Consider the following 51762-nt stretch of genomic DNA (forward strand, 5'->3'; position numbering starts at 1 on the left):
GGCTGCGCGTCGTACTCGTCCGCGCCCTGCGCGACGGCGACCCGCGGACGCGGAAGCTGACGCTGCGCGAGATCACCGACTCCGCACAGCGGGTGCTGCGCCCCGGACCGCTTTCCCTCGGGGCCACCAGGGAGATGGTCCTCGACCAGTTCGGCGAGCCCGGCGACGAGGAGTTCGCCCGCGCCTGCCACGAGATCTCCGCGGGCAACCCCCTCTTCCTGAGGTCGGTCCTGGTGGCCCTCGCCACGGCCGGTCACCGCCCCACCGCCGGGCACACCGAGGCGGCCCGCCGACAGCGCCCCTCTCAACTGCGCGAGTGGCTGGCCGGCTGCATGCGCACCCAGCCGAGGTCGGTACGGGACCTGGCCGCCGCGATCGCCGTCCTCGGCGAGCAGGGCGAACCCGAACTCATGGCCCGGCTGGCGGGCCTCGACCCGATCGGCTTCGCCGCCGCGCTGCGCGCCCTCGGCCAACTCGGCCTGCTGGCGGCCGATCAGGAGCCGCGCTTCCTCCACCGCGTGGTGCAGGACGCCGTCGAGTCCTCCATGACCGTCGCCGAGCGCGAGCGGCTGCACGACGCCGCCGCGGCCCTCCTCTACCGCAACGGCTCCTCCGCCGAACTGGTCGCCGCCCAGCTGATGGCCGTCACCGCCTCACAGCACCCGTGGGCGGTCGAGGTGCTGCGGGCCGCGGCCGAGACCGCGCTGCGCCGGGGCGCGCCGGACAGCGCCACCCGCTATCTGCGGCGCGCGCTGCTGGACGCCGAGCTGTCGGGCGAGAGCCGGGGGCGGCTGCTGATCGACCTGGCCACCGCCGAGCGCGGATTCGACCCCGCCGCGTGCGAACGCCACATCTCCCAGGCGATACCCCTGCTGCCCACGCCACGGCACCGGGCCGCCGCCGCCCTGCGGATCTCCCCGGCCATCGTGGGCACGGTGCCCCCGGCCGTCATCGACATGCTCCAGCAGGTCGCCGAGGACCTGGGCCCGGCGTCCGCCCTCGACGGCTCGGCGCGCGATGTGGCCCTGCGGCTGGAGGCGCGGCTGCGGCACGCCGGGCACGAGGACCCGGCGGGGCTGGCCACGGCCGTGGAGCGGCTGTCGGCGCTGGGCGAGGAGCCGCCGCTCGGCTCGACCGCCGAACGCGAGCTGGCCGCCGTCCTGCTCAACGCCGCGATGCTCACGACCCGGCGCCCGGCGGCCGAGGTCGCCCGGCTCGCGGGCCGCGTCCTGGAGCGGGAACCGGCCACCGAGGACCGGGCCCACTCATCGCTGCCGCTGGTGGCGGTCGCGCTGGTCGCCGCCGACTCGGTACGCGGCATCACCTCCTGGCCCGCGCCCGACCGCAACTCCCCGCGGCAGGACGTCACGGCCGTCGACGCGCTCGTCCACGCCGAGCAGGCGCTGATGCTGGTGGCGCGCGGCCGGGCGGCCCGGGCCCGGGAGTCCGCCGAGCGCGCGATGCGGCTGGCCGGGGCGCACTGGCAGGAGGCCGGGATCCTCGCCACGGTCGCCCTGACCGGTGTCGCCCTGGAGCTGGACGACGCGGACCTGATCGAAGGGCTGTTGGACGAGGCCGGCCGGCGCCGGTCCGCGAGCCTCGCGTTCACCGCCTCGCTCCAGCTCCTCAAAGCGTCCCAGGATGTTCGGAGCGGCCGCTGGACCAGCGCGCTGGACACCCTGCTGGGCTGTGGTCGGCAGCTGGAGGCGGCAGGCTGGCGCAATCCCGTCCTCTTCCCGTGGCGGCCCTGGGCGGCCGCCCTCCAGCACCGCATCGGAGACTCCCGCGCGGCGCTGGCGCTCGCCGAGGAGGAGCACGCCCGGGCCGAGGCCTGGGGCGCCCCCGTCGCGCTCGGCCGCGCCCTGCGGCTCAAGGGCCGGATGCACGACGGCGCCCATGGCACGAACCTGCTGCGCGAATCGGCCGATGTGCTGCGCGCCTCCGCCAACGAACTCGAACTCGCCCGCTCGCTCGCCCTGCTGGCCCGGCGGCTGGACGGCGGCCCCGAGGCGGCGGCCCTGCTGCGGGAGGCCGGAGCCCTCGCCGCGGTCTGCGGCGCGCCCTGGCTGGTCGAGCCGGCCGAACAGCGGCGCGGGGCGGCGGCCCCGCGCCCGGAGTCCGCGCTGACCCGTACCGAACGCACCGTGGTCTCCCTGGCCGGTGGCGGCCTCACCAACCAGGAGATCGCGGGCCGGCTCGGCGTCACCTCCCGCGCGGTCGAGAAACACCTCACCAACGCCTACCGCAAGCTGGACATTTCCGGCCGTCGCCAGCTGATGGAGATCCTGCCCCGCCTGGATTCGGAAATCCTGCGTTAACGCCGCTAATTCAACGGGTGTCCAACCGGCCTCGGCCGGGCTTCCCGGCATGCCCGCGCACCGGCCGTACGACGCATGCGTTCCAGGCAAGTTTCGCAGGTCGGCGAACCCACCGAACCGACCACCGAAACCCTGCGGTGCGGACCGAACCTCGGGGGTGCGGGACCACAGGATTGGGCGACGCGAACCTGCTGACGTTGACTCATACGTGAGGATCTCCCTAGTCTCCATAAAAAGCTTTCGAATTGAATAACCGCGGTATCCGTCCCCGGTCATTCGCACCCGGTCATTGATAAACAGGAAGGGATGGCAGTCCCTTGGCAGTTTCCGCTCTAGCAGATTCGGCTCGGCCAACTCCCCACGAACTCGAATGCGACCAGATCGAGTACGCGGATCTTCTGCGCCAGTTCGACCAGCCGGGGGCGTGTGTCGTCTGCCTCGACCCGTCCCTGACGGTCCGGCAGGCGAATAAGGAGTTCTTCCGGCAGTTCGACGACGACTCCATGAGCGTCTGCGGCCGCGACTTCTGCGATCTGGCGCATCCCAGCGCCCAGCAGGCACTGCACCGTCAGCTCTCCCGGCTGGCCGCCGGCACCCGCCACCGGTTCGCAGGTCAGGTGGTGGTCGTCGGCTCCCAGGGCATCGCCTTCACCAGCGCGCTCACCGCGGTCGCCGTACGCGAGGGCACCTCGCACGTCGCCTCGCTGCTGGTGGTGCTGCGCCCGGTGGCGGGCGGTCAGGAGCTGGACATGGTGACCAGCCGCAAGAAGATCCTCAGCGAAATCGAGGCACGCATTCTGGAAGGCATCGCGGCCGGACTCTCCACTATTCCGCTCGCCTCCCGGCTCTATCTCAGCCGTCAGGGCGTCGAATACCACGTGACGCGGCTGCTCCGTAAGCTGCGGGTCCCCAACCGGGCGGCCCTGGTCTCCCGCGCCTATTCCGTGGGCGTCCTCAACGTGGGCTCCTGGCCGCCGAAGGTCGTCGACGACTTCGTGAAGTGAACCGGCGGTGACGCGATCCGGCAGCCGCCACGCGGCGGCGTCACGGGGGGCCGGAGCCGCGGGCGAGCCGCAGCACGCTGAACGCGGTGAGCGCCACATGCAGCTGGGTGCGCTGCTCACCCGACTCCAGATCGCAGCCGAGTACCCGCTCGATCGCGTGCAGCCGCTGGTAGAACGCCTGCCGCGACAGGCTCGCGCGCTTGGCGGCCACCGTCTTGTTGCCCGCCGCGTCCAGATAGGCGTGCAGGGTCGTCAGCAGATCGGTGCCATGCCGCTCATCGTGATGCACCAGTCGGCCCAGCTGCCGTTCCACGTACTCCTGCACCCGCACATCGCCGCGCAGCGCGTACAGCAACTGCCGCAGCCCGATATCGCTCAGCTCATGGAACGGCTTGTCCGGAGTGCCCGGGACGGCGGCGTCCGCGACCCGCGCCGCCTGCTGGAAGGAGCGCGCCGTCTGCGACAGGTCCGACACTTCGGAGCCCACGCTGACGACCGCGTCCGGATCGGACTCCCGCACGGAACGGCTCAGCCGCTCCACCAACGGCCGCCAGGGCGTGGCCGGGTGGAACGCGAGCAGCACCCCCAGATGGTCGCCGGGCACCGTGCCGGTCAGCACCGCGGCACCGGCCGCGGCCATCTCCTCGGTCAGCCGGTCCTCCAGCTCGCCCGGCTCCTCGCCGCCGGGCCCCGGCGCCAGGGTGACGAGCACGACGATCAGCCGCCGCCCCATGACCCGCATGCCCAGCGCCTCTGCCCGGGCCCGCGCCTCCCCGGCCGAGCGGCAGCGCTGCTCGACCAGATCCAGCAGCAGCGTGCGCTGCGCGCGCCGCTCCCACCGGGTGTGCTGGGTCAGCCGGGCGATGGTCAGGGCGGTGGCCGTACGCTCCAGGACCGTGGCGTGCTCGGGGCCCACCGCCGGGGCGCCCGAGGTATCCGGCAGCATGACCAGCCGACCCCAGCGCTCGCCCCGGTACTCCACGGCCGTGACCAGCCAGTTCTCCGGGCCGCGCAGCTCGGTGCGGTCGGGCGAGGGCGTACCGCGGGACCGCCGCTCCCAGCCGGTCAGCACCCTCTCGACGCCCTGGCCGGGGGAGCCGCAGATCACGGCCCGGTGGACCAGGTTCTCCAGCACCACCGGATGGCCGCTCAGCTCGGCGGCCATGCCCACCACCTCGTCCGGCTCAGCGCCGCGCAGGGTCAGCGCGGTGAAGGTGTCATGGACGTCCTGCGCCCGGCGCAGGGTCTCGATCTGGCTGCCGATGATCATTGAGTGGACGATCTGGGTGACCTCCACGAAGTTCACGTTCCGGGACAGCAGGACGAGCGGGAAATCGCGGGCCCGGCAGGCGTCCACCAGCTCCGACGGCGGCTCGTGGTAGCGCCGGACCAGCTCGATGACCAGGCCCGTGGCGCCGATGTCCGCCAGTTCCTCCACATACCGGCGCACCAGCGCCGGGTCCTCGGGCAGCGGCATCCCGGTGGTGAGGACCAGTTCGCCCCCCTTGAGGAAGGACGCCGGATCGAGCAGCTCGGTGATGTGGACCCAGCGGACCGGACGGGACAGCTGATCATGGCCGGACACCACCTCCGGCTGCCCGGCGGCCAGTACCGGCAGCCGCAGCGCGTCGCCGAGGGTGAGCGGAGCGGAGCCGTTCATGCAGGCCACTCTGACAAGCGGGCCGACCGGGCGCAACCACGACCGGGGGGTCTCCTTGACAAAGTGTCCACCCGGTTCCGGTTGACAGAACGTCCATCCCGATCACCGGCCCGCGACACAATGATCATTGTCTTTCCCCGGTCCGCTCCCGCAGGCTCGAAGAAGTCTCCGGGAAGTCTCCGGAAGAGTGTCGAGCAGTCCGGAAGCAAACCGGTCCACCGCCGTCCCCGTGGGTGTTGGGAGAGATCATGAGCAATCTGTCGCCGCAGCTCCGCCAGGCCACTCCGGTAGTCGCCGTCAGCGGAGAGGGGGTCTACCTCCACGGCGAGGACGGACGGCGCTATCTGGACTTCACCGCGGGCATCGGTGTCACCAGCACCGGACACTGCCACCCGAGGGTCGTCGCCGCGGCCCAGGAACAGGTCGGCACCCTCATCCACGGCCAGTACACGACCGTCATGCACCAGCCGCTCCAGCGGCTGACCGCCAAGCTCGGCGAGGTGCTGCCCGAGGGCCTCGACAGTCTGTTCTTCACCAACTCCGGTAGTGAGGCCGTGGAGTCCGCGCTGCGCCTCGCCCGCCAGGCCACCGGTCGGCCGAACGTCCTGGTCTGTCACGGCGGCTTCCACGGCCGCACCGTCGCCGCCGCGTCCATGACCACCTCCGGGACCCGCTTCCGCTCCGGCTTCTCGCCCCTGATGAGCGGCGTCGTGGTGACCCCGTTCCCCACCGCCTACCGGTACGGCTGGGACGAGGAGACCGCGACCAGGTTCGCGCTGAAGGAGCTGGACTACACCCTGCAGACCATCTCCTCGCCCGACGACACCGCCGCGATCATCGTCGAGCCGGTGCTGGGCGAGGGCGGCTACGTACCCGCCACCGAGGGCTTCCTGCAGGGTCTGCGCGAGCGGGCCGACCGCCACGGCTTCCTGCTCATCCTGGACGAGGTGCAGACCGGCGTCGGCCGCACCGGGCGGTTCTGGGGCCATGACCACTTCGGGATCCGCCCCGACATCCTGGTCACCGCCAAGGGCCTGGCCAGCGGCTTCCCGCTGTCGGGCATCGCCGCCTCCGAGGAACTGATGGCCAAGGCCTGGCCCGGCTCCCAGGGCGGCACCTACGGCGCCAACGCGGTGGCCTGCGCCGCGGCCGCGGCCACCCTCGACGTCGTACGGGACGAGAACCTCGTCGCCAACGCCGACGCCATGGGCGCCCGGCTGCGCTCCGGCCTGGAGGACGTCGCCGCGAAGACCCCCGCCATCGGCGACGTCCGCGGCCTCGGCCTCATGCTGGCCAGCGAGTTCGTCACCGAGGACGGCGAACCCGACCCGGCGACCGCGGGCCGGGTGCAGCGCGCCGCCGTGGACGAGGGCCTGTTGCTGCTCCTGTGCGGCGCCTGGAACCATGTGGTCCGGATGATCCCCGCGCTGGTCGTCGACGAAGCGGCGATCGACGAGGGACTGCGCGCCTGGTCCGCCGCCGTGAGCGCCGGAACCGCCACCGCCTGACCCGACCGCTCACCCACGCCGCACCACACCCCCGGGAGCACCGGCCGCCACCCGCTGCCGACGCGGGCGGCGGCCACAGAAGGAGATTGCCGCTATGTCTGCCCTGCCCACCCCTTCGTTCCCCGCAGCGGGCGACGTCCTCGCGACGGTGTCCAAGAAGCTGTACGTCGCCGGGTCCTGGTCCGACGCGGCCGGCGGCCTGACCATGCCGGTCGACGACCCGGCCACCGGCGAGGTGCTGTGCGACGTCGCCGACGCGAGCCCCGCCGACGGACAGCGCGCGCTCGACGCGGCCCTGGACGCCCAGGAGAAATGGGCAGCCACCGCTCCGCGCGCCCGCAGCGAGATCCTGCGCCGCGCCTACGAACTCATCCTGGAGCGGGCCGACGCGCTCGCCGCCCTGATGACCGCCGAGATGGGCAAGCCGCTGGCCGAGGCGCGCGGTGAGGCCGCGTACGCCGCCGAGTTCTTCCGCTGGTTCTCGGAGGAGGCCGTCCGTATCGACGGTGGCTACGCCACGATGCCCGACGGCAAGAACCGCATGCTGCTCATGCGCCGTCCCGTCGGCCCCTGTCTCCTCGTCACCCCGTGGAACTTCCCGCTGGCCATGGGCACCCGCAAGATCGGCCCGGCGATCGCCGCCGGTTGCACCATGGTGCTCAAGCCCGCCCCGCAGACCCCGCTGTCCTCGCTCGCCCTCGCGGGCATCCTGGAGGAGGCCGGGCTGCCCGCCGGGGTGCTCAACGTCATCACCACCTCGCGGGCCGGTGAGGTCGTCGAGCCGCTGCTGACCGGCGGCCACATCCGCAAGCTGTCCTTCACCGGTTCCACCCAGGTCGGCCGCGTCCTGCTCGGCCAGTGCGCGCCCGCCGTGGTCCGCACCTCCATGGAACTCGGCGGCAACGCGCCTTTCATCGTCTTCGACGACGCGGACCTCGACGTCGCGGTCGAGGGCGCCATGACCGCCAAGATGCGCAACATGGGCGAGGCCTGCACCGCCGCCAACCGCTTCTTCGTCCACTCCTCCGTGGCCGCCGAGTTCGCCGACCGACTCGCCCGCCGCATGGGCGCCCTCGACGTCGGCCCCGGCAGCCGCCCCGGCGTCGACGTGGGCCCGCTGATCGACCGGGCGGGCCGTACCAAGGTCGAGGAGCTGGTCGCCGACGCCGTCGCGCGCGGCGCCGAGGTCCTGGTCGGCGGCACCACCCCCGACGGCCCCGGCTGCTTCTACCCCCCGACCGTGCTCACCGGCGTCTCCCCGGCCAGCCGACTGATGGAGACCGAGATCTTCGGCCCGGTCGCCGCCATCCTCACCTTCGAGGACGAGGACGAAGTCGTCGCCACCGCCAACAGCACCGAATGGGGCCTGGTCGGCTACGTCTTCACTCGCGACCTCAACCGCTCGCTGCGCGTGAGCGAACGCCTGGAGGTCGGCATGGTCGGCCTCAACACCGGCCTGGTCTCCAACCCGGCCGCCCCCTTCGGCGGCGTCAAACAATCCGGCCTGGGCCGCGAGGGCGGCAGCGTCGGCATCGACGAGTTCCTGGAGTACAAGTACATCGCCACCCCCGCGTAGCAGCCCCGGGCGGGTGCCGGTGGCTCGTCCCCGACCTGCCCCTCCCCGAAACCAGGGGCTCTGCCCCCGGCCCCGCCCGCCCTGGGCATCCGCTGTCTCAGACACGGTCCCGCCCGGGCGGAGCGGCCGTATCCGGTGGACCTCGGCGTGGCGGGCGGTGACCGGCACGAAGGCGGCGAGGGGGGGGGCAATCGGATGGCCCCGGGGAGCGGCGCAGCTCTCCGCGGGCGCGGAAGGCTCCGTCCGGGCGGGCCGCATGCCAGCCCCCAGCGCCCGGCCAGGTGTGGAAACCGGCGCCCTCCCCGGTGCTAGGGCTGGGGCGGGGCGCCTGACTGGTGATCCCGAGCCGGGCCTGGGCGCGGGGTTTGTGGGCCGGGATCCGGGGCCGAGCCCCGGTTGTGGGAAGGGGCGGGGCAGGGGAATAACCACCCCGCCTGGCCAGGCGTGGGAACTGGCTCCCTCGCCGGCGCCGGTGCCTTGGGGTGGGGGAGTCCGGCGTCTCCGGCGCGGGGCTGCCTGTCAGCCCGTCCGGCGTTTGCGGACCGGGTCCCGGGGCGGAGCTCCGGTTGCGGGGAGGGGCGGGTAGGGGGAAGCCCCCCCCCGCACTGTGCCGTGGGGAGCCCGGAGTCCGGGTGGCCTGCGGCTTAGCCTGCCCGGCTTTTGAGGGCCGGGGGCTGGGGCGGAGTTCCAGTTGTGGGGAGGGGCGGGTAGGGGAAGAGCCGCCCGGCGCGGGAACCGCCTCCGCAGCCGGGCCGTTGGCCTGGTGGGCGCGGCGCGAGGAGGGGACCCATGACCGAGTTGGTGCCCGGCAGCAACCAACCCCTGCCGGACGGCACGCTCACCATCCGCGTCCCCGGCCCCTTCGATCTCTCCGCACTGGTCACCGGCGACGACGGAAGGGTCACGGGCGACAACGACTTCGTCTTCTTCAACCAGCCCACCGCCCCCGGCGTCCAGGTCCACGGGGACAGCATCACCGTGCGGCCCGGCCAGCTGCGCCCCGGCGCCAGCCGGGTCACCGTCGTCGTCAGTCCCGCCGACCCCGGCACCCCGCTCGGCCGGTTGCCCGCGCCCGTCATGAGCATCACCGGAAGCGGAAGCGGAAGCGGCGGCGGCCCCCCGCTGGCCCGGTTCGCCCCGCCGCGCCCCGGGACGGAGACGGTGCTGCTGCTCGCCGAGATCTACCGGCGCGGCATCCGGTGGAAGGTCCGGGCGATCGGCCAGGGGTACGCGGACGGCCTGGCCGGGGTGGCCCGCGACTTCGGCGTCGACGTCGCGGACGACGGCACGGCGGATCGACAACCGACGCCCCCACCCACCGGCGGCGACACGGCAGCCCTCGGGCTCGTCAACGCCGCCCGCTCACGCCACGGCGTACCGCTCGTAACCGTCGACCCCCGCCTCACCCGCGCCGCCGAGGCGCACGCGGCGGCCATGGCCGCCCACGGGGCGCTCGGTTCGGAGAGCCCCGACGGGACGTCACTCTTCCACCGGATCACGGCCAGCGGCTACGCCCCGCTCACGGTGGCCGAGCACCTCGTCTCCGGACCGCGCACCCCGGACGCGTTCATCGACTACTGCCTGGCCGATGAGGAACGCGGCGGTCCGTTCCGGGACCCGGCGGTCGCCCATGTGGGCATCGGCAGCGCATCCGGCGCCGGGGACGTGTTCTGGACGGCGGTGTGGGCGCAGCCCTTCACCGCCGACGGCCTGCGCCGCCTCGCGTCCGAGGTGATCGCGCTCACCAACGCCGAGCGCGCCACCGCCGGGCTGGCGCCGCTGGCCCCCGACCCGCGGCTGACGGCGGCCGCGCAGGCGCACAGCGACGACATGGTCGTCCGCGACTTCTACTCCCACACCAGCCCCGAGGGCGGCCAGCCCTGGGACCGGGCCGCCACCGCCGGGGCCACCCAGCGCGGGATCGGCGAGAACATCGCGTGCGGGCAGCGCGGCCCGGCGGAGGTGGTCCGCGGCTGGATGAACAGCCCCGGCCACCGCGCCAACATCCTCAAGGCGGACTTCACCCACATAGGCATCGGCTACGCCACGGGCAGCCGCGCCGGCACCTACTGGACCCAGCTCTTCGGCGCGGGCCGATAGTCCCAGCCCCCAGCCCCAGCCCCCGTCAGGTGACGGCGCCGGTACGGGACTCCAGGTCGCGCCGCGTGGCGTCCCCGTACACCCCGTCCTCGTCGCCCCGGATTCCGTACCAGAGCTGGAAGCGGGCCACGGCCTCGGTGAGGCTCTGGTCGTACTGGCCGTTGACCTGGCCGTCCTGATAGACGTTGGGGATCTTCAGCAGCCGCGTCTGGAGTTCGGAGACCTGCGGACCGCTGTCGCCCTGGCTCAGCACACCGGCCTGGCTCCCCGGCGGCGCCGGAACCGCCGTGGTGGGGGCGGCGGAGGCGGTCGGCGCACGCCCGGCGTCGGACGCGGTGGGGCCGCCGCCCGGTGAGGCGACGTTGATGGCCGCGCCGCCGGGGAGGAGCAGGACGAGCGCGAGGGCGACGCCCAGCCCGATCCCCGCGACGATCAGCACGGCGGTCCGGGGATGGTGCCGTACCGCCGCGGGCGGCGGCACAGCGGACGGTGCGGCAGCGGGTGGCGGACCGGCGGGCGGCGGCGCAAGGGGCTCGGTCGGCGGGTCCGTCGGGGCCCAGGAGTCGGACGCGGTCCAGGAGCCGGACGCCGAGACACGGGAGCCCATCTCCTGGGTCTCGTCTTCGGCGATCCGGTGCGCCTCCGGCGGAAGCGTGTCGCCCGGAGGCTTGAACAGATCCAGATCCTCCATCCATTCCTCCACCGGCCCGTCCACGTCCTCGCCGGACTCCGGATCCGGCCCCGCACGGAAGATCGCGGTCGGCTCGATCACGTGACGCCCACCCACCCGGTCGGAATCGGTTTCGGCTGCCATACAGACCTCCTAGTGCCCCACGCCATTCAGCGGGGGATACGGACGGAAGTCCGGGAAGACTCAAGCCGATCGCCAACCGGCGATCGAGGAGCCGTGACGTTCACCCGACTGCCGCGCCCCGCGCCGGGCACCGGGAGGGAACCGATAGGGAACGGCCCCCGCAAGCACGCCGAAGGGAGCACATCGATGGAGCGGACCACATGTTGCGTGGTGGGCGGCGGTCCCGCCGGGATGGTCCTCGGGCTGCTGCTGGCCCGGGCGGGCGTGGACGTCACCGTCCTGGAGAAGCACGGGGACTTCCTGCGCGACTTCCGTGGCGACACCGTGCATCCCAGCACCCTGTCACTGCTGGAGGAACTGGGCCTGGCCGAGCGGTTCGCCTCGCTGCCGCAGCGCCATGTCCACTCCGTGCAGCTGCCGATCGGCGTGGACGGCGAGCTGTTCACCGTCGGCGATCTGAGCGCGCTGCCGGGCCCGTACAACTACGTCGCGATGGTGCCGCAGTGGGATCTGCTGAACCTGCTGGCGGACGAGGCCGGGAAGGAGTCGTCGTTCCGGCTGTGGATGAACACCGAGGCCACCTCGTTCCTCCAGGAGGGCGGCCGGATCACCGGGGTGCGCTACCGCACCGCCGATGGCGACACCGGTGAGCTGCGGGCCAGCCTCACCGTGGCCTGCGACGGCCGTGGCTCGCTGGCGCGGCAGCTGCCCGAGCTGGGACTGCGGGAATTCCCCTGCCCGATGGACGCCTGGTGGTTCCGGCTGCCACGGCACGAGGACGATCCGAGGGGGCTGGTGGGCAACGTCGGGGACCGCTTCCTGACCGCCATGATCGACCGCGGCGACTACTGGCAGTGCGCCGTGCTGATCCCCAAGGGCGCCGACGCGACCCGCCGCGCCGCCGGTCTGGACCGCTTTCTGACGGCGTTCGCGGCCGCCACCCCGTGGATGGGCGACCGCGAGCCGGAACTGCGCTCCTGGGACGAGGTGAAGCTGCTGGACGTACGGCTGGACCGGATGCGCCGCTGGCACCGCCCCGGGCTGCTGTGCATCGGCGACGCGGCGCACGCCATGTCGCCCGTCTTCGGTATCGGCATCAACCTCGCCGTCGAGGACGCCGTCGCCGCCGCCCGGCATCTGGCCGGGCCGCTGCGCGACGGCACGGTGGGCCTGCACGACGTCCGCGCCGTGCAGCGCCGCCGCTGGCCCACCGCCGCGGGGACCCAGGCGCTCCAGCGCGCCGCCCACGCCCGGGTCATCGCGCCGCTGCTGGCGGGGCGGTCACCGCTCGGCGACGGCCGGAAGCCGCTGCGGCTGGCGGAGGTGCTGACGAAGGCGCCCTGGCTCAAGCGGGCCCCGGCGTACTTCCTCGCGTACGGCGCGAAGCGCGAGCGGCCCCCGGTCGCGTCGCTGCTGCGCGGGGACTAGGGGGTGCCTTGCCGATCATGCCGGGCTGATCGACAAGACACCCCCTGACCGCGCACGACGGTGGGGCCGGGTGCGCAGATACGTTTCTGCGCACCCGCCCCCACCGTCTCGCGGGCTCGGACGAGCCGCCGGATCAGAGCCAGCTCACACGATGCCCTCGGCGATCTCGGCCTCCTCACGGGCGGAGCCATAGGCGGAGGGCGTGTTGTACGAACGGCGCGCGACGAACCACCAGACGGTGGCCAGGATCAGCACGGCCGCCAGCGCGATCGAGGCGTAGTTCATCGAATCGACGGTCACCGGGCTGGACTGCGGCAGGCAGAACAGCACCGTCACCAGCGCGACCCACACCACCGCGACCCAGCCGACCGGCTTGCTCCAGCGGCCCAGGTGCCATGGCCCCTTCTCGAACCGGTCCCCGGCCCGCAGCCGCAGGAAGACGGGGATCGCGTAGGCGGGGGTGATGCCGATGACGTTGATGGCCGTCACCGCGCCGTACGCGGTCTCCGAGTACAGGGACGGCAGGGCCAGCAGACACGCCACCGCGACCGACAGCCACACAGCGAGCACCGGCGTCTGGGTACGGGCGCTGACCCGCCGCCACAGCCGGGAGCCCGGCAGCGCGCCGTCCCGGCTGAACGCGAACACCATCCGGCTGGCCGCCGCCACCTCCGCGTTCCCGCAGAACAGCTGCGCGGTGATGACGATGAGCAGCATGGCCGTGGCGCCGCCGGTGCCCAGGGCGTCGATGAGGATCTGCGCGGGCGGCACCCCGGTGGCGCTCGCCTGCGTGCCCGCGTAGTCCTGGATGGCGAACGTCAGCCCCGCCAGCAGCACGAACCCGGCCACCCAGGACACCCAGATGGCGCGCACGATGCCGCGGGCGGCGGACACGGAGGCGTTGGACGTCTCCTCGGACAGATGCGCCGAGGCGTCGTAGCCGGAAAAGGTGTACTGGGCGAGCAACAGGCCGATGGCGGTTACATAGAGGGGGTTCGACCAGCCGGTGTTGTTGACGAATTCGGTGAACACGAATTCCGGTGACTGGTGGTGGGACGGAATGATCGCCAGCGCTCCGACGATGACCGCGACTCCCGCCAAGTGCCACCACACGCTGACCGAGTTGAGCAGACTGACAAGACGCACTCCGAACAGGTTCAGTGTGGCATGCAGCAACAGAATGCAGACGAAAATAACCATGGTCGAGCGCGGAGTGGGATCGAACCCCCACTGCAGATTGAGTAGCGCCCCGGTGAACTGGGCCGCGCCGTAGTCGATACCGGCGATCGCGCCCAGCAGCCCCAGCAGGTTGAGCCAGCCGGTGTACCAGCCCCAGGCGCGGCCCCCGAGCCGGTCGGCCATGTAGTAGAGAGCGCCGGAGGTCGGATACGCGCTGGTGACCTCCGCCAGCGCCAGGCCCACGCACAGCACGAACAGACCCACACCGGCCCAGCCCCACAGCATGACCGAGGGGCCGCCGGTGTCCAGTCCGAACCCGTACAGGGTCATGCAGCCGGACAGAATGGAGATGACCGAGAAGCTGATCGCGAAATTGCCGAAGCTCCCCATGCGGCGGGCCAGCACCGGCTGATATCCCAACTCGCGCAGTCTCTGTTCCTCGTCCCGCTGCGGTGCGGAAACGGAACGCGACCAGGGCGTGGACATGAACGTACCTCCGGTTGAGGGAAAACGGGGACGGTCAGCAGAGGCGGGAAAAGCGGTAAGGAAGAACGGCTCAGCCGTGGGAACCGGGTCTGTTACCGCGGGCGCCCGCGAGACAGCGGGCCCGGGCGCGCAGGAACATCTCCTCGGCCTGTGCGCGGTCATTCGCGTCGGGCGTGCGATAAGCCCAGGGGAGCGGGGTGAAATACGGTCCCAGTGCCTCGAAGACCCGGGCCGCTTCGGGGAATTGCAGCGCGCCCCACAGGGCGTGGGCCAGATGGTTGAGGTCCAGCAACGAGCTGGTCTCCCGGTCCGCGTGGTCGAACCAGAGGCGCAGCGCCTTGTCGGCGTCCCGCGCCGCGTCCTCGGTGGCCCAGTGCAGGTCCAGGGCCTTCTCGTAGCCCCGTTCCTCGCGGTACCGCTCGACGTGGACGTACAGCGGCAGCACATGCAGCGGGGAACCCCCGGGCGCCCCCGAGACCACCCACTGCACGAAGTTGACCGCCTCGGCCAGCGAACCACCAGCCCGCCGCGCGTACACGAACTGCAGCATCCGGTGGTACGCCTCGCGGTTGTGCGGATCGCGGCGGTCGGCCTCCGCCAGCAGCCCCCACGGACCGGGGAACAGCAGCGGCCCCGGCGGGTTCGTCCGGTGCTCCGGCTGCCGCTGCTCCTTGTCGAGCTGAGCGAGCGCCAGCAGACACACCCAGGGGACCGGGTCCGCGGGGGAGTTGTGCGCGGCCAGCTGGCAGGACTCCCAGGCCTCCCGCCACAGCTCGCGGGTGCGCTGGTGCCCCTCGCGATGGGCCCGCACCGCCCGCTCCACCGCCACCCGGGTGTGCATCACCAGCGCGGCGACGCACCGGGGTTCCTCGGCCCGCCACGCCTCCACCACGTTCGACCCGGCCGCCACCGCGGCCAGCACCTGGGTGCGCTGCGTCCACTGGGCCCAGGTCGGTGTCCCGGCCAGCAGGTCGCGCATGGATATCCAACGCCCCGTGCGCACGTCCTGCAGCGCGCTGCGCAGTCCGCTGTCGTAGCCCGCCGGGTGGTAGACGGGGCGGGACACTTCCTCGGGCATCGGATGACTTTCGGACGGAGCGTGATGGACCGGGCGCGACGGATTCCAGGGCCCGACGAGTGGATGCCCGGGATCCTATAGCCATCCCGTCATGACTCAAGGGGGGCCTGGGCCCGCATCCGGCGCGCGGCCATGGGCCGGTTCCGGCAAGCGGGCGCCGGACGTGCGGTCTTGACGCGGCCTCGTCGCTGCACCACGCTTTCAGCCAAGATCTACGCCGCCACCGAAGAAGCCCCCCACCGAAGAAGCCCCTTCACCGAAGAACCGGACATGCTGCCTGTCCCAGAGCGTCCCCACCGCGCACCCACGGGCCCCGCGACCGGAGCGGTGCTCGCCATCGACCAAGGCACCTCGGGCACCAAGGCGCTGGTCCTCTGCCCGGAGCGCGGTGTGCTCGGCTCCGCCGAGGTGGCCGTGCACCCGCGCCACCTCCCCGGCGGGCTGGTCGAGGTCGACCCCGCCGACCTGCTCGCGTCCGTCGTCGGCGCCGGACGCCAGGCGCTCGCACGGGCCGGTGAGCCGGTGGTGGCGGCCGGCCTCGCCAACCAGGGCGAGACGGTGCTGGTGTGGGACCCCGCGACCGGCGCCCCGCTGACCGACGCCCTGGTGTGGCAGGACCGGCGGGCGGAGACGGTGTGCGCGGACCTCGCGGAACACGCCGACAGCCTGCGCCACCTCACCGGACTGCCCCTCGACCCGTACTTCGCCGCGCCCAAGATGGCCTGGCTGCGCCGCCACCGGACCCGCGAGGGCGTCGTCACCACCAGCGACGTCTGGCTGATCCACCAGCTCACCGGCGCGTTCGTCACCGACGCGGCCACCGCCGGGCGCACCGGGCTGCTCGACCTCGACCGCGTCGCATGGTCCCCGGAGGCGCTGGACCTCTACGGGCTGACGGCCGAACAGATGCCCCGGGTCGTCGACGCGGACACCATGGCCGGGACCACCACCGCCTTCGGTGGCGAGGTCCCGCTCACCGGACTCCTCGTCGACCAGCAGGCCGCCCTGCTGGCCCAGAGCGTCACTGAGCCCGGCGCCGCCAAATGCACGTACGGCACCGGCGCGTTCCTGCTCGCCCAGACCGGACCCCGGCCCCGCCGTGGCACCAGCGGCCTGGTGAGCTGCGTGGCCTGGCGGCTCGGCGGGAACACCAGCTACTGCCTCGACGGACAGGTGTACACCGCCGCCTCCGCCGTGCACTGGCTCACCGGTCTGGGTGTGATCGGCGGACCCCGGGACCTCGACCCGGTGGGCGGCTCCGTGCCGGACACCGGGGGAGTGACGTTCGTACCGTCGCTCGCCGGACTCGCCGCCCCCTGGTGGCGCGGCGATCTGCGGGGCTCGGTGACCGGCCTCGGCCTCGACACCACCGCCGGGCATCTGGTGCGCGCCCTGTGCGAGGGCATCGCCGCGCAAGTGGCCGAGATCGCCGACGCGGCCGCCACCGACCTGGGCGCACCGCTCACCACCCTCCGGGCCGACGGGGGCCTCACCCGCTCCGCGCTGCTCATGCAGGCCCAGGCCGACCTGCTGCAACTGCCCGTCGAAGTGTCCGCCCTGCCCGATGTGACCGCCCTCGGTGTGGGCGCCGTCGCCCGGCTGGGACTCGACCCCGGGCTGCCGCTCACCCAGGCCGTCCCGGAGTGGAAACCGGCCGCCGTCTACACACCGCGGATCAGCGCGGACGAGGCCGCCGAGCGCCGGGCCGGTTTCCGGTCGGCCGTGGCCGCGCTGCTGACCCGCCACTGAGCAGCTGCCCCGTGTCCGAGCAACCGCACCAGGAGCCGAGGAACCCAGCATGACCGTAACGACCACGGGTGACCTTCCCGGCGAGGTCTACGACGTGGCCATCATCGGCGCCGGGGTGGTCGGCACCGCCATCGCCCGCGAACTCGCCGCGCACCGGCTGCGCATCGCCCTCGTGGAGGCCTCCGACGACGTCGGCGACGGCACCTCCAAGGCCAACACCGCGATCCTGCACACCGGTTTCGACGCCACTCCCGGCACCCTGGAAGCCCGGCTGGTGCGCGAGGGCTACCGGCGGCTGAACACCTACGCCGCCGAGGCGGGCATCCCGGTGGAACCGCTCGGCGCGCTGCTCGTCGCCTGGGACGCCGAACAGCTCGCCGCGCTGCCCGCGCTCGCCGAGAAGGCCGGACGCAACGACTGCCACGACACCCGTATCCTCGCCGCGGACGAGGTGTACGCGCGCGAACCGCATCTGGGCCCCGGCGCCCTCGGCGCCCTGGAAGTCCCCGGCGAGAGCATCATCTGCCCCTGGACGACCACCCTCGCCTACGCCACCCAGGCGGTGCGCGCCGGAGCCGACCTCCACCTCAACTGCACCGCCGAAGCCATCACCGCCCCCGGAACCAGCACCACAGACGGCCACCACGACATCGCCACCACCCGTGGCCCGTTGCGCGCCCGCTACCTCGTCAACGCCGCCGGACTGTACGCGGACGAGATAGACCGGCGGCTCGGCCACACCGAGTTCAGCGTCACCCCGCGGCGCGGCCAGCTCATCGTGTTCGACAAGTTCGCCCGCGGCCTGGTCGGCCACATCCTGCTGCCGGTGCCCACGGCACGCGGCAAGGGCGTGCTGGTGGCGCCCACCGTCTACGGCAACGTCATGCTCGGCCCGACCGCGGAAGACCTCGACGACAAGCGCGCCACCGGCTCCTCGGCCGCCGGGCTCTCCCTGCTCCGCGACAACGGCGCCCGCATCATGCCGGAGCTGCTGGACGAGGAGGTCACCGCGGTCTACGCGGGGCTGCGCGCCGCCACCGAACACGCCGACTTCCAGATCCGTGCTCACCCCGAACAGGCCTACGTGGCCGTGGGCGGCATCCGCTCCACCGGGCTGACGGCCTCGATGGCCATCGCCGCCCACGTACGGGACCTCCTCGTCGACTGCGGCCTCGACCCGGGCCCCGCGCGGGACCTCGAACCACCCCGCATGCCGAACCTCGGCGAGGCCTTCCGCCGCCCCTACCAGCGTGCCGACCTCATCGCCGCCGATCCCGCGTACGGCACCGTCGTCTGCCACTGCGAGCGCGTCACCCGCGGCGAGATCCGCGACGCGCTGCGCGCCACCGTGCCGCCGGGCTCGCTCGACGGGCTGCGGCGCCGCACCCGCGCGCTGGGCGGCCGCTGCCAGGGCTTCTACTGCGGAGCCGCCGTACGCGCCCAGTTCGACGAGGCCCGCGCCACCCCCGCCGCCGCACCGACCGAGGTCCGCCGATGACCGCCGACGACACCGCGGACCGCACCCACCGCACCGTGGACGTCCTGGTCATCGGCGCCGGGCCCGCCGGACTCGCCACCGCCACCCGGCTGGCCGAAGCCGGAGTGGACACCGTCCAGGTCATCGACCGCGAGCAGCACGCCGGGGGCATCCCCCGCCACTGCCATCACACCGGATTCGGACTGCGCGATCTGCACCGTATGCTCAGCGGCCCGGACTACGCCCGCCGCCACATCGCCGCCGCGCTGCGCGCCGGGGTCAGCCTGCGCACCGGCGTCACCGCCACCGGATGGGCCGGGCCGCGCACCGTGGACCTCACCGCGCCGACCGGGCTGGAGCGCGTCACCGCCAGGGCCGTGGTCCTCGCCACCGGTGCCCGCGAACGCCCCCGCAGCGCCCGGATGGTGCCCGGCACCCGGCCCGCGGGCGTCTACACCACCGGGCAGCTGCAGCAAGCCGTCCATGCGCACCACCAGACCATCGGCCGCCGCGCGGTCGTCGTGGGGGCCGAACGCGTCGGCTACTCCGCGGTCGACACCCTCCACGCCGCCGGGGTCGAGGTCGCCGCCATGCTCACCGGCTTGCCCCGCCACCAGGCCCACCCGGCGCGCCCTCTCGCCGCCCGGCTGCGCCACGGCGTCCCGCTGCTCACCGACACCACCGTGACCGGACTGACCGGCCGCAACCGGCTGACGGGCGTCCGCGTGGGACACCGGGACGGCCGGGCCGCGACCATCGGCTGCGACACCGTGGTGTTCACCGGCGACTGGATCCCCGACCACGAACTGGCCCGCGACGCCGGGATCCCCCTCGACCCCGGCACCCGGGGGCCGGAGACCGACGCCGGGTTCCGTACCCGCGCGCCCGGGGTCTTCGCGGTGGGCAATCTGCTGCACCCCGTCGAGACGGCCGCCACCGCCGCGCTGGACGGCCGGTTCGCGGCCGGTCCGGTGCTGCGCCACCTGGCCGGTGCGCCGTGGCCGGAGGCCCCGCTCCCGGTCCGCACCGACGCGCCGCTGCGCTGGGTGGCGCCGGGCCGGATCGCCCCGGACGGCCCGCCCCCGCCGTATCGCCGCTTCACCCTGCGCACCGCCGCGTTCCTCACCCGGCCGGTGCTCACGGTCCGCCAGGACGGCCGCACCCTGCACCGGCAGCATGTCCCGCGCACCGTGGCCCCCGGGCGTCCGCTCCATCTGTCCGCCGACTGGATCACCCGGGCCGACGCGCACGGCGGCCCGGTACGGATCGCCGTCGAGTGACCGAAGCGCCCGCGCCGGGGGGCCTCAGCGTCACAGCCCCCGCAATCGCTCCATCTCACGCCGGTCACGCTTGGTCGGGCGGCCCGTGCCACGGTCGCGCAGCCCGATGGGCACGGCCTGCTCCTTCGGCGGCGGGGGCGGGCTGTTGTCGACGTAGCACTCGACCGCCACGGTCGCCCCGACCCGCTTGCGCACGATCCGCGACACCACCACGACCCGGTCCCGCCCCGCGTGGCGCAGCCGCACCTCGTCACCCTGCCGCACCGCCTGGGCGGGCTTGACGCGCTCCCCGTTGACGCGGACGTGCCCGGCCCGGCAGGCCGACGCGGCGAGCGACCGCGTCTTCGTGAGCCGCACCGACCAGATCCAGCTGTCGACCCGAACGGACCCCTCGTCTGAAGCCATACCCCGACTCTAATGTCTAAGGTGCGACGCATGAGCGCACATTTTGACGTCGTGGTCCTGGGGGCGGGGTCGGGCGGCTATGTGGCGGCGATCCGCGCCGCGCAGCTGGGCCTGCGCACGGCCGTCGTCGAGGAGCGGTTCTGGGGCGGGGTCTGCCTGAACGTCGGGTGCATCCCGTCCAAGGCCCTGCTGCGCAACGCCGAGCTGGCCCATCTGCTCACCCATGAGGCGCGCGCCTTCGGCATTCGGGTGGACGGCGAGCTGAACCTCGACTATCAGGCGGCGTACGACCGCAGCCGCAAGGTGGCGGACGGCCGGGTCAAAGGCATCCACTACCTGATGAAGAAGAACAAGATCACGCAGTACGACGGGCGGGGCGCCTTCACCGACCCCCACACGCTGCGGGTCACGCTCGCCGACGGCCGGGTGGAGGCGCTCTCGTTCGACCACTGCGTCATCGCGGCCGGGGCCACCGCCAACCTGCTGCCCGGCACCTCGCTCAGCGAGCGGGTGGTGACCTACGAGGAGCAGATCCTCGCGCCGGACCTGCCCGGCAGCGTCCTGATCGCGGGCGCGGGCGCCATCGGTGTCGAGTTCGCGTACATCATGCACAGCTACGGGGTGCAGGTGACGCTCGTGGAATTCCTGGACCGGATCGTGCCCCTGGAGGACGAGGACGTCTCCGCCGAGCTGACCCGCCGCTACCGCAGGCTCGGCATCAACATCCTCACCTCCACCCGGGTCGAGGCGATCAACGACGCGGGCTCCGCCGTCAAGGTCATGGTCACCACGGGCGGCCAGCGCCAGACCCTGCAGGCCGGGAAGGTGCTTCAGGCCATCGGATTCCGGCCGCGGGTGCAGGGGTACGGGCTGGAGCGCGCCGGGGTCCGGCTGACCGACCGGGGCGCCATCGACGTCGACGGCCGGTGCCGCACGAGCGTGCCGCACATCTTCGCGGTCGGCGACGTGACCGCCAAGCTGATGCTGGCCCACGCCGCCGAGGCGATGGGCATCGTCGCGGCGGAGACCATCGGCGGCGCGGAGACCATGGAACTCGACTACGTGATGATTCCGCGCGCGACCTTCTGCCAGCCGCAGATCGCCAGCTTCGGCTGGACCGAGGCCCAGGCACGCGAACGCGGCTTCGACGTCAAGGTGGCCACCTTCCCGTTCACCGCCAACGGCAAGGCCCACGGACTGGGCGACCCCGGCGGCTTCGTGAAGCTGATCAGCGACGGCCGCCACGGCGAACTGCTCGGCGGTCACCTCATCGGCCCCGAGGTCACCGAACTGCTGCCGGAACTCACCCTCGCGCAGCAGTGGGATCTGACGGTCCACGAGCTGGCCCGCAACATCCACGCCCACCCCACCCTCGGCGAGGCGGTGAAGGAGGCCGTCCACGGCCTCGCGGGCCACATGGTCAACCTGTAGCCGCGGCCGCCATCAGGTCTGGCACGAGCTGGAGTCCGACGCGCCCAGAAGGTTGACGGGCACGGTGACGAAGGAGAACTGGTTGCTGGCGCACACGCCGGGGAAGGCCGTGTTGCTGGTGTTGTTAACGGTGACATCGGGGCCGTCAGCCGCGGCGGCACCGGCCGTGGCGACGGCGAGGGACGCGGCGGTGAGGGCGAGCGTGGACAAGGCCGTCCGGATACGCATGGGTCGCATGGGAACTCCTTGCTGGGTTGATTGGCCGGATATGACCGGCTTCCCGCCTATAGTGCCCCTTTGGTGGCAGATCGTGGACCAGCGTCCCTCCAATGGCGGATGACGACCGGTCAGCGCATGGCCCGGACGGACATCGCAGCCCCCGCACCGCCTGTCACCAGGTGTGACGTGTCGGCATATATGAGATAAAAACCCTGTGAAGGTGCGTTCGGCCCTGGGCTTGCGCAGCGTCGCCGGGCAGGTGTGCGCCCTGATGCTGGTGATCGTGACGCTTCTGGTGCTCGCCACCGGAGCCACCCTGGTCCTTCAGGCCCGCAGCGGACACGCGAGCCAGGCCCGGGGGCGCGCCCTCAACCTCGCGCAGACCTTCGCGGCCGCCCCTGGCGTCCGGCGCGCGCTGGAGTCCCGCAACCCCTCCGCGGTCCTCCAGCCCTACGCGGCGAGGCTCCGGCGCGATTCCGGCGTCGCCTACATCGTGGTGACCAGCCCCCGGGGCGTCCGCTACACCGACCCCGACCCGAAGCGCATCGGCACCCACGCCGCCATCCGCCTCTATCCGGCCACGGCGGGCCGACCCTTCACGGACAAGGCCCCCGCCGTCGCCCTCTCCACCCCCTCCGTCCGCGGTGCCGTTCCCGTCACCGGTGCCGGGCGCCGGGTCATCGGCATCGTCAACGTCGGCGTCACTCTTCCCGGCGTGTCCGTGTCGGTGGGCCGTCAACTGCCCGTGCTCTACGGAACCACGGCGCTCGCCCTTCTCCTCGGCGCGGGCGGCGCGGCACTGGTCGGCAGACGGCTGCGGCGCCAGACCCACCGGCTGGACCCCGCCGAGATCACCAGAATGTACGAACACCACGACGCCGTGCTGCGCGCCGTCCGCGAAGGCGTGCTCATCCTCGACGGCCAGGGGCGGCTGGTGCTCGCCAACGACGAGGCCCGGCGGCTGCTCAGACTGCCGCCGGAGGTGCGCGGCGGGCGGATCACCGAGGCCGGTCTGGCGCCGGAGACCGCCGGACTGCTCGCCTCCGGCCGGACCGTCACCGACGAGGTCCTCCAGGTCGGGGACCGGCTGCTGGTCGTCAACCAGCGCCCCACCTCGGGCGGTGGACAGCTCTGGGGCAGCGTCGCCACCCTGCGCGACACCACCGAACTCCAGGCGCTGACCCACAAGGCCGACGCGGCCCTGGCACGCCTGGAACTCCTCTACGACGCGAGCGTCGGCGTGGGCACCACCCTCGACATGTCACGCACCGCCGAGGAACTGGCCGACGTCGCGGTCCCGCGCTTCGCCGACTTCACCACCGTCGACCTGCTGGAGTCCGTGCTGCGCGGTGAGGAGCCGGTCGACGCGCGGTCCCGTATGCGCCGCGTCGCGGTCAGCGCCGTACGAGAGGAGCGGCCCCGCCCGCCGTCCGGCCACACCCTGCTGGCCGTCCCGCTCAGCGCCCGCGGGGTGCTGCTGGGGCAGGTCGAGTTCCGGCGGCTGGAGGGCGCCGCCCCCTTCGACGACGAGGACCGGTCCTTCGCCGACGAACTCGTCGGCCAGGCGGCCGTCGCCGTCGACAACGCCCGGCGGTACGCGCGCGAACACGCCACCGCGCTGGCCCTGCAGCAGAGCCTGCTGCCCCGCGGCAGGCCCGAACAGCACGCCGTCGAAGCCGCCTACCGCTATCTGCCCGCCCACGCCGGAGTGGGCGGCGACTGGTTCGACATCATCCCGCTGTCCGGCGCCCGGGTCGCCCTCGTCGTCGGCGACGTCGTCGGCCACGGACTGCACGCGGCCGCCACCATGGGACGGCTCCGCACCGCGGTCCACAACTTCTCCGTCGTCGACCTGCCGCCCGACGAACTGCTCACCCAGCTCGACGACGTGGTGGCGCTGCTCGACCAGGAGGAGGCCGCCAGGAACGGCGGCATCGGCGCGGTCGGGGCCAGCTGTCTGTACGCCGTCTACGACCCCGTCGCACAGCGCTGCACCCTGGCGCGGGCGGGTCATCCGCCGCCCGTCGTCGTCGACCCGGGCGGTAGCGTGACCATCCCGGACCTGCCCGCCGGGCCGCCGCTGGGGCTCGGCGGGCGGCTCTTCGAGGCGTCCGCGATCCCGCTGGCCGCGGGCAGCAGGCTGGTCCTCTACACCAACGGACTCGTCCAGGACCGCGAACGGGACATCGACACCGGACTCGACCTGCTGCGCCGGGCCCTCGCCTCCACCGACCCCGACCCGGGACGCACCTGTGACGCCGTGATGCGCGCCCTGCTGCCGCCGCGCCCCACCGACGACGTGGTCCTGCTCGTCGCCCGCACCACCGCCCTGGACGAACGGCACGTCGCCTCCTGGGACCTGCCCTCGGACCCCTCCGTGGTCGCCGGGATGCGGGCCGCGGTGGCCCGCACCCTGACCGACTGGGACCTGGACGAGGCGGTCTTCACCACCGAACTGGTGGTCAGCGAACTCCTCGGCAACGCCATCCGGCACGCCGACGGCCCGATCCGCCTGCGGCTGCTGCGCAACCGCACACTGATCTGCGAGGTCGCCGACGGCAGCAGCACCTCCCCGCATCTGCGCCGCGCCGCCATCACCGACGAGGGGGGCCGGGGGCTGTTCCTGGTCGCCCAGATGGTCCAGCGCTGGGGCACCCGCTACACCAGCGAAGGAAAGATCATCTGGGCCGAGCAGGATCTGCCTCCGGGCCTCAGCTGAGGATGGCTCCTAACTGACGATCGCGGCCGTCGTGGTCAGCAGCTCGGGGAGGGTGCCGGTGAAGTCGGGCAGCAGCCGCAGCGCCAGCGCCCACGCCTCCGGGTCCTCGCCCAGATGCGTGGCGGCCAGCTCCAGGGCCGCGCGGCCGACCGCGCGCGCCGCCGGGTCCGGCCCGCCCTGCCCCGTCCGGTCGTGGTGGTACATCAGATAGGCGGCCGCGTGCCCGGCCGGCCTCGCCTCGTACAGGACGTCCAGCGGGGTCAGCATGCCGAGGCGGGCCGCCCTGTCCAGCCACTCGTTCCGGCGGTGGCGCCGCGGCAGCGGATAGTGGCGAACCAGGTCCAGGGGGCTCGGCCGGGGCTCGGTGGACTTGTGCGTATGCATGTCGTGATCGAGCCGCAGCGACGCCACTCCGCAGTCGGCGCGCAACTCCTCCGGGCAGCCGTCCTCATGGGCGAGCACCACCAGCAGGGCGTCGGGGAGCGGATCGCGCTCATGCTCCCGTACCAGCTCCGCCCAGGGCAGCCCCGGCCCGGTCTCCTCGGCCATTCGCTCCAGCGCCGGTGTGGCGAGGTCGACGGTGCCGCATTGGGAGCGCAGGAACTCCACCTGACCCGCCGGCCCACGGGAGCGCGCCAGCTCCGTGCGCAGCACCGACAGACCGTCAGCCGCCTCCAGCGCGCTCCGGACGATCTCATGGGTGGCCTTCGGTAGCGGATGCTTGCGGCTGCGGCGCTCGGGGAACTCGGTCTCCTCCAGGAGCCCCCGCACCTCCTCGGCACCGTGCCGCTCCCACACCTTGACCAGCAGATGCAACTGCCCGGCGAGCGTATGCAGCTTTATCTTGCCGAGCAGGATGCGGGCCAGCCGCGGATCACCCGATTCGCAGATCGGCAGCAGCCAGTGCCGCCGCCCGCTGACTCGGATCTCCTCGATCAGCTCATCGGTGAGCGGCAGCGGCTCCGTTCCCGGTACGGGGCCGAAGCGGCGGCCCGCGAGGACGCCCCGGCGCTGCTCGTCGGTGAGCGCCGTATACACATACAGCGGTGTGTTGATCTCGGGGTCGTCGTGGAGCAGCAGTTCCTCGATCGTGTCCGCGGGCAGCTCCCAGTCGGAGGCGATACACGCCAGCACCGATGTGCCGTGGAGGCTGACGAACAGGTCGCGCAGGGCGGGCGAGGGCTGGTGGAAGACCAGCAGATGCTGGACGCAACGCCGGTCCAGATGGGGCGCGAGCGCCATCCGCACCTCCTCCGTGGCCTCCTGGAACAGCTGGAGGAACACCGCGCGGGCCCCCTCCGGACGCTTCACGGGATATTCGGCTTCCAGCGGCCTCGGCCAGCTCTTGCCGCGGTGCTTGGCCTGCTGCTCGACGGCGGCGGCGACCAGCTCCGCACTCGTCCCCTTAAAGCGGGGGAGCAGCGAATACAGCGCGCGCCAGGCCGCGAAGCCGTCGCCCAGCCGCTCCAGCAGCCCGGCCATGGCCGGGCCGAGCGGGTCCGTGCGGTACGGCAGCGAGGCCAGGACCCGGGAGGCGGGCCGCACCTCGGCCAGGACGCGGTCCACCGGGTACGCACCTTCCCGGATGCCGCGCCGCAGCAGATGCGCCAGGCGGTCGTGGTGGTAGCCGTCCTTCCAGTCGGTCTCGGTGAGCAACCGCCAGGGCAGTGGGGAGGTGTCCGGGAGGTGGGAGGACTGCCGGTACGCGGCCAGCACCAGCTCGTCCGGGCAGTCCGGGCGGGATGCCAGCAGCTTGAGCGGGAGCCATGGGAAGGGCTCGCGCTTGTGCTCGGTCAGCAGCAGTTCCCAGTCCACGGCACCCAGCGGGAACTTCCCGTACCCTTGCGTGAGTTCACGGAGGCGACGCACCAGCTCATCCCCGGTCGGTGGCGGTGCGTCCTTCTCGGCTTCCCGGGCCGCCGCCTCGTCTTGGGACGCCTTCTCACCGCTGGACGCCCTCTCTCCGACGGATGCTGCCTCGCCCTCGGAAGCCGCCTCGGCGGCCACCCGCTCGGCCCTCTCCAGCACGGCGGCCGGGTCCTGGGCCGCTGCCGCCAGGCGCACCACATCCGTCACCGCTGAGTGCAGAAAGGGCACTTCGGCCAGGGCTGCCAGCTCGGCCACTCCGCCGTGGGTGAGCGTCGCGTGGCAGGCCTTCAGCTGCTGGGGGATGTCCAGCGTGGTGCCGATCTTCTCGATCACATACCGCACCACCTCGGGGAACGGCGCGTCCAGCGCCGGGAGCAGGTCCTCCGACGCGGTGGCGGACAACAGGAAGTCCACCAGGCCGCCCGGGGCGCGCCAGCCGGGGGCGGCCGGATGCGCGGCCGCCGCGCCGAGCACCGCACCCCGTAGATCCTGCCGCCAGGAGCCGGGCAGCGGCCCCTCGTAGAGCATCCGGGCGAGGCCGGGGTCGGCCAGCTCGGCGAGCCGGAGCATGACGGCCTGCCGCTCGGCGCCGACCCGCGCCCCGGCCAGGGCCTCCAGCAGCTCCCGGTCGCCGGAGGCGAACACCTCGTCCACCAGATGTGCGGGCAACCGCAGCCGGGACCGGAGCAGGGCCAGGGTCTCCTGGCGGAGCCGGGGTATCAGCGCCGGGGTGAGGGAGGGCCCGGCGAGCTGGAAGGTGGTGGACACCAGGGTGTCCCGTTCGTAGGTCACCACGCGGGGTGCGCTCCGTTCATCGTTCGGTACCGCGGTGAAAGCGGGGAGGGGCGAGGGAGGTGAGGAGACGTCATCCGGCGCCGGACAGCTCGGTCATCCGGGCCAGCGCGCCGATCCAGAACCGCTGCCGCTCCGGCGACTGGCCCACCATGTGGGCGGCGCGCAGCTTGGGCGGCATATGGCGCAGCAGCCGGGCGACTACCTCGGCGTTCCGCTTGAGCTGGGACACCTCGGCGTTGGCGAGCACCTGGTGCACCAGGTCGGTGTCATTGGTCCCCTCGGCCGACGTCTCGGACGCGGCCGCGAGCCGCGCCTCCCAGCGGTCCACGTCACGCGCCATCTCCCGCAGACCGATCACCCGCTGCTCGGCCTGCTCGGCGAGTCGCGCCTCCAGCTTGGACAGCGGCACCGGGGCGTACTCGCCCTCGCCCAGGTAGATCAGCCCCGTCTCCAGCGGCTGCCCGGCGTGGTGGAGTTTGATCAGCCGCTCCAGGGTGCGCTTGGTGATCCAGTCCCGGCCCTCGTCGTCGATGTCGTTCTTCCACCACTCCAGAACCGTCTCGGCCACCTCGCCGTAGGTGCCGATCAGCCACTCGTTGGCCGGGATGTCCTGCGGGTTCACCTCGTAGCTCACCGTGAAACGGCTGGCCTGGGCCACGTTGTTGCTGCTGACCAGCAGCTTGCGGCCGAGGTGGTACGGCGGGTTCTGCAGCGCGACCTGGGCGCGCAGCCCCGGGATCGGCCGCCCGGCCAGCGACCACTCCTGGGTGATCTCCATCAGCTTGGCGAAGGTGGCCTTGTCCTTGGGGCGGTTGTACTCGTCCCAGACGATCACCTTCGGCTCGGGCCCCATCAGCACCCGGCTGAACAGGGTGTCCAGCGTGCCGTCCGGAGTGGGGATCGGCACGCACAGGTCTTCCACGTTGGTCACCGGCAGCGAGAAGTACACCGGATCGCTGCCGCTCTCCTCGCGGACCACCGCCTTGGTGATCTCCGTCTTGCCGCAGCCGGGCGGGCCCTGGAGCAGCACCGCCCAGTTCTCCCGGACCGCGGTGCGGAGGATGGACCGGACCGGGTCGGGGATTGTGGCCGGGTTGGCGAGCCCCAGGGCCCCGGCGATGGCGTCGAGAAGCTCGGCGGTGCGGTCCGGGCCGAGGGTGCCGTCGGCCCCGCGGTCGCGCAGCCGCAGCCGCACCCCGCCCACCAGCGGCAGCCCCCAGGAGAGCGGAAACCCGGCGCGGGCGCAGTCCAGGACGTGCTGGAGGGTACGCGGGGCGAGCAGCGAGCGCAGATACGGGGTGAGCCCGGCCCAGATCTGGAACACCCCGGTCAGGTCCCAGTCCTCGTACCGCTCGGCCAGCGTGGACCGCCAGGCGGTGTCGTTGGCCGTGATCCGCAGGGTGACCATGCGGTCCAGGACGGCCAGATCGCCGCGCCGGGCGCTGGTCTCCGCCAGCGACTCGTTGTCCGCGAGGAACACCCCGACACAGCCGAGCGCGCGCAGATCGTGTTCGCCCAGCGTCCAGTTGCAGGCGATCTGCATCAGCTGGGACTGGATGGTCTCCCCGGCCTGCAGCGAGTCGTCGATGAGGAGCACGAAGGGCACACCCGGGGTGAGCTGACGCATAATCAGTTGAGTGAGCACCAGCTCCCCGGTGCGCTCGTCCCGCACCGGCGCGTTCACCAGCAGATCGTCGGGGGTGAGGTTGGCCGCCGGGACCAGGATCACCTCGGTGCCCGGATGGGCCTTCGGGATGTAGGACAGAAACGTCGATGTCTTGCCGATCCCGTGCTCGCCGAAGACCTGGCCGGTCTGCCGCATCGCGATCATGGCGCTGATGAACTGCTCCAGCCGGGCCCCGGCCCGGTCCACACTGCTCACGGTGACTGAATCCCCCGTTGTTCCGTGTCGTTCGTCTGTGCACGCCCCCGCCCCGCCCGGCGGCCGGGGACCGTTCCTCGGCTCAGCTGTCGCCGGTGACCACCCGGTGGCAGGCCATCGGCGGGTCGTGCCGCTCCGGCCAGTCGTCACCGCCGTCCGTGATCAGCCAGATCCACCGGTCGGGCTCGGCCGGGGCCACCGTGGGGGCGTGGCCGTCGGTGACCATGATCACCGCGTCGGCGCGCTCCTCGAACCGCCGCCCGTCCACGGCCCGCCGCCCCTCCACGTAGTCCACGACCTGCTGGAAGTCGGTCCCCCCGCCGCCGCGCACCCGCTCGCCCGGGACGAACGGCATCAGCGCGCCGTCGAAGCTCAGCCAGTGGCTCTCGACCCCCTCGGCGCGGCCCACCAGTGAGGTGATCCAGTCGATCACCGGCTGGGGCATCGATCCCGAGGTGTCCAGCGCGATGACCACGACCTTGGTGCGCTCCGCGCCCCGCCGCGCCAGCATCGGGTCGTGCCCGAGCGCCAGCAGCACCGCCCCCTGCTTCTTCGGGTAGATCAGCCGCTCGCCCTCGCGCAGCTTGGAGGCGAGGGTGTCCGACAGCCAGCGCCGCCACCACTCCACCCGCCGGGTCCGCTGCGTCTCGCCGCGCAGCGCGCCAAGACCCATCCGCCCCCACATCTTCTCCAGCCGCTTGCCGCCGCCGGTCGTGCGGTCCGCGAGGGCCAGCAGTTCGTCCCGGGCGAGCCCTTCGCCGCGCAGCGCGCCGCGCGTCACCTCGGCGAGCGTCTCCTCGACGGCCGAGGTCACCGCCTCCGCGTCCATCGGCAGCCGGTGCTTCTCCCCACCGCCCTCGCCGTCCCCGCCGGGGCTCATATGGATGCACAGGACCGGCGGCACGGGAGGGGTGCGCATCCGTTTCAGCTCGCCGTAGATCCTCAGGTCGGTCTCGGTGAAGTGGCGGTAGGACAGCGGTTCGAGGCCCTGCTCGCGCAGGTCGGCCACATACCGCCGGTGCACCTCGTGCGGATCGACGCCCACCGGCTCCCGGCGGGTGCCGCCCGCGCCGTCCGGCACCTCACGGGTCGGCAGACCGCCCTGCGCCAGCCGGGCCAGCGCCACATGGTTGATCGCGACTTCGGCCGCCAGGTCGAAGACCGGGTCGGCGCGCAGCGCCTCGTCCACGTACAGATGGCGGTGGATCAGATGCCGTGCCTCGTGGAACAGGACGAACCGCACCCCGCTCGGCCCGATCGCGACGAAGAACTCCGGGTTGTACAGCAGCAGACAGGTGCCGTCCCCCGTGGCCACCACCGCCGCCGTGTCCACCGCCGTGGTGGGGATCTGGTGGTGGCACTTCGCGTACAGCCACGAGGACACCACGCTGTCCTTGACCCCGAAGTCCAGCAGCGCCGCCTCCTTGAGCCTGCGGCCCTCCTCGGCCACCGCCGGATCGTCGGGCCCACAGGCCAGCAGCGCCCGGCGGTCGGCCAGGTCGATCACCCCCCGGCCCGGCGCGTGCCGGCTTTCCCCCGCTACCTGTGCCACTGCCTTCCCTCCGCTGCGACCCGCACGGGAGCGTAACCCCTCGCCGTGGGCAGCCCCTTGCCGTCCACTACCCGAGAACGTTATCCGGCGGGTACGACAACGCGGACGGACGGTCAGCGCGGTGGCCGCCCGCTTCGTCAGCCCTGCCGCAGGTCCCAGGCCACCTGGGCGACATCGGCGATCATGGCGACGATGTCCGGCCGGTCCTCCCCGCCGTTCAGGTGCCGGTACTCGGTGCCCACCGTGATCACCATGCGCTCGGGCAGCCCCGGCCCGGGGAAGGCGTTCTCGGCGATGATCTTGCGGGCCGCCTCCAGGGCGGGGACCCCGGCCGCGTGCAGCTGGTGCGCCCGGTCCCGGATGTGCTCCAGATAGCCGATGTGGCCCCGGACGCCCTCCCGGTCCAGCACCGGGCCGTGGCCGGGGACGATGGTCTGCGCGCCGGTGTCCAGCACCCGCTGACAGGCGGCGATCACACTGTCCAGCGGACCGGCCCAGTGCACCGCGTGGTCGCCGGGGTCCTGGGGGCTGGAGGCGAAGATGACATCGCCGGTGAACGCCACCTTCTGCTGGGGCAGATACGCGATGAGATCGCCGGTGGTGTGCGCGGCGGGCAGCGCGGTCAGCCGCACCGGCACCTGTCCGATCCGCAGGTCCAGTTCGCCCGTGAAGGTCGTCGTGGGCTCGACGACCTCGGTGCCGTCCCAGTCGAACCGTCCGAAGTGGCTCTGGAGATACCACCCGAGCGGTGTCGCCGGGTCGCTGCCGCGCACCATGGCGTGCAGCTGCTGCGGGGCCGGTTCGTACTCGATGTGGCCGAGCGCCTCGCGGGTGGCCACGACATCGGCGCCGCGCACGACCTCCGCGCCCCACAGATGGTCACCGTTCGCATGGGTGACGATCACTCGCCCGATCCTGCCGCCCTCGGGCAGCAGCGACCGGCTGCGCTCCAGGAAGTCCTGGGCCATGTGCCGGTCGTAGGGGGTGTCGATCCAGGCGGCGGCGCCATCGGGGGACACGATCAGTCCACAGTTGGCGAGCCCCCAGCCCGCGCTGGGCGTGGGAGTCCACAGGTGCACACCGTCGGCGAGGGGGAGGAGTGGCGATTGCGAGTTCATGCTCGCACAGTACTCACCGGGACCGGACGTTCCCTCAACCCCGGCCCGCGCCCCGGCTCACGCCGTCATGGGCCGGTCCGCCGGTCCGACCGGGGCCGGGAGCGCGGTGTCGCCCGCCAGGTAGCGGTCCACCGCGGCCGCCGCCGAGCGGCCCTCGGCGATCGCCCACACGATCAGCGACTGCCCGCGGCCCGCGTCGCCCGCCACGAAGACCCCCTCCCGGCCGGTCGCGAAACCGGCGTCCCGGGCGATGTTGCCGCGCGCGTCCAGCTCCAGGCCGAGCTGGTCGCACAGCCCGCCCTCCCGTTCCGGACCACTGAAGCCGAGCGCGAGCAGCACCAGATCGGCCCGCAGCACCCGCTCGCCGTGTCGTCCGTCCCCGGGCGCCTCCGCCCGCCCCCGCGGCCCCTCGGGAACGGCCTCGACCAGGCGCAGCGCCCGGACTCTGCCCTGCGGGCGCCCCGGGCCCGGCGCGTCCCCCTCGAAGCGAACGGTGGTGGCCGAGAACATCCGGGCGTCCACGTCCGCCTCCGGGGAGGCCGCCCGTTCCCGCGCCTCCTCGTGCGCGGCGGACATCCGGTAGATCTTGGGGTACGTGGGCCAGGGTTCTCCCTCCGCCCGCTCGTCGCCGGGCCGGGGGTGGATGTCCAGCTGGGTCACGGAGGCGGCGCCCTGCCGCAGCACCGTGCCCAGGCAGTCCGCGCCGGTGTCCCCGCCGCCGACGATGACCACGTGCTTGCCCTCGGCGGTGATCGGCGGCCGGTCGTAGTCGCCCTCCTGGACCCGGTTGGCCAGCGGCAGGAACTCCATCGCCTGGTGGATTCCGGCCAGCTCCCGGCCCGGCACCGGCAGTTCGCGCATGGCCCGCGCGCCCACCGCTATCACCAGCGCGTCATAGCGCGCCCTCAGCTCGGCGGCGTCCATGTCGGTGCCCACGCCCACGCCGGTACGGAACTTGGTGCCCTCCGCGCGCATCTGCCGCAGCCGCCGGTCCAGATGGTGCTTCTCCATCTTGAACGAGGGGATGCCGTACCGCAGCAGCCCGCCCACCCGGTCGTCGCGCTCGTACACCGCCACCGTGTGTCCCGCGCGGGTGAGCTGCTGGGCGGCGGCCAGCCCCGCGGGGCCCGAGCCGATCACGGCCACGGTCCGCCCCGACAGCCGCTCCGGCGGCTTGGGGACCGCGTAGCCGCTCTCCCAGGCCCGGTCGGCGATGGCGACCTCGACGTTCTTGATGGTCACCGCGGGCTGGTTGATCGCCAGCACACACGCGGCCTCGCAGGGCGCCGGGCACAGCCGCCCGGTGAACTCCGGAAAGTTGTTGGTCGCGTGCAGCCGCTCGCTCGCCCGCCGCCAGTCGTCCCGGGACACCAGATCGTTCCAGTCCGGGATGAGGTTCCCCAGCGGGCAGCCGTCATGGCAGAACGGGATCCCGCAGTCCATGCAGCGGTCCGCCTGCGCGGTGATGATCGGCAGCAGACCGCCGGGGACGTACACCTCGTCCCAGTCGCGCACCCGCTCGTCCACCGGGCGGCGCGGCGGAAGGCGGCGTGGTGTGGTGAGAAAGCCCTTGGGGTCGGCCATGACCTCCTCCAGTGCCCATGTCCTGGTCCGGCCGCTTTCACCCCACTGTACGGCCGCCGGGCATCCGGTCCAGGGCCTCGGCGGCCTCGGCCATGATCCGCTCCACCAGCTCCCCGCACGACGGCAGATCGTCGATCACCCCCGCCACCTGCCCGGAGGCCATCACACCGGTGTCGGTGCGGCCGTCCACCATCGCCGCCTTCAGCAGCATCGGGGTGTTCGCGGCCAGCAGCACCTGGCTCCAGGACAGTCCCGAGCCGCGCCGCATCGCCCGGCCGTCGCGCACCATGCGCGCCCAGCTCAGCCCGGACAGTCGCCGGAAGGCCGCCGCGTGGCGCACGGCGCGGACGAGGGAGGCGGCGCGCCCGGAGCGTTCCAGGGAGGCCACCAGCTCGCTGCGGAGCATCCGGTGTGGGAGCCCGTCCACCGCAGTGGTGACCGTGACGTCCGAGGCCGCCGCCGCCAGATAGCGGGCCTTCACCGCGGCCGGAACGGTGCTGTCGGAGGTCAGCAGGAAGCGGGTGCCCATGGCGACCCCGGCCGCCCCGTACGCGAGCGCCGCCACCAGACCGCGTCCGTCGTGGAAGCCGCCCGCGGCCACCACGGGGATGTCCACCGCGTCCACGACCTGGGGGAGCAGCACCGTGGTCGCCACCTCGCCGGTGTGGCCGCCGCCCTCGCCGCCCTGCACCACCACCGCGTCCGCGCCCCAGCCCGCCACCTTCTCGGCGTGCCGCCGGGCGCCCACGGACGGGATGACCACCACGCCCGCGTCCTTCAGCCGGGAGATCAGCTCGCGCTTGGGCGCCAGCGCGAAGGACGCCACCCGTACGCCCTCCTCGATGATGATCCGCACCCGCTCCGCGGCGTCCCCCGCGTCGGCCCGCAGATTGACGCCGAAGGGCGCCTCGGTGCGGGACGCGACCTCCCGCACCGCCGACCGCAGCCGCTCCGGGGACATGGTGGCGGAGGCGAGGATGCCCAGCGCCCCGGCGTCGGCGGCCGCCGAGACCAGCCGGGGTCCCGCCACCCACCCCATGCCCGTCTGGACGATCGGGTACCGGACGCCGGTGAGCCGGGTCAGCGCGGTGTCCATCGGCGCGGTGTCCATCCGTGCCGCGTGCGTCCGTGGCGCGTCCATCAGGGCCGTACCTCGCGCTCGCGCAGCCGCGCCGGATCGATGACCTCCCGGATCAACCGCAGCTCCTCGGCGGTCGGCTCCCGGGTGGCGGGAACGCCGTCGGCGATGACGAGCGGGAAGCCGGTCGCCTCCCGCACCCGCTCGGCGGACACGCCCGGGTGCAGGGAGCGCACCCGCATGGTGCGGCCGGGCGTCTCGAAGTCGAGCACCGCCAGGTCGGTCACCACCCGGGGGACGCGGTGGAAGCGGGTCGCGGAGGGGCCGGCGGCGGCGGCCCGGTCGTAGCCGACGCCGCACACCATGTCGACGCGCCCGACGAAGACGCGCGGGGAGTGCCGGGGCACCCAGTAACTCGTCGGATTGTTGAGGGTGTTGACGGGCGCTCCGCGTACGCCCAGCAGCTGCCGCCGCGGCCGCTTCCAGTCGCCGATGCAGGAGATGTTCTGGTTGCCGTGGGCGTCGAGCTGGCTCGCGCCCATCATCACATGGCGCTTTCCGCCCATGACCAGACCGAGGTGGCGGCGGTACGGCAGCCAGCCCTCCACGGTCTCGTCATCGGCGCCGACCAGCAGCGCCTCGCCGTCGCTGAGCAGCAGGTCGGGCGCGAAGGTGAGCCTGGCCAGCCGGGCGCCGAGCCGCGGTATGAGGCCCATCGGGGCGGCCAGCACCTCCCCGTCGCCCCGCCAGGCCTCGGCGCAGGCCAGCACGCAGTACTCGGCCCGGGTGACGGTCATAGCTCCGTGCCCTCCTTCGCGTACGCCGCGACCGCGGCCTGATAGGTGTCCTCGTCCCCCGCCAGGAAGCGCCGGGTGAACTCCCGCCAGGCCGCCGGGTCGGCGGCGGCCCGCGCGTACGCCCGCTGGAACGCCTCGTCCCGCCCGTAGTCGGGGGCGCAGGACGTGAAGTGTGCGCCGTGCGGAGTCTCGATCACGCCGGTCACCGCATGGCGCCCCACCAGCAGCGACTGCGGAGCGGCCGCCGCCAGGAACTCCGCAGGGGCGACGACGCGTTCGCAGGAGAGGTACGCCTGCTCCGCCGCCTCGCAGAACAGGTCGTCGAAGTACGGATCGGGACCCAGGTACTGGCCGTTGCCCTGCGTGTCCGCCCGGTTGAGGTGGACGAGCGCGACGTCCAGCCGCAGCGCCGGTACGGCCACCAGTTCCTCCCCGTCCTCGTACGGCGAGACCACCGTCCGCAGACCGGGGTTGACCGTCATCACGTCCGACCCGAGGCCCGCCCGTATCGGCAGGAAGGGAAGCCGGTGCACGGCCGCGGTCAGCCCCCACAGGAACATCGCCTCGTCCAGCTCCACCAGCTCGAAGTCCGCGTGCTCGCGCGCCGCACGGAAGTGCGGCTCCAGCGGGATCGAATCGAGCGTGGCGAAGGCCGTGACCAGCTTGCGGATCTTCCCGGCGGCGGCCAGCAGCCCGACGTCCGGCCCGCCGTACGAGACCACCGTCAGGTCGGTGACGTCCGAGCGCAGCAGTGCGCGCACCAGCGCCATCGGCTTGCGCCGGGAGCCCCAGCCGCCGATGCCGACCGTCATGCCGCTCTCGATCCGGCCGACGGCCTCCTCCGTGCTCATCCGCTTGTCGCTCATCGCCGCTCACCGCTTCCGGAGCCGAGGCCCGTCCCGGAGCCGAGGCCCGTCCCGGAACCGAGGCCGGTCCCGGCACCGGGCCCGCCCGAGACGAACGCGTCCCGGTGCTTGTCGGCGAGTCCCGCGAGATTCGCCTCGAAGGTGAAGCCCTGCTCGAAGCGGTAGCTGCGGTGGACGTCGACCGGGTCGATGCCGTTGATGGCCGCTTTGGCCAGGCGCAGCAGCGCGCCGTCCTTGGCGGCGATCTCCCGGGCCAGCTCCAGAGCGGCGTCCCGCAGCGCGGCGCGCGGCACCACCCGCCACACCGAGCCGTGCCGGTGCAGCTCCCCGGCGGTCGCGGTGCGCGAGGTGTAGTACAGCGCGCGCATCAGATGCTGGGGCACGAGCCGGGCCAGATGGGTGGCCGCGCCCAGCGCCCCCCGGTCCAGCTCCGGCAGTCCGAACGTCGCGTCCTCGGCCGCCACGATCGCGTCCGCGTTGCCCGCCAGGCCGATGCCGCCGCCGAGGCAGAAGCCGTGCACGGCGGCGACGACCGGCACCGGGCAGTCGTAGACGGCCGCGAACGCCGCGTGGCAGCCGTGGTTGGCGCCGATGAGCGCCCGGTGCCCCTCGGTGCGCTGCATCTCCTTGATGTCCACCCCCGCGTTGAACCCCCGGCCCTCGGCGGCCAGGACCACGCAGCGCGTCCCGGGGTCGGCGCCCGCGGCGCGCAGCGCGTCGGCCAGCTCGTACCAGCCGTGGACGGGAAGGGCGTTGACCGGTGGGAAGTCCACGGTGACGACGGCGACGCCCGCTTCGGGGGCGGAGGTGGAGACACCCATGAGCAGATCCGCTACCTTTCCACCAAACGTTTGTTAGGCGTGAAGGTAGCAGCGCCCGGCGCACAGCGGGAGGGCGAGAGGAGCCATGGCCCATTCGATCGACCTGTCCGGACGCGTCGCCGTCGTCACCGGCGGCACCCGTGGCGTCGGCGCGGGCATCGCCCGGGCCCTGCTCGCGGCCGGTGCCGACGTCGTGGTGTGCGCCCGCCGCCCGCCGGACGGCCCGGTCGCGGCCGACGGGCGGACGGCCCGTTTCCGGCCGCTGGACGTGCGGGCCCCGGCCGCCGTCGCAGACTTCTTCGCCTGGGTGAGCGAGACCTACGGCCACCTGGACATCCTGGTCAACAACGCCGGAGGCAGTCCCTACGGGCTGTTCGCCGAGTCCGGCCCGCGCCGCGCCGCACGGGTCGTCGAGCTGAACCTGATCGCGCCGATGACGGTCGCTCTCGGCGGCTACGAGGTGATGCGCGATCAGGAGGGCGGCGGATCGATGGTGATGATCGGCAGTGTCAGCGGCACCCGCCCCTCGCCGGGTACGGCCGCCTACGGCGCCGCCAAGGCGGGCCTGGACAGCCTCGCCCGCACCCTCGCCGTGGAATGGGCCCCCGCGATCCGGGTCAACACCCTGGTCCTCGGCATGGTCCACACCGAACTCGCGCATCTGCACTACGGCGACGAGACCGGCGTGGCCGCCGTCTCCCGCACCGTGCCGCTGGGCCGCCTCGCCACCCCGGCGGAGGCGGGCGAGGCCTGCGTCTTCCTCGCCTCGGACCTCGCCGCGTACATCACCGGCGCGAGCCTGGCCGTCCACGGCGGCGGAGAGCGCCCGGCGTTCCTGGCGGCGGCGCGGCCCCCGGCGGACGTACCGCCCTCAGGAGGAGCCCGAGAAGCAGGAGGAGCACGATGACAGGCATCTGCAGCGGACGCGTCGCCGTCGTCACCGGCGCCGGCCGCGGCCTCGGCCGGGCGCACGCGCTCGCCTTCGCCGCCGAGGGCGCGCGGGTCGTCGTGAACGACCTCGGCGTCGGCCCGGACGGCGGCGGTCAGTCCCCGGGCCCCGCCCAGGAGGTGGTCGAGGAGATACGCGCCCGGGGCGGCCAGGCCGTCGCCCACGGCGGCGACATCGCCACCGCCGACGGCGCGGCCTCCCTCATCGCCGCCGCGCTCGACACCTACGGCAGGCTCGACACCCTCGTGAACAACGCCGGTTTCCTGCGCGATCGCATGCTCGTCAACCTCGGCGGGGACGACTGGGACGCGGTCATCCGTGTCCACCTCAAGGGCCACTTCCTGCCGCTCCAGCACGCCGCCGCGCACTGGCGCGCCGAGGCGAAGGCGGGCCGGACGCCCACCGCGCGGGTGGTCAACACCAGCTCCGGGGCCGGGCTGCTGGGCAGCGTCGGCCAGGGCAACTACGCGGCCGCCAAGGCCGGGATCGTCGGCCTCACCCTCGTCGCCGCGGCGGAGATGGGCCGCTACGGGATCCAGGTCAACGCCATCGCCCCGGCGGCCCGCACCCGCATGACGGAGTCGACGTTCGCCGACACCATGGCGGCCCCTGACGAGCCCGGCGCGTTCGACGCGATGGCGCCCGGCAATGTCTCACCCCTCGTCGTCTGGCTCGGCTCCGCCGCCTGCGCCGGGGTCACCGGACGGGTCTTCGAGGCCGAGGCCGGGCGCATCACCGTCATGGAGGGCTGGCGGCCCGGGCCGACCGCCGACAAGGGCGCCCGCTGGACCCCGGCCGAAGCGGGCGAGGCCGCGACGAAGCTGCTCGCCGCCGCCGAGCCGCCGGGGACGGTGTACGGGGCGTCCTGACGCAGCCGGCATACGCCCCCTCAGGGCACGCATCCGGCCCGCCGCAGCACCGTCAGAAACCGGGAGGCGAAGACGGAGTGGCCATCGGCCGAGGGGTGCAGCCGGTCCAGCCCCTCCGGCTCCAGCAGCAGCCGCGTACAGCCGGGTCCGAATACCTGCGGGCCGTGGACGTAGTGCAGGTTCGCGTCGCCGTGGTCGCGCAGCAGCGTGACGGCCCGCCGCATGTGCGCCCGGCACTCGCGCAGCGTCATCCCCGAGGGCCCGGGCACCTCCTCCCGCTCGGGCGCGGTGATGGTCGACATCACGGCGAACGGGGTGTCCGGATGCCCCTCCCGTACGGTGCGCACGAAACCGACGAGCGCTGAGGCGAGCGCGTCGCGGTTGTGGCTGCCGAGCGCCTGGATGTTGATCCCGACGCAGACGGTGAGCAGTTCGGCCGGGAGGTCCCGCATCAGCCCCGCCGTCATCGGCTGGTGGGAGGAGGCGGCGCCGAGGGCCAGCGAGGTCAGGTCCCAGCCGGCGCGGCGGGCCACGAGGGCGGCCCAGGTGCGGCTCGGCGACGCGGCCCCGCGCCCCTGCGAGATGGAGCTGCCGAAGTGGACCCAGCGCGGCCGCTGTTCCGCGCTGTCGCGCTCGACGGCGGCGCCCGCGTCCAGAGACAGCCCCCGCAGCCGGAACTGGTGGTAGTACGGCAGCCACAGCTCGACGGTCGTCATGTGCCCCGGCAGCCCGTCGATCCGGATCTCCGCGTCCCCGCCGTGGGTCTCCAGGCCGACCGTCGCCGTGCGCCGCCCGTCGCACACCACGTCCAGCCGGACCCGCTCCTCGGGGCCGTTCAGCTTCGGCGGGGGATCGGCCTGGTAGCGGCAGACGAGCGAGGCGCTGTCGGTGCGCAGGGTCACCCGCACCCCGGACGGCATGGCGGCCCGCCCCAGCCCGCCCTCGGGGAGGTACAGCGCGGCGTCCTCATGCGGCAGCCGCCAGGGCGCGGTCCAGCCGGGGCCGCGCTCACGGGACACCGCGCCCCGGTAGGTCAGGCGAGGGTCGTCGTCACCGATGTCGGGCGGGGCGTGCCGATCGTGCGGGGGCGGGGACATGGGCGGGGAGTCTGGCACGCCCCACTGACAATTGAACGCCGGTCAGATGCTGATGCCGCGGGCGCGCAGATAGCTCAGCGGGTTGATGTCCGAGCCGTAGGCGGGCCCGGTGCGCACCTCGAAGTGCAGATGCGGGCCGGTGGTGTTCCCGGTCGAGCCCGAACGGCCGATCTGCTGGCCGACGTTGACGCCCTGGCCGGCGCGCACCGACAGCTGCGACAGATGCGCGTACTGGCTGTACTTGCCGTCCGGGTGCCGGATGATCACCTCGTAGCCGTACGCGTCCGCCCAGCCCGCCGAGATCACCTGGCCCGTGGCGACGGCCTTCACCGACGTGCCGACCCCCACCGGGAAGTCGACGCCGGTGTGATGGCCGCTCGACCAGCTGGACCCGGACGCGCGGTAGGAGGTGGTCGGGCTGACACCGCTCACCGGAGCGGTGAAGCCGGTGGTGGACGCGGGCTTCGCGGCGGGCTTGCTCGCGCGCCGCTCGGTGCGGTGCGGCGCGGCCTCCGCCTTCGCCTTGGCCTCGGCTCTGTGCTTGGCCCGGGGCTTCGCCTCGGGCTTGGTCTTCGCCTCGGGCTTGGCCTGGGCTTCCGGCGTGGTCTTGGTGACGCGCAGGGAGAGCTTCTGGCCGGGGTAGATCAGATCCGGGTCGGAGCCCACCGTCGCGCGGTTGCTCTCGTACAGCGCGTGCCAGCCGCCGCGCACATCCTGCGCGTCGGCGATCCGGGACAGCGTGTCGCCGCCCACGACCACATAGGGCCCGGACTTCGTGGTCGCGTTGCCCGGCAGGCTGGTGGGCGTCGGCTTGCTCGCCCGGACCCGCTCGGCGGTCGCGCGCTCCTTGGCCGCCGTCTGGACGACCTTCGGCGCGCTCTGCGGCGCTGCGCTGTCCTGCCCCAGACCGGCCTTCCCCGAACACACCGGCCACGCCCCCGGCCCCTGGCCGTCGAGCACCTTCTCGGCGACGGCGATCTGCTGGGCCTTGGTGGCCAGATCGGCCCGCGCCGCGTAGGCCGTGCCGCCGTACGCCTCCCAGGTGCTCTGGGTGAACTGCAGCCCGCCGTAGAAGCCGTTTCCGCTGTTGATGTCCCAGTTGTTGGTGGACTCGCACTGGGCGACCTTGTCCCAGGTCTCGCTGGACGCGGCGTTCGCGCCCGCAGCGGCGACGAGAGGGAGTGCGATTCCGGCGCCGCCCGCCGTGACGCTCAGCGAGGCACGGGAGATGCGGTTGGGCTTGTAACGGCGGTGGCGTCCCCGTAAGGGCATGGACGGCTCCTTCTCCTGCTGCCTGTGAGGTGCTGCCCGTGAGGCGGGCTGCCAAAGCGGGCTAAACATAAGGGGACCGATTTGGCCACAACAAGAGGGAGTTCACACCGAAAAAGGGTCACAGCGCGCTGTGCTGCGACCCTCTTCCGGCAATGTGATGTGCATCACATAGATTCAGTCGGTGGTTCAAGCAGAACACAGGGTGACGATGACGCCTTGCTGTATCCCACCAGCCCCATACGTCACATCCGTACCGCCAGCGACAGCGCGAAGCGGCCCGCGGTGTCGGTCCACCAGCGCCGCGACTCCAGCCCCGCGGCGGCCAGTTCGGTCCGCACCTTCTCCTCCCGGAACTTCGCGGACACCTCGGTGCGGACCTCCTCCCCGGCCGTGAAGGACACCGCGAGATCCAGCGCCGGGATCTTCACGGTGAGGTCCTTGCGCGCCCGCAGCCGCATCTCGATCCACTCCCGCTCGGCGTCCCACACCGCCACATGGTCGAAGTCCGCGGGGTCGAGGTCGGCGCCCAGTTCGCGGCCGAGGACCCGAAGCACGTTCTTGTTGAACTCCGCGGTGACGCCCTGCGCGTCGTCATACGCGGCGACGAGCGTGGCCTCGTCCTTGACCAGGTCCGTCCCGAGCAGCAGCGCGTCACCCGGCGACAGCAGGGCGCTCACCGAGGCCAGGAACTCCGCCCGCTCGGGCGGCAGCAGATTGCCGATCGTGCCGCCGAGGAACGCCAGCAGCCGCGGCCCCGGAACGTCCTCGGGCAGCGAGAGCCCGCCGAGGAAGTCGGCGACCAGCGCGTGCACCCGCAGCCCCGGATGGTCGGCGAGCAGGGCGCGCCCGGCCAGCTCCAGCGCGCTCTCGCTGACATCCACCGGTACGTAGGCGTCCAGATCCGGCAGTGCGTCGATCAGATGACGGGTCTTCTCGGAGGAGCCCGATCCCAGCTCGATCAGGGTGCGGGCGCCGGTGGCGTCCGCGATCTCCGCCGCGCGCGCGATCAGGATCTCCCGCTCCGCGCGTGTCGGGTAGTACTCGGGCAGCCGGGTGATCTCCTCGAAGAGTTCGCTGCCGCGCGCGTCGTAGAACCACTTCGGCGGCAGCTGTTTGGGGGTGCGGGCCAGCCCGTCGGTGACATCGGCGCGCAGGGCCGCGGCCGTGGCGTCGGCGGGCAGGGTGCGGGTGACCGTGAAGGGGCTCACGCGGAACCCTCCTTGAGTGCGGTGAGAAGTACATCGGTGCGGGTGGCGGTGAGCAGCGTGCGGTCGGGAACCTCGGTCCAGCGAGGATCGTCGTCGTACGGCTCGGAGGCGACCACGACGGCACGGTCCGGTCCTGTCAGGTACCAGAGGGTGTCGCCCCAGGCGGTGGCGGCGATCGTCTCCCCGTCCATGAGCAGCAGGTTGAGCCGCGAACCGGGTGCGGCGGCGGCCACCGCCTCGGTGGTCCGGGCCAGCGCCTCGGACAGCTCGTGCCCGAGCCGCAGCGCGTGCAGCGTCAGCGCCCAGACGAGCGCCGAGTCGCAGCGCGCCTCCAGACCGAGCAGATCGGCGGGCGGCAGGGACGCGGCGAGCCCCGCGAGCGTGTGCGGCCAGCCGCTGATGGCCCCGTTGTGGCTGAACAGCCAGGCGCCGGAGGCGAAGGGCGAGGCGCCCGCCTCGCCGTCGGCGCTCGCCACGGTGGCGTCCCGCACGGCGCCCATCAGTGCCCCGGTCCGTACCACCCGGGCGAGATCGGCGAACGACAGATCGCCCCAGATGGGCCCCGCGCGCCGGTAGCGCGCGGGCACCGGGTCGCCCGGGGCGTACCAGCCGACGCCGAACCCGTCGGCGTTGACAGTGCCGTGCGCCTGCCGCCGCGGCGCCCATGACTGCGTGAACAAGCTGTGCTCGGGCGCGATGACGACCTCGCCGATGGGCCTGTCGGGCCCCAGGTACGCCAGATGCCTACACACCGGCGCCCCCGGTGCGCCGGTGCGTGTTCGTACGGCGCGCGCTCATTCCGCCTCCGCCGGGGACGCGTCGCGGGCGGTACGGAAGCCCGAGAAGATCTGGCGGCGCACCGGCAGATCCCAGTTGCGGAACGTGCCGCGGCAGGCGACCGCGTCCACGGCGAACGAGCCGCCGCGCAGCACCTTGTACGCGGGCCCGAAGAAGACCTTCGAGTACTCGGGGTACGGGAAGACGGTGAACCCCGGGTAGGGCAGGAAGTCGCTCGACGTCCACTCCCACACGTCCCCGATCAGCTGCCGTACGCCCAGCGCCGACGCGCCCCGCGGATAGCTTCCCGCCGGTGCGGGCCGCAGATGGCGCTGGCCGAGGTTGGCGTGGTCGGGGGTGGGGTCCGCGTCGCCCCACGGGTAGCGGCGGGACCGGCCGCTGGCCGGATCGTGGCGGGCGGCCTTCTCCCACTCCTCCTCGGTGGGCAGCCGGCGCCCTGCCCAGCGGGCGTAGGCGTCCGCCTCGTACCAGCTCACATGGAGCACCGGCTCGTTCGGTGGCACCGGCTCGGTCACCCCGAAGCGGCGGCGCAGCCACTGGCCGCCCTCGCGCCGCCAGAACAGCGGGGCGCTCATGCCGTGCTCCTGGACGTACGCCCAGCCCTCGGTGGTCCACCAGCGCCGCTCGGTGTAGCCGCCGTCGGCGATGAAGTGCGCGTAGGCGCCGTTGGTCACCGGGGTGGTGTCGATGAAGAACGGCGGCACCAGCCGGTGGTGCGCGGGGCGCTCGTTGTCCAGCGCCCAGGGCTCGGACGAGGTGCCCATGGTGAACGGGCCGCCGGGGACCAGCACCTCGTCCGGCAGGGGACCGCCGGAGGTGTCGGGCGGCGACGGGGCGGTGAGGGCGGCCGGGCCGCGGCGCAGCTGATGGGTGATGAGCATCGTCTCGTCGTGCTGCTGCTCATGCTGCGCGATCATGCCGAAGGCGAAGGCCGCGTCGAGCAGCGGGGCGCCGCGCAGCTCGGTCCGCTCCAGGACGTCGAGCACCCGGTCGCGTACGTCCGTGACATAGCCGCGGGCCTCGGCGGGCGGCAGCAGCGGTAGCGAGGGGCGCGCCGAGCGTGGATGCTCGAACGCGTCGTACACCGAGTCGATCTCGGGGCGCAGCGCGTCCTGTCCGCCGACGGCGCGCAGCAGCCATTGCTCCTCCTGGTTGCCGATGTGTGCCAGGTCCCAGACCAGCGGCGACATCAGGGGGGAATGCTGGGCGGTGAGGTCGTTCTCGTCCACGCAGGTGGTGAGGGTGTGGGTACGGTCGCGCGCGGTGCGCAGAACCGTTTCGGCGCGCTGTCGCAGCGCCTCGGGGTCGAGTGCGGGGCCGGAAGCGGTCATGACCGTTCCTCCTTCCCGGGAAGGGGGGTGAGTACGTCGTCGGCCGGACATCGGCCGCGGGCGACATACCGGTCGGCGAAGTCGGCGACGGCAGATACGACGGCGGGGGAGGCCCCGATCCGGGGCAGCGCCTCCAGCGCCGTGGCGAAGCAGGCCACGGCGGCGGCGCGCAGCTCGGGGTCGGTCAGGGCGTGACGGGACGCCGTCATCCACAGCGGATTGCAGGGTGCGGGCCGGGCGCCCGCCGTCTCGGCGAGCGGCTTCACCACGCGGTAGACGGTCTCCGCGGCCTGCGGGTCGTCGAAGAGCGCCACGGTCACGGCGAGGGGCACGATCCACCCGTCGTCGCCGCTCTGGGCGTCGATCATGCGCAGTTCGAGGTGGCCGCGCGGGCGGACGGGCGGAAAGAGGGTGGAGACATGGAAGTCGAGATCGTCCTGGGTGGGCGGCCGCGGCAGACCGGTGCGGGCCCACTGACGGAAGGTGAGGCCGTCCGGTATCGCCCAGCGCGTGCTGTCGTCCCGGATGGCCATCACGGGCGCGTCCAGCACATATCCGGTCCAGGCGGTGCGGGGGTCCCGGCCGTCGGGCGGGGCCAGCGTGCGCCCGGGGTCCATCGCCGACCACAGCGCCTGCCGGGTGGAGCGGAAGCCGGTCGGGCGGCCTTCGCGCAGCGGAGAGTTGGCGAACGCGGCGGTCAGCACGGCGCCCAGTAGATGGGCCAGCCGCCAGCGCCGCCCGAGGCCCAGCGGACCGGGCTCTTCCTGTCCGGCGTCCACACAGACCTGTACGGAGGCGGTGTTGCACATCATGGAGCGCCCCGCCGGCCCGCGGCGGTTGAAGTAGGTCTCCATGGAGTCGTAGCGGGGTGTGGCGAGGATCCTGCGCGGCGGGCGCCATGGGTCGTGTCCATGGCCTGCGATGCCGAGGCCCAGCTCGGCGAGGAGCGCGCGGACGAGGACCAGATCGGCGGCGGCGGACTCCACGCACGCGGTGAGGGAGTCGGCCGGGAGGGAGCTGAGCTCCAGCTGGCCGCCGGGTTCGAAGGTGAGCGCGGAGGTGAGGCGCAGTCCGCGCAGGGCGGTGACCGCGGCTTCCAGCCGGGCCGCCTCGACGGGTCGTGCGGGGTCGTGCGGGTCGTACATGAGCCATTCGAGTTCGACGCCGATGCGTCGCGGAGGACCGGTCTTGAAACAGATCCCGTGGAGTCTGGCCTCCATCTCGGCCTCGTCGATCGCCTTACTGTCGGGCACAGTCGTCATCTCCCGTCCCGTTCCGGCTGTCGGATCGCTGCGATAGGAACCGATATGTCGCCGCCCACTCTTGTCTGTCGAGGTCCCGGGCTCAAGGGTGCCTCCAGAGTTGCACAAGAGTTCACCGCGCGCCGGGCGGGGAAGGCAGGATGGCTGAAGCCCCGGTACGAGCCGGTTCCCCTGCTCGTACCGACTGGTTAGTATGTGCGCCCCGACGCGTTTCACGCCCCTACCGACAGCTTCTGGAGGCCACCGGATGCAGGCATGGCGAGTGCACGATAATGGCGAGCCGCGTGAGGTGATGCGCCTCGACGACGTGCCGGATCCGGTGGCGGGCCCCGGGCAACTGCTGCTGCGGGTCCGGGCCGTCGACGTCAACTTCCCGGACGCCCTGCTGTGCCGCGGCCACTACCAGGTACGGCCGCCCATGCCGTTCACCCCGGGCGTCGAGGTGTGCGGCGAGGTCGTCGCCGTCGGCGAGGGGGCGCAGGGCCAGGTGGGCGCGCGCGTCCTGGCCACCCCCACGCTCCCCGCGGGCGGCTTCGCCGAGTACGTGACCGTCGACGCGGCCACCGTGCTGCCCGCGCCGGACGCCCTGGACGACGCCCAGGCCGCGGCCCTGCACATCGGCTACCAGACGGGCTGGTTCGGCCTGCACCGCCGGGCCGGGCTGCGGGCCGGCGACACGCTGCTGGTGCACGCCGCCGCGGGCGGCGTCGGCAGCGCCGCCGTGCAGCTCGGCAAGGCGGCCGGGGCACGGGTGATCGGGGTCGTCGGAGGCGAGGACAAGGTCCGGGTCGCCCGTGAACTGGGCTGCGACGTGGTGCTCGACCGGCGCGGCGACGACATCGTGGCCGCCGTCAAGGAGGCCACCGGCGGACGCGGCGCCGACGTCGTCTACGACCCGGTCGGCGGCGACGCCTTCGCCCAGTCCGTCAAGTGCATCGCGTTCGAGGGCCGGATCGTGGTGGTCGGCTTCGCCAGCGGCGTCGTACCGCAGGCCGCCCTCAACCACGCCCTGGTCAAGAACTACGCCATCCTCGGCCTCCACTGGGGCCTCTACAACACCTACGACCCGGCCGCGATCCGCGCCTGCCACGACGAGCTGACCAAGCTCGCCGCCCAGGGCACCGTCAAACCGCTGGTCAGCGAGCGGGTGCCGCTGGAGGGGGCCGCCGACGCCGTCCAGCGCGTCGCCGACGGCGTGACCACCGGCCGCGTCGTGGTCGTACCCGGACAGCCCGCGGGAGGCGCCCGATGAGCACCCCCGAGAACACCTCCCTGGATTCCCCGGCCTCCACCCCCGTGGACACCGACGGGCTGCGGCGCCGCACCCGCGCCCTCCTCGACGCCCACCCACCGGCCACCACCGACCCGCTGGAGTTCCTGCGCGCCCGCTTCGACGCCGGGCTCGCCTGGGTGCACTACCCGGTGGGGCTGGGCGGCCTCGACGCACCCCGCTCGCTCCAGGCCGTCGTGGACGCCGAACTCGACGCCGCCGGAGCGCCCGACAACGACCCCCGTCGCATCGGCATCGGCCTCGGCATGGCCGCGCCCACCATCCTCGGCTTCGGCACCGACGAGCAGCGGCAGCGGCTGCTGCGCCCGCTGTGGACCGGCGAGGAGGTGTGGTGCCAGCTGTTCAGCGAGCCCGGCGCCGGTTCCGACCTCGCCGCACTCGCTACCCGGGCGGTGCGCGACGGCGACGACTGGGTGGTCGACGGCCAGAAGGTCTGGACGTCCAGCGCCCACCTCGCCCGCTGGGCCATCCTCATCGCCCGCACCGACCCCGACCTGCCCAAGCACCGCGGCATCAGCTACTTCGTCTGCGACATGACCGACCCCGGGGTCGAGGTCCGGCCGCTGCGCCAGATCACCGGCGAGGCCGAGTTCAACGAGGTCTTCCTGACCGGTGTGCGCATCCCCGACAGCGCCCGCCTCGGCGAGATCGGCGAGGGCTGGCGGGTCGCCCAGACCACCCTGATGAACGAGCGCGTCGCCATCGGCGGCGGCCGCGTCCCCCGCGAGGGCGGCATGATCGGCCTGGTCTCCGGGACCTGGCGCGACCGCCCCGAACTGCGGACCCACGATCTGCACCAGCGGCTGCTGCGGCTGTGGGTGGACGCCGAGGCCGCCCGGCTCGCGGGCGAGCGGCTGGGCCAGCAGCTGGCGGTCGGACAGCCCGGCCCCGAGGGCTCGGCCATGAAGCTCGCCTTCGCCCGGCTCAACCAGGAGATCAGCGCGCTGGAGGTCGAACTGCTGGGAGAGGAGGGCCTGCTCTACGACGACTGGACGCTGCGCCGCCCCGAACACGTCGACTTCACCGGACGCGAGGCGGGCTACCGCTATCTGCGCGCCAAGGGCAACTCCATCGAGGGCGGCACCTCCGAGGTCCTGCTCAACATCATCGCCGAACGCGTCCTGGGCCTGCCGCCCGAGCCGCGGACCGACAAGGACGTCCCGTGGAAGGATCTGCCCCGATGAGCACCCCGGACCTGCTCTACACCGAGGCCGAGGACGATCTGCGCGCGGCCGTGCGGTCGCTGCTCACCGACCGCTGCCCGCCCGGCGCCGTGGTCTCCGAGGCCGAGAACGGCCGGGCGTACGACCCGGGGCTGTGGCGCTCCCTGGGCGGCGAGATGGGCACGGCGGGGCTCCTCGTGCCCGAGAAGCTCGGCGGCCAGGGCGCCACCGCTCGCGAGGCGGCCGTCGTGATGGAGGAGCTGGGCCGGGCCGTCGCCCCCGTGCCGTACCTCACCAGCGCCGTCCTCGCGGTCAGCGCCGTGCTGGGCTGCGACACCGGTGAGGACGGGGTGGCGCGGCTGCTCGGCGCCCTCGCCGACGGCCGTACGGTCGGTGCGCTGGCGGTTCCTGCGGCCACCACGCCCGGAGCCACCACGCCCAGTGGCTCCGTCCCGGCCGTGACCGTACGGGTGGATGGCGACGGGACGCTCAGCGGCCGGATCGGCCATGTCGCGGGCGCGGCGGGCGCCGATGTGCTGCTTGTCCCCGCCGAGGGGCCGGACGGATACGGCCTGTACGCCGTCGAGACCACGGAAGCCAGCGTCTCCGTGGAGCCCCTGACCTCGCTCGACCTGACCCGGCCCATCGCGGCGGTGACCCTCACCGGTGCCCCCGCGCGCCGACTGGCCGGGTCCGGCCGCGCGGAGGCCGCCGTCGTACGGGCGCTGCTGACCGGCGCCGGACTGCTCGCGTCCGAGCAGCTGGGCGTGGCCGAGTGGTGTCTGACCGAGACCGTCCGCCACACCAAGGAGCGCCATCAGTTCGGCCGCCCGGTCGGGTCGTTCCAGGCCCTCAAGCACCGGATGGCGGCGCTCTACCTGGAGCTGGTCTCGGCCCGCGCCACCGCCCGGCACGCCGCCGACGCGCTGGCCGCCGACAGCCCGGACATCCCGGTCGCGGTGGCCGTGGCGCAGGCGTACTGCGGGCAGGTGGCGGTGCACGCGGCTGAGGAGTGCGTGCAGCTGCACGGCGGCATCGGCATGACCTGGGAGCACCCGGCGCACCTCTACCTCAAGCGGGCCAAGAGCGCCGAGACCCTGCTCGGCACCCCGGGCCGCCACCGCGAGGCGCTCGCCGCCCTGGTGGACCTCCCCGCGCCCACGGTCTGACGAGCGATCCGTCGGCGCCCGGCGAATCCGCCCCGCTGAGGGCCGCGTTCACCGGGCGCCACGGTCCCCCGGAGGTCGAACGGGAGATCGGCACTCGTGTGGAGTACCCGCTTCGAGGGGATTCAGGATGATTCTGGGCCACACTGACGGCCGGATCCCGATCCCCTGAAGCGGCCCAGGAGGCTCCCCATGGCCATTTCGATCTCCGTGGTCCTGCTCCTGCTGATCCTGGCGGTGGTCTTCCTGCGCAGCGGCGGGCTGCGCGTCTCACATGCTCTGGTCTGCGTCACGCTGGGCTTCTACCTGGCGAGCAGCAGCATCGCGCCGACCATCTCCGAGGGCCTGTCCGCGACCGCGGACGTCGTCAGCAGCGTCCGCCCCTGACCGGCGCCCGCCGGCCGCGTTTCGCCGTGACCCCGGCGACCGCTCAGCGGCCGATCTCGACGTCCTCCAGCACGCCCAGGGCGTCGGGCACCAGAACCGCCGCCGAGAAGTAGGCGCTCACCAGATACGACGTCACGGCCTGTTCGTTGATGCCCATGAACCGGACGTTGAGGCTGGGCTCGTACTCGTCGGGGATGCCGGTCTGGTGCAGACCGATCACGCCCTGGCTCTCCTCGCCGGTGCGCATCGCGAGGATCGAGCTGGTGCCGGACTCGCTCACCGGGATCTTGTTGCAGGGCAGCAGCGGGACCCCGCGCCAGGCGCGCACCGCGATTCCCGCCACCTCGGCGCCCTGCGGATACAGCCCCCGGCTGCTGCACTCGCGGCCGAAGGCGGCGATGGTGCGCGGATGCGCCAGCAGATACTGCGTCTTGCGGCGCCGGGCCAGCAGCTCGTCCAGATCGTCCGGGGTGGGCGGGCCGCTGCGGGTGTGGATGCGCTGGGAGAGGGCGGCGTTGTGCAGCAGACCGAACTCACGGTTGTTGACGAGTTCGTGCTCCTGGCGTTCGCGCAGCGCCTGGATGGTCAGCTTGAGCTGTTCCTCGACCTGGTTCATCGGTTCGTTGTAGAGGTCGGCGACGCGGGTGTGGACGCGCAGGATCGTCTGGGCGACGCTCAGCTCGTACTCGCGCGGCTTCAGCTCGTACTCCGCGAACGTGCCCGCCAGCGTCGGCTCCCCCGTATGGCCGGAGGCGACCGCGATATCGGCCTCGCCCCGCCGGTTCTGCGCGGGCTCGGTCCGCCCGGACGCCTCCCGCAGATGGACGCGCAGCGCCTCGGACCGGTCGGCGGTCTCCTGGAAGAGGCGGCGGGGGAGGGTGAGCACCGTGGTCCGGGTGACGGCCCGCGCGGTGAACTCCCAGGTGCCCTCCGGCCCGGTGAGCACCGAGTCGCCGAAGTACTCCCCGTCGGCCAGCAGCCCCAGTGCCGTGCCCTCGTCGTACGCCCCGGGCGCGATCTGCCGGACCTTGCCGTGGGCGATGAGGTATACCTGATCGGCGGGGCGGCCCGCCTCGACCAGCACATCACCGGGTGCGTACTCCCGCTGCACACAGCCGTCGGCCAGCGCCTCCAGCACCGCGGTGTCGCCGAAGCCGCGCAGCGTCGGCAGCTCACCCAGCTCCGGCGGAATCACCCGCACCTCGGATCCGGTGCTGACGAACTCGATCCGTCCGTCCCCGACCGTGTAGCTGAGCCGCCGGTTCACCCGGTACGTACCGGCCGAGACCTGGACCCAGGGCAGCACGCGCAGCAGCCACCGGGAGGAGATGGCCTGCATCTGCGGGACGGACTTGGTCGTGGTCGCCAGATTCCGGGCGGCGGCCGTTCCCAGGCTCAGCGGCTGCTCACCGGACTCCACGGAGGTGGACATCTGTGTTCATCACCCATTTCTGTAGGGGGGTGTTACGGGCGTTACGGGAAGGCGATACGAGCGGCCGGGGGGTGCGGCCGCCGCGCCGTCAGAGTCCGATTTCCACGTTCTCCAGGATTCCGAGCGCGTCCGGGACGAGGACGGCCGCGGAATAGTAGGCGCTCACGAGGTACGAGATGATCGCCTGGTCGTTGATTCCCATGAAGCGGACGGAAAGGCTCGGCTGGTATTCATCCGGAATTCCGGTCCGGTGGAGGCCGATGACGCCCTGGTTCTCCTCGCCGGTGCGCAGCGCCAGGATCGAGCTGACCCCGTTGCGGGTCACCGGAATCTTGTTGCACGGGAGGATGGGCACCCCGCGCCAGGCCGGAACCGCGTGCCCGTTCAGCTCCGCGTGCTGTGGGACGATCCCCCGGCTGTTCAGCTCCCGGCCGATGGCCGCGATGGCCCGCGGGTGGGCCAGGATCAGCCCGGGGTCCTTCCAGACGGTGGCCAGCAGCGCGTCGAGGTCGTCGGGGGTGGGCGGGCCGCCGCGGGTGTGGATGCGCTGGGAGAGGTCGGCGTTGTGCAGCAGGCCGATGTCGGGGTTGTTGACCAGTTCGTGCTCCTGGCGCTCGCGCAGCGCCTCGATGGTCAGCCGGAGCTGCTGCTCGACCTGGTTCATCGGTTCGTTGTAGAGGTCGGCGACGCGGGTGTGGACGCGCAGGATCGTCTGGGCGACGCTCAGCTCGTACTCGCGCGGCT

40 protein-coding genes are annotated in these 51762 nt (G+C 73.0%); 17 read left to right on the top strand and 23 right to left on the bottom strand.

From position 1 onward, the window contains the following. A partial coding sequence (locus tag ACZ6CL_RS37920; RefSeq protein WP_468944824.1) for a helix-turn-helix transcriptional regulator occupies positions 1 to 2318 on the top strand: 2318 nt, incomplete at its 5' end. A 398-nt stretch (positions 2319 to 2716) separates the two neighbouring features. Continuing rightward, the gene (locus tag ACZ6CL_RS37925; RefSeq protein WP_468944926.1) at positions 2717 to 3322 is read left to right on the top strand and encodes a helix-turn-helix transcriptional regulator; all 606 of its coding nucleotides are present in this window, start codon (positions 2717 to 2719) and stop codon (positions 3320 to 3322) included. 40 nt (positions 3323 to 3362) lie between these two features. Here the strand turns inward: ACZ6CL_RS37925 and ACZ6CL_RS37930 are convergent, their stop codons facing one another. Beyond that, entirely contained in the window at positions 3363 to 4982 is a 1620-nt protein-coding gene (locus ACZ6CL_RS37930) for a PucR family transcriptional regulator (protein ID WP_468944826.1), read from the bottom strand. A gap of 248 nt (positions 4983 to 5230) precedes the next feature. Between ACZ6CL_RS37930 and ACZ6CL_RS37935 the strand changes: the two genes are divergently transcribed. From ACZ6CL_RS37935 to ACZ6CL_RS37945, 3 genes are all read left to right on the top strand, one after another. Continuing rightward, the gene (locus ACZ6CL_RS37935) at positions 5231 to 6490 is read left to right on the top strand and encodes an aspartate aminotransferase family protein (RefSeq protein ID WP_468944829.1); all 1260 of its coding nucleotides are present in this window, start codon (positions 5231 to 5233) and stop codon (positions 6488 to 6490) included. Positions 6491 to 6584: 94 nt separating this feature from the next. Further along, positions 6585 to 8066 carry an NAD-dependent succinate-semialdehyde dehydrogenase gene (locus ACZ6CL_RS37940; protein ID WP_468944832.1) on the top strand — a complete coding sequence of 494 codons (1482 nt, stop codon included), beginning with the start codon at positions 6585 to 6587 and terminating at the stop codon, positions 8064 to 8066. A 789-nt stretch (positions 8067 to 8855) separates the two neighbouring features. After that, entirely contained in the window at positions 8856 to 10166 is a 1311-nt protein-coding gene (locus ACZ6CL_RS37945; protein ID WP_468944835.1) for a CAP domain-containing protein, read from the top strand. 25 nt (positions 10167 to 10191) lie between these two features. On the opposite strand, the gene ACZ6CL_RS37950 is transcribed toward ACZ6CL_RS37945, so the two are convergent. After that, entirely contained in the window at positions 10192 to 10980 is a 789-nt protein-coding gene (locus ACZ6CL_RS37950) for a peptidoglycan-binding domain-containing protein (RefSeq protein WP_468944838.1), read from the bottom strand. A 186-nt stretch (positions 10981 to 11166) separates the two neighbouring features. Here ACZ6CL_RS37950 and ACZ6CL_RS37955 point away from each other — a divergent pair, with 186 nt between their 5' ends. After that, entirely contained in the window at positions 11167 to 12408 is a 1242-nt protein-coding gene (locus tag ACZ6CL_RS37955; RefSeq protein ID WP_468944929.1) for an FAD-dependent oxidoreductase, read from the top strand. A gap of 144 nt (positions 12409 to 12552) precedes the next feature. On the opposite strand, the gene ACZ6CL_RS37960 is transcribed toward ACZ6CL_RS37955, so the two are convergent. Both ACZ6CL_RS37960 and ACZ6CL_RS37965 read right to left on the bottom strand, forming a co-directional pair. Then, positions 12553 to 14073 carry an amino acid permease gene (locus ACZ6CL_RS37960; protein WP_468944840.1) on the bottom strand — a complete coding sequence of 507 codons (1521 nt, stop codon included), beginning with the start codon at positions 14071 to 14073 and terminating at the stop codon, positions 12553 to 12555. A 70-nt stretch (positions 14074 to 14143) separates the two neighbouring features. After that, positions 14144 to 15151, bottom strand: coding sequence for a hypothetical protein (locus ACZ6CL_RS37965; protein WP_468944842.1), 1008 nt, complete (start codon positions 15149 to 15151; stop codon positions 14144 to 14146). A 270-nt stretch (positions 15152 to 15421) separates the two neighbouring features. Between ACZ6CL_RS37965 and ACZ6CL_RS37970 the strand changes: the two genes are divergently transcribed. From ACZ6CL_RS37970 to ACZ6CL_RS37980, 3 genes are read left to right on the top strand one after another with little or no spacing between them, the layout of a single operon-like run. Next, the gene (locus tag ACZ6CL_RS37970) at positions 15422 to 16900 is read left to right on the top strand and encodes an FGGY family carbohydrate kinase (RefSeq protein ID WP_468944845.1); all 1479 of its coding nucleotides are present in this window, start codon (positions 15422 to 15424) and stop codon (positions 16898 to 16900) included. A gap of 49 nt (positions 16901 to 16949) precedes the next feature. Further along, positions 16950 to 18398: an FAD-dependent oxidoreductase gene (locus ACZ6CL_RS37975; RefSeq protein ID WP_468944848.1), complete on the top strand. Its 1449-nt coding sequence runs from the start codon at positions 16950 to 16952 to the stop codon at positions 18396 to 18398. Then, positions 18395 to 19657, top strand: a complete 1263-nt coding sequence (locus ACZ6CL_RS37980) for an NAD(P)/FAD-dependent oxidoreductase (RefSeq protein ID WP_468944851.1) — start codon at positions 18395 to 18397, stop codon at positions 19655 to 19657. The genes ACZ6CL_RS37975 and ACZ6CL_RS37980 overlap by 4 nt, the downstream gene beginning before the upstream one ends. A 30-nt stretch (positions 19658 to 19687) precedes the next feature. On the opposite strand, the gene ACZ6CL_RS37985 is transcribed toward ACZ6CL_RS37980, so the two are convergent. Next, positions 19688 to 20062, bottom strand: coding sequence for an RNA-binding S4 domain-containing protein (locus ACZ6CL_RS37985; RefSeq protein WP_468944854.1), 375 nt, complete (start codon positions 20060 to 20062; stop codon positions 19688 to 19690). 30 nt (positions 20063 to 20092) lie between these two features. On the opposite strand from ACZ6CL_RS37985, the gene lpdA reads away from it, so the two are divergent. Then, positions 20093 to 21493, top strand: coding sequence for a dihydrolipoyl dehydrogenase (gene lpdA / locus ACZ6CL_RS37990; RefSeq protein WP_468944855.1), 1401 nt, complete (start codon positions 20093 to 20095; stop codon positions 21491 to 21493). A 12-nt stretch (positions 21494 to 21505) separates the two neighbouring features. Here the strand turns inward: lpdA and ACZ6CL_RS37995 are convergent, their stop codons facing one another. Then, the gene (locus tag ACZ6CL_RS37995; protein WP_468944858.1) at positions 21506 to 21730 is read right to left on the bottom strand and encodes a hypothetical protein; all 225 of its coding nucleotides are present in this window, start codon (positions 21728 to 21730) and stop codon (positions 21506 to 21508) included. Positions 21731 to 21932: 202 nt separating this feature from the next. Between ACZ6CL_RS37995 and ACZ6CL_RS38000 the strand changes: the two genes are divergently transcribed. After that, positions 21933 to 24431: a SpoIIE family protein phosphatase gene (locus ACZ6CL_RS38000; RefSeq protein ID WP_468944860.1), complete on the top strand. Its 2499-nt coding sequence runs from the start codon at positions 21933 to 21935 to the stop codon at positions 24429 to 24431. A 9-nt stretch (positions 24432 to 24440) separates the two neighbouring features. Here the strand turns inward: ACZ6CL_RS38000 and ACZ6CL_RS38005 are convergent, their stop codons facing one another. From ACZ6CL_RS38005 to ACZ6CL_RS38045, 9 genes are all read right to left on the bottom strand, one after another. Further along, complete coding sequence (locus ACZ6CL_RS38005) at positions 24441 to 27095, bottom strand: hypothetical protein (RefSeq protein WP_468944863.1); 2655 nt, start codon at positions 27093 to 27095, stop codon at positions 24441 to 24443. A gap of 70 nt (positions 27096 to 27165) precedes the next feature. After that, positions 27166 to 28926, bottom strand: coding sequence for an ATP-binding protein (locus ACZ6CL_RS38010; protein ID WP_468944932.1), 1761 nt, complete (start codon positions 28924 to 28926; stop codon positions 27166 to 27168). Positions 28927 to 29059: 133 nt separating this feature from the next. Further along, the gene (locus ACZ6CL_RS38015; protein ID WP_468944935.1) at positions 29060 to 30484 is read right to left on the bottom strand and encodes a DUF2201 family putative metallopeptidase; all 1425 of its coding nucleotides are present in this window, start codon (positions 30482 to 30484) and stop codon (positions 29060 to 29062) included. A 182-nt stretch (positions 30485 to 30666) separates the two neighbouring features. Then, a complete protein-coding gene (locus ACZ6CL_RS38020) occupies positions 30667 to 31647 on the bottom strand; it encodes an MBL fold metallo-hydrolase (RefSeq protein ID WP_468944865.1) in 981 nt (326 codons plus the stop codon). Positions 31648 to 31704: 57 nt separating this feature from the next. Continuing rightward, entirely contained in the window at positions 31705 to 33231 is a 1527-nt protein-coding gene (locus ACZ6CL_RS38025; protein WP_468944868.1) for a glutamate synthase subunit beta, read from the bottom strand. A 37-nt stretch (positions 33232 to 33268) separates the two neighbouring features. Further along, positions 33269 to 34372: an NAD(P)H-dependent flavin oxidoreductase gene (locus ACZ6CL_RS38030; RefSeq protein WP_468944871.1), complete on the bottom strand. Its 1104-nt coding sequence runs from the start codon at positions 34370 to 34372 to the stop codon at positions 33269 to 33271. Next, the gene (locus ACZ6CL_RS38035; protein WP_468944873.1) at positions 34372 to 35106 is read right to left on the bottom strand and encodes a CoA-transferase subunit beta; all 735 of its coding nucleotides are present in this window, start codon (positions 35104 to 35106) and stop codon (positions 34372 to 34374) included. Before ACZ6CL_RS38035 ends, ACZ6CL_RS38030 begins: the two co-directional genes overlap by 1 nt. Further along, entirely contained in the window at positions 35103 to 35972 is an 870-nt protein-coding gene (locus ACZ6CL_RS38040; RefSeq protein WP_468944876.1) for a CoA transferase subunit A, read from the bottom strand. The genes ACZ6CL_RS38035 and ACZ6CL_RS38040 overlap by 4 nt, the downstream gene beginning before the upstream one ends. Next, positions 35969 to 36793, bottom strand: coding sequence for an enoyl-CoA hydratase family protein (locus ACZ6CL_RS38045; RefSeq protein WP_468944879.1), 825 nt, complete (start codon positions 36791 to 36793; stop codon positions 35969 to 35971). Before ACZ6CL_RS38045 ends, ACZ6CL_RS38040 begins: the two co-directional genes overlap by 4 nt. Positions 36794 to 36878: 85 nt before the next feature. On the opposite strand from ACZ6CL_RS38045, the gene ACZ6CL_RS38050 reads away from it, so the two are divergent. After that, positions 36879 to 37700, top strand: coding sequence for an SDR family oxidoreductase (locus ACZ6CL_RS38050; RefSeq protein ID WP_468944881.1), 822 nt, complete (start codon positions 36879 to 36881; stop codon positions 37698 to 37700). Further along, positions 37697 to 38611 (top strand): SDR family oxidoreductase, encoded by a 915-nt coding sequence (locus ACZ6CL_RS38055; RefSeq protein ID WP_468944884.1) that lies wholly within the window; start codon positions 37697 to 37699, stop codon positions 38609 to 38611. The genes ACZ6CL_RS38050 and ACZ6CL_RS38055 overlap by 4 nt, the downstream gene beginning before the upstream one ends. Positions 38612 to 38631: 20 nt before the next feature. Here the strand turns inward: ACZ6CL_RS38055 and ACZ6CL_RS38060 are convergent, their stop codons facing one another. The 6 genes from ACZ6CL_RS38060 to egtA form a co-directional block, all read right to left on the bottom strand. Next, positions 38632 to 39708, bottom strand: coding sequence for a GDSL-type esterase/lipase family protein (locus tag ACZ6CL_RS38060; RefSeq protein ID WP_468944887.1), 1077 nt, complete (start codon positions 39706 to 39708; stop codon positions 38632 to 38634). A gap of 42 nt (positions 39709 to 39750) precedes the next feature. Then, entirely contained in the window at positions 39751 to 40980 is a 1230-nt protein-coding gene (locus ACZ6CL_RS38065) for a transglycosylase family protein (RefSeq protein ID WP_468944889.1), read from the bottom strand. A gap of 242 nt (positions 40981 to 41222) precedes the next feature. Next, entirely contained in the window at positions 41223 to 42188 is a 966-nt protein-coding gene (egtD, locus tag ACZ6CL_RS38070; RefSeq protein ID WP_468944892.1) for an L-histidine N(alpha)-methyltransferase, read from the bottom strand. Then, on the bottom strand, positions 42185 to 42940 hold the full coding sequence (gene egtC / locus ACZ6CL_RS38075) for an ergothioneine biosynthesis protein EgtC (RefSeq protein ID WP_468944895.1): 756 nt from the start codon (positions 42938 to 42940) through the stop codon (positions 42185 to 42187). The genes egtD and egtC overlap by 4 nt, the downstream gene beginning before the upstream one ends. Before the next feature lie 42 nt (positions 42941 to 42982). Then, a complete protein-coding gene (gene egtB, locus ACZ6CL_RS38080; protein ID WP_468944897.1) occupies positions 42983 to 44317 on the bottom strand; it encodes an ergothioneine biosynthesis protein EgtB in 1335 nt (444 codons plus the stop codon). Further along, the gene (egtA, locus tag ACZ6CL_RS38085; RefSeq protein ID WP_468944900.1) at positions 44314 to 45579 is read right to left on the bottom strand and encodes an ergothioneine biosynthesis glutamate--cysteine ligase EgtA; all 1266 of its coding nucleotides are present in this window, start codon (positions 45577 to 45579) and stop codon (positions 44314 to 44316) included. Before egtA ends, egtB begins: the two co-directional genes overlap by 4 nt. Before the next feature lie 247 nt (positions 45580 to 45826). Here egtA and ACZ6CL_RS38090 point away from each other — a divergent pair, with 247 nt between their 5' ends. From ACZ6CL_RS38090 to ACZ6CL_RS38105, 4 genes are all read left to right on the top strand, one after another. Further along, a complete protein-coding gene (locus ACZ6CL_RS38090; protein WP_468944903.1) occupies positions 45827 to 46831 on the top strand; it encodes an NADPH:quinone oxidoreductase family protein in 1005 nt (334 codons plus the stop codon). Further along, a complete protein-coding gene (locus ACZ6CL_RS38095; RefSeq protein WP_468944906.1) occupies positions 46828 to 48054 on the top strand; it encodes an acyl-CoA dehydrogenase family protein in 1227 nt (408 codons plus the stop codon). Before ACZ6CL_RS38090 ends, ACZ6CL_RS38095 begins: the two co-directional genes overlap by 4 nt. Further along, positions 48051 to 49202: an acyl-CoA dehydrogenase family protein gene (locus ACZ6CL_RS38100; protein WP_468944909.1), complete on the top strand. Its 1152-nt coding sequence runs from the start codon at positions 48051 to 48053 to the stop codon at positions 49200 to 49202. The genes ACZ6CL_RS38095 and ACZ6CL_RS38100 overlap by 4 nt, the downstream gene beginning before the upstream one ends. A gap of 189 nt (positions 49203 to 49391) precedes the next feature. After that, entirely contained in the window at positions 49392 to 49586 is a 195-nt protein-coding gene (locus ACZ6CL_RS38105) for a hypothetical protein (RefSeq protein WP_009720740.1), read from the top strand. Positions 49587 to 49629: 43 nt separating this feature from the next. On the opposite strand, the gene ACZ6CL_RS38110 is transcribed toward ACZ6CL_RS38105, so the two are convergent. Both ACZ6CL_RS38110 and ACZ6CL_RS38115 read right to left on the bottom strand, forming a co-directional pair. Beyond that, positions 49630 to 51018, bottom strand: a complete 1389-nt coding sequence (locus ACZ6CL_RS38110) for a family 2B encapsulin nanocompartment shell protein (RefSeq protein ID WP_468944912.1) — start codon at positions 51016 to 51018, stop codon at positions 49630 to 49632. Positions 51019 to 51106: 88 nt separating this feature from the next. Continuing rightward, positions 51107 to 51762: family 2B encapsulin nanocompartment shell protein (locus tag ACZ6CL_RS38115; RefSeq protein WP_468944914.1), on the bottom strand; the 656-nt coding region annotated here is incomplete at its 5' end.

Source organism: Streptomyces sp. NPDC041200, from assembly GCF_055591805.1.

Coding starts and splice junctions, on each gene's coding strand:
- ACZ6CL_RS37930 (WP_468944826.1), bottom strand. CDS start 4,982: ATGAACGGCTCCGCTCCGCTCACCCTCGGCGACGCGCTGCGGCTGCCG.
- ACZ6CL_RS37935 (WP_468944829.1), top strand. CDS start 5,231: ATGAGCAATCTGTCGCCGCAGCTCCGCCAGGCCACTCCGGTAGTCGCC.
- ACZ6CL_RS37940 (WP_468944832.1), top strand. CDS start 6,585: ATGTCTGCCCTGCCCACCCCTTCGTTCCCCGCAGCGGGCGACGTCCTC.
- ACZ6CL_RS37945 (WP_468944835.1), top strand. CDS start 8,856: ATGACCGAGTTGGTGCCCGGCAGCAACCAACCCCTGCCGGACGGCACG.
- ACZ6CL_RS37950 (WP_468944838.1), bottom strand. CDS start 10,980: ATGGCAGCCGAAACCGATTCCGACCGGGTGGGTGGGCGTCACGTGATC.
- ACZ6CL_RS37955 (WP_468944929.1), top strand. CDS start 11,167: ATGGAGCGGACCACATGTTGCGTGGTGGGCGGCGGTCCCGCCGGGATG.
- ACZ6CL_RS37960 (WP_468944840.1), bottom strand. CDS start 14,073: ATGTCCACGCCCTGGTCGCGTTCCGTTTCCGCACCGCAGCGGGACGAG.
- ACZ6CL_RS37965 (WP_468944842.1), bottom strand. CDS start 15,151: ATGCCCGAGGAAGTGTCCCGCCCCGTCTACCACCCGGCGGGCTACGAC.
- ACZ6CL_RS37970 (WP_468944845.1), top strand. CDS start 15,422: ATGCTGCCTGTCCCAGAGCGTCCCCACCGCGCACCCACGGGCCCCGCG.
- ACZ6CL_RS37975 (WP_468944848.1), top strand. CDS start 16,950: ATGACCGTAACGACCACGGGTGACCTTCCCGGCGAGGTCTACGACGTG.
- ACZ6CL_RS37980 (WP_468944851.1), top strand. CDS start 18,395: ATGACCGCCGACGACACCGCGGACCGCACCCACCGCACCGTGGACGTC.
- ACZ6CL_RS37985 (WP_468944854.1), bottom strand. CDS start 20,062: ATGGCTTCAGACGAGGGGTCCGTTCGGGTCGACAGCTGGATCTGGTCG.
- lpdA (WP_468944855.1), top strand. CDS start 20,093: ATGAGCGCACATTTTGACGTCGTGGTCCTGGGGGCGGGGTCGGGCGGC.
- ACZ6CL_RS37995 (WP_468944858.1), bottom strand. CDS start 21,730: ATGCGACCCATGCGTATCCGGACGGCCTTGTCCACGCTCGCCCTCACC.
- ACZ6CL_RS38010 (WP_468944932.1), bottom strand. CDS start 28,926: ATGATCGCGATGCGGCAGACCGGCCAGGTCTTCGGCGAGCACGGGATC.
- ACZ6CL_RS38020 (WP_468944865.1), bottom strand. CDS start 31,647: ATGAACTCGCAATCGCCACTCCTCCCCCTCGCCGACGGTGTGCACCTG.
- ACZ6CL_RS38025 (WP_468944868.1), bottom strand. CDS start 33,231: ATGGCCGACCCCAAGGGCTTTCTCACCACACCACGCCGCCTTCCGCCG.
- ACZ6CL_RS38030 (WP_468944871.1), bottom strand. CDS start 34,372: ATGGACGCGCCACGGACGCACGCGGCACGGATGGACACCGCGCCGATG.
- ACZ6CL_RS38035 (WP_468944873.1), bottom strand. CDS start 35,106: ATGACCGTCACCCGGGCCGAGTACTGCGTGCTGGCCTGCGCCGAGGCC.
- ACZ6CL_RS38040 (WP_468944876.1), bottom strand. CDS start 35,972: ATGAGCGACAAGCGGATGAGCACGGAGGAGGCCGTCGGCCGGATCGAG.
- ACZ6CL_RS38045 (WP_468944879.1), bottom strand. CDS start 36,793: ATGGGTGTCTCCACCTCCGCCCCCGAAGCGGGCGTCGCCGTCGTCACC.
- ACZ6CL_RS38050 (WP_468944881.1), top strand. CDS start 36,879: ATGGCCCATTCGATCGACCTGTCCGGACGCGTCGCCGTCGTCACCGGC.
- ACZ6CL_RS38055 (WP_468944884.1), top strand. CDS start 37,697: ATGACAGGCATCTGCAGCGGACGCGTCGCCGTCGTCACCGGCGCCGGC.
- ACZ6CL_RS38060 (WP_468944887.1), bottom strand. CDS start 39,708: ATGTCCCCGCCCCCGCACGATCGGCACGCCCCGCCCGACATCGGTGAC.
- ACZ6CL_RS38065 (WP_468944889.1), bottom strand. CDS start 40,980: ATGCCCTTACGGGGACGCCACCGCCGTTACAAGCCCAACCGCATCTCC.
- egtB (WP_468944897.1), bottom strand. CDS start 44,317: ATGACCGCTTCCGGCCCCGCACTCGACCCCGAGGCGCTGCGACAGCGC.
- egtA (WP_468944900.1), bottom strand. CDS start 45,579: ATGACGACTGTGCCCGACAGTAAGGCGATCGACGAGGCCGAGATGGAG.
- ACZ6CL_RS38090 (WP_468944903.1), top strand. CDS start 45,827: ATGCAGGCATGGCGAGTGCACGATAATGGCGAGCCGCGTGAGGTGATG.
- ACZ6CL_RS38095 (WP_468944906.1), top strand. CDS start 46,828: ATGAGCACCCCCGAGAACACCTCCCTGGATTCCCCGGCCTCCACCCCC.
- ACZ6CL_RS38100 (WP_468944909.1), top strand. CDS start 48,051: ATGAGCACCCCGGACCTGCTCTACACCGAGGCCGAGGACGATCTGCGC.
- ACZ6CL_RS38105 (WP_009720740.1), top strand. CDS start 49,392: ATGGCCATTTCGATCTCCGTGGTCCTGCTCCTGCTGATCCTGGCGGTG.
- ACZ6CL_RS38110 (WP_468944912.1), bottom strand. CDS start 51,018: ATGTCCACCTCCGTGGAGTCCGGTGAGCAGCCGCTGAGCCTGGGAACG.